The organism is Pseudomonas sp. TCU-HL1 (genome assembly GCF_001708505.1).
Classification (GTDB): Bacteria; Pseudomonadota; Gammaproteobacteria; order Pseudomonadales; family Pseudomonadaceae; genus Metapseudomonas.
In genome coordinates, this window is sequence record NZ_CP015992.1 from 2,144,533 (window position 1) to 2,199,482 (window position 54,950).

At 63.5% G+C, this 54,950-nt stretch carries 51 protein-coding genes, 10 tRNA genes and 1 pseudogene (2 of these 62 only partly in view); 46 read left to right on the forward strand and 16 right to left on the reverse strand.

What is annotated here, in order from left to right; all coding sequences use genetic code 11:
* From tnpC to THL1_RS09905, 4 genes and pseudogenes are all read right to left on the reverse strand, one after another.
* Positions 1 to 15: pseudogene (tnpC, locus tag THL1_RS09890) on the reverse strand (IS66 family transposase); its annotated part reaches 903 nt to the left of the window's first position; the annotation flags it as partial.
* A 19-nt stretch (positions 16 to 34) separates the two neighbouring features.
* Positions 35 to 391, reverse strand: coding sequence for an IS66 family insertion sequence element accessory protein TnpB (gene tnpB / locus THL1_RS09895; RefSeq protein WP_003449170.1), 357 nt, complete (start codon positions 389 to 391; stop codon positions 35 to 37).
* Between the two features lie 161 nt (positions 392 to 552).
* Positions 553 to 628 (reverse strand) — tRNA-Asn (locus tag THL1_RS09900).
* 69 nt (positions 629 to 697) lie between these two features.
* Positions 698 to 1,894, reverse strand: coding sequence for an amino acid aminotransferase (locus THL1_RS09905; protein ID WP_069083112.1), 1,197 nt, complete (start codon positions 1,892 to 1,894; stop codon positions 698 to 700).
* Between the two features lie 183 nt (positions 1,895 to 2,077).
* Here THL1_RS09905 and uvrB point away from each other — a divergent pair, with 183 nt between their 5' ends.
* Positions 2,078 to 4,093, forward strand: a complete 2,016-nt coding sequence (uvrB, locus tag THL1_RS09910; RefSeq protein WP_069083113.1) for an excinuclease ABC subunit UvrB — start codon at positions 2,078 to 2,080, stop codon at positions 4,091 to 4,093.
* A gap of 26 nt (positions 4,094 to 4,119) precedes the next feature.
* On the opposite strand, the gene THL1_RS09915 is transcribed toward uvrB, so the two are convergent.
* From THL1_RS09915 to THL1_RS09925, 3 genes are all read right to left on the reverse strand, one after another.
* Complete coding sequence (locus THL1_RS09915; protein WP_237234784.1) at positions 4,120 to 4,965, reverse strand: EamA family transporter; 846 nt, start codon at positions 4,963 to 4,965, stop codon at positions 4,120 to 4,122.
* 95 nt (positions 4,966 to 5,060) lie between these two features.
* Positions 5,061 to 6,620: an MDR family MFS transporter gene (locus THL1_RS09920; protein WP_069083115.1), complete on the reverse strand. Its 1,560-nt coding sequence runs from the start codon at positions 6,618 to 6,620 to the stop codon at positions 5,061 to 5,063.
* Complete coding sequence (locus tag THL1_RS09925) at positions 6,610 to 7,656, reverse strand: HlyD family secretion protein (protein WP_069083116.1); 1,047 nt, start codon at positions 7,654 to 7,656, stop codon at positions 6,610 to 6,612. Before THL1_RS09925 ends, THL1_RS09920 begins: the two co-directional genes overlap by 11 nt.
* A gap of 107 nt (positions 7,657 to 7,763) precedes the next feature.
* Here THL1_RS09925 and THL1_RS09930 point away from each other — a divergent pair, with 107 nt between their 5' ends.
* The 12 genes from THL1_RS09930 (at position 7,764) to THL1_RS09985 (ending at position 13,833) form a co-directional block, all read left to right on the forward strand.
* Positions 7,764 to 8,684: a LysR family transcriptional regulator gene (locus tag THL1_RS09930; RefSeq protein ID WP_069083117.1), complete on the forward strand. Its 921-nt coding sequence runs from the start codon at positions 7,764 to 7,766 to the stop codon at positions 8,682 to 8,684.
* A gap of 26 nt (positions 8,685 to 8,710) precedes the next feature.
* Positions 8,711 to 10,192 (forward strand): glutamate--tRNA ligase, encoded by a 1,482-nt coding sequence (gene gltX / locus THL1_RS09935; protein WP_069086465.1) that lies wholly within the window; start codon positions 8,711 to 8,713, stop codon positions 10,190 to 10,192.
* Positions 10,193 to 10,338: 146 nt separating this feature from the next.
* A tRNA-Ala gene (locus THL1_RS09940) sits at positions 10,339 to 10,414 on the forward strand.
* 39 nt (positions 10,415 to 10,453) lie between these two features.
* Positions 10,454 to 10,529: transfer RNA gene (locus THL1_RS09945), tRNA-Glu, on the forward strand.
* A gap of 43 nt (positions 10,530 to 10,572) precedes the next feature.
* A tRNA-Ala gene (locus THL1_RS09950) sits at positions 10,573 to 10,648 on the forward strand.
* Positions 10,649 to 10,710: 62 nt separating this feature from the next.
* Positions 10,711 to 10,786, forward strand: a tRNA-Glu gene (locus THL1_RS09955).
* A gap of 43 nt (positions 10,787 to 10,829) precedes the next feature.
* Positions 10,830 to 10,905: transfer RNA gene (locus THL1_RS09960), tRNA-Ala, on the forward strand.
* Between the two features lie 62 nt (positions 10,906 to 10,967).
* Positions 10,968 to 11,043 (forward strand) — tRNA-Glu (locus tag THL1_RS09965).
* 171 nt (positions 11,044 to 11,214) lie between these two features.
* Entirely contained in the window at positions 11,215 to 11,754 is a 540-nt protein-coding gene (locus THL1_RS09970; RefSeq protein ID WP_069083118.1) for a TetR/AcrR family transcriptional regulator, read from the forward strand.
* A gap of 11 nt (positions 11,755 to 11,765) precedes the next feature.
* Positions 11,766 to 12,608, forward strand: coding sequence for an alpha/beta hydrolase (locus THL1_RS09975; protein ID WP_069083119.1), 843 nt, complete (start codon positions 11,766 to 11,768; stop codon positions 12,606 to 12,608).
* Between the two features lie 128 nt (positions 12,609 to 12,736).
* Positions 12,737 to 13,387, forward strand: a complete 651-nt coding sequence (locus THL1_RS09980; protein ID WP_069083120.1) for a bifunctional 4-hydroxy-2-oxoglutarate aldolase/2-dehydro-3-deoxy-phosphogluconate aldolase — start codon at positions 12,737 to 12,739, stop codon at positions 13,385 to 13,387.
* Positions 13,384 to 13,833: an acyl-CoA thioesterase gene (locus tag THL1_RS09985; RefSeq protein ID WP_069083121.1), complete on the forward strand. Its 450-nt coding sequence runs from the start codon at positions 13,384 to 13,386 to the stop codon at positions 13,831 to 13,833. Before THL1_RS09980 ends, THL1_RS09985 begins: the two co-directional genes overlap by 4 nt.
* A 3-nt stretch (positions 13,834 to 13,836) precedes the next feature.
* On the opposite strand, the gene THL1_RS09990 is transcribed toward THL1_RS09985, so the two are convergent.
* Complete coding sequence (locus THL1_RS09990) at positions 13,837 to 14,229, reverse strand: hypothetical protein (protein WP_069083122.1); 393 nt, start codon at positions 14,227 to 14,229, stop codon at positions 13,837 to 13,839.
* Between the two features lie 126 nt (positions 14,230 to 14,355).
* On the opposite strand from THL1_RS09990, the gene THL1_RS09995 reads away from it, so the two are divergent.
* A complete protein-coding gene (locus THL1_RS09995) occupies positions 14,356 to 15,330 on the forward strand; it encodes a tRNA dihydrouridine synthase (protein ID WP_069083123.1) in 975 nt (324 codons plus the stop codon).
* 202 nt (positions 15,331 to 15,532) lie between these two features.
* Positions 15,533 to 15,979: an Hsp20 family protein gene (locus THL1_RS10000; RefSeq protein ID WP_069083124.1), complete on the forward strand. Its 447-nt coding sequence runs from the start codon at positions 15,533 to 15,535 to the stop codon at positions 15,977 to 15,979.
* A 66-nt stretch (positions 15,980 to 16,045) separates the two neighbouring features.
* On the opposite strand, the gene THL1_RS10005 is transcribed toward THL1_RS10000, so the two are convergent.
* Together THL1_RS10005 and THL1_RS10010 are read right to left on the reverse strand one after the other, a co-directional pair.
* Positions 16,046 to 19,726: a sensor domain-containing protein gene (locus THL1_RS10005; RefSeq protein WP_069083125.1), complete on the reverse strand. Its 3,681-nt coding sequence runs from the start codon at positions 19,724 to 19,726 to the stop codon at positions 16,046 to 16,048.
* Positions 19,727 to 19,840: 114 nt separating this feature from the next.
* Positions 19,841 to 20,728: a LysR family transcriptional regulator gene (locus THL1_RS10010; RefSeq protein ID WP_069083126.1), complete on the reverse strand. Its 888-nt coding sequence runs from the start codon at positions 20,726 to 20,728 to the stop codon at positions 19,841 to 19,843.
* A 168-nt stretch (positions 20,729 to 20,896) separates the two neighbouring features.
* Between THL1_RS10010 and leuC the strand changes: the two genes are divergently transcribed.
* From leuC to THL1_RS10045, 7 genes are all read left to right on the forward strand, one after another.
* Positions 20,897 to 22,321 carry a 3-isopropylmalate dehydratase large subunit gene (gene leuC, locus THL1_RS10015; RefSeq protein ID WP_069083127.1) on the forward strand — a complete coding sequence of 475 codons (1,425 nt, stop codon included), beginning with the start codon at positions 20,897 to 20,899 and terminating at the stop codon, positions 22,319 to 22,321.
* Between the two features lie 15 nt (positions 22,322 to 22,336).
* Positions 22,337 to 22,981: a 3-isopropylmalate dehydratase small subunit gene (gene leuD / locus THL1_RS10020; RefSeq protein ID WP_069083128.1), complete on the forward strand. Its 645-nt coding sequence runs from the start codon at positions 22,337 to 22,339 to the stop codon at positions 22,979 to 22,981.
* Between the two features lie 20 nt (positions 22,982 to 23,001).
* Complete coding sequence (locus THL1_RS10025; RefSeq protein ID WP_069083129.1) at positions 23,002 to 23,766, forward strand: class I SAM-dependent methyltransferase; 765 nt, start codon at positions 23,002 to 23,004, stop codon at positions 23,764 to 23,766.
* 42 nt (positions 23,767 to 23,808) lie between these two features.
* Positions 23,809 to 24,891 carry a 3-isopropylmalate dehydrogenase gene (gene leuB / locus THL1_RS10030; protein WP_069083130.1) on the forward strand — a complete coding sequence of 361 codons (1,083 nt, stop codon included), beginning with the start codon at positions 23,809 to 23,811 and terminating at the stop codon, positions 24,889 to 24,891.
* A gap of 57 nt (positions 24,892 to 24,948) precedes the next feature.
* Complete coding sequence (asd, locus tag THL1_RS10035; protein ID WP_069083131.1) at positions 24,949 to 26,061, forward strand: aspartate-semialdehyde dehydrogenase; 1,113 nt, start codon at positions 24,949 to 24,951, stop codon at positions 26,059 to 26,061.
* A gap of 108 nt (positions 26,062 to 26,169) precedes the next feature.
* Positions 26,170 to 27,198, forward strand: a complete 1,029-nt coding sequence (locus THL1_RS10040; RefSeq protein ID WP_069083132.1) for an aspartate-semialdehyde dehydrogenase — start codon at positions 26,170 to 26,172, stop codon at positions 27,196 to 27,198.
* Positions 27,199 to 27,340: 142 nt separating this feature from the next.
* Positions 27,341 to 30,241 carry a FimV/HubP family polar landmark protein gene (locus THL1_RS10045; protein WP_069083133.1) on the forward strand — a complete coding sequence of 967 codons (2,901 nt, stop codon included), beginning with the start codon at positions 27,341 to 27,343 and terminating at the stop codon, positions 30,239 to 30,241.
* A gap of 130 nt (positions 30,242 to 30,371) precedes the next feature.
* On the opposite strand, the gene THL1_RS30595 is transcribed toward THL1_RS10045, so the two are convergent.
* Positions 30,372 to 31,034 (reverse strand): hypothetical protein, encoded by a 663-nt coding sequence (locus tag THL1_RS30595; protein ID WP_237234785.1) that lies wholly within the window; start codon positions 31,032 to 31,034, stop codon positions 30,372 to 30,374.
* 583 nt (positions 31,035 to 31,617) lie between these two features.
* Entirely contained in the window at positions 31,618 to 31,740 is a 123-nt protein-coding gene (locus THL1_RS30985) for a hypothetical protein (RefSeq protein WP_257785020.1), read from the reverse strand.
* 261 nt (positions 31,741 to 32,001) lie between these two features.
* Between THL1_RS30985 and THL1_RS10070 the strand changes: the two genes are divergently transcribed.
* From THL1_RS10070 to THL1_RS10080, 4 genes are all read left to right on the forward strand, one after another.
* The gene (locus THL1_RS10070; protein WP_069083137.1) at positions 32,002 to 32,307 is read left to right on the forward strand and encodes a hypothetical protein; all 306 of its coding nucleotides are present in this window, start codon (positions 32,002 to 32,004) and stop codon (positions 32,305 to 32,307) included.
* Positions 32,308 to 32,559: 252 nt separating this feature from the next.
* Entirely contained in the window at positions 32,560 to 32,832 is a 273-nt protein-coding gene (locus tag THL1_RS30600; protein WP_069083138.1) for a DUF2793 domain-containing protein, read from the forward strand.
* Positions 32,813 to 33,103, forward strand: coding sequence for a cell wall hydrolase (locus tag THL1_RS28850; protein ID WP_237234828.1), 291 nt, complete (start codon positions 32,813 to 32,815; stop codon positions 33,101 to 33,103). Before THL1_RS30600 ends, THL1_RS28850 begins: the two co-directional genes overlap by 20 nt.
* Positions 33,103 to 33,519, forward strand: a complete 417-nt coding sequence (locus tag THL1_RS10080) for a hypothetical protein (RefSeq protein ID WP_069083139.1) — start codon at positions 33,103 to 33,105, stop codon at positions 33,517 to 33,519. The genes THL1_RS28850 and THL1_RS10080 overlap by 1 nt, the downstream gene beginning before the upstream one ends.
* A gap of 120 nt (positions 33,520 to 33,639) precedes the next feature.
* Here THL1_RS10080 and THL1_RS10085 read toward each other — a convergent pair whose 3' ends face one another.
* Positions 33,640 to 34,125, reverse strand: a complete 486-nt coding sequence (locus THL1_RS10085) for a cupin domain-containing protein (protein WP_069083140.1) — start codon at positions 34,123 to 34,125, stop codon at positions 33,640 to 33,642.
* A gap of 472 nt (positions 34,126 to 34,597) precedes the next feature.
* Between THL1_RS10085 and truA the strand changes: the two genes are divergently transcribed.
* The 8 genes from truA to THL1_RS10130 all read left to right on the forward strand — a co-directional run bounded on the left by truA (position 34,598) and on the right by THL1_RS10130 (position 42,759).
* Positions 34,598 to 35,455 carry a tRNA pseudouridine(38-40) synthase TruA gene (gene truA, locus THL1_RS10090; RefSeq protein WP_414703732.1) on the forward strand — a complete coding sequence of 286 codons (858 nt, stop codon included), beginning with the start codon at positions 34,598 to 34,600 and terminating at the stop codon, positions 35,453 to 35,455.
* 56 nt (positions 35,456 to 35,511) lie between these two features.
* The gene (locus tag THL1_RS10095) at positions 35,512 to 36,129 is read left to right on the forward strand and encodes a phosphoribosylanthranilate isomerase (protein ID WP_069083141.1); all 618 of its coding nucleotides are present in this window, start codon (positions 35,512 to 35,514) and stop codon (positions 36,127 to 36,129) included.
* A 302-nt stretch (positions 36,130 to 36,431) separates the two neighbouring features.
* Positions 36,432 to 37,304 (forward strand): acetyl-CoA carboxylase, carboxyltransferase subunit beta, encoded by an 873-nt coding sequence (gene accD, locus THL1_RS10105; protein ID WP_069083143.1) that lies wholly within the window; start codon positions 36,432 to 36,434, stop codon positions 37,302 to 37,304.
* A complete protein-coding gene (gene folC / locus THL1_RS10110) occupies positions 37,301 to 38,587 on the forward strand; it encodes a bifunctional tetrahydrofolate synthase/dihydrofolate synthase (RefSeq protein ID WP_069083144.1) in 1,287 nt (428 codons plus the stop codon). Before accD ends, folC begins: the two co-directional genes overlap by 4 nt.
* A gap of 5 nt (positions 38,588 to 38,592) precedes the next feature.
* Positions 38,593 to 39,267, forward strand: coding sequence for an SPOR domain-containing protein (locus tag THL1_RS10115; RefSeq protein ID WP_069083145.1), 675 nt, complete (start codon positions 38,593 to 38,595; stop codon positions 39,265 to 39,267).
* Positions 39,268 to 39,362: 95 nt separating this feature from the next.
* Positions 39,363 to 39,875 (forward strand): CvpA family protein, encoded by a 513-nt coding sequence (locus tag THL1_RS10120; RefSeq protein WP_069086468.1) that lies wholly within the window; start codon positions 39,363 to 39,365, stop codon positions 39,873 to 39,875.
* A gap of 89 nt (positions 39,876 to 39,964) precedes the next feature.
* Complete coding sequence (gene purF / locus THL1_RS10125; protein ID WP_069083146.1) at positions 39,965 to 41,470, forward strand: amidophosphoribosyltransferase; 1,506 nt, start codon at positions 39,965 to 39,967, stop codon at positions 41,468 to 41,470.
* A gap of 77 nt (positions 41,471 to 41,547) precedes the next feature.
* Positions 41,548 to 42,759, forward strand: a complete 1,212-nt coding sequence (locus THL1_RS10130) for an O-succinylhomoserine sulfhydrylase (RefSeq protein WP_069083147.1) — start codon at positions 41,548 to 41,550, stop codon at positions 42,757 to 42,759.
* A 173-nt stretch (positions 42,760 to 42,932) separates the two neighbouring features.
* Here the strand turns inward: THL1_RS10130 and gspD are convergent, their stop codons facing one another.
* Complete coding sequence (gspD, locus tag THL1_RS10135; protein ID WP_069083148.1) at positions 42,933 to 44,900, reverse strand: type II secretion system secretin GspD; 1,968 nt, start codon at positions 44,898 to 44,900, stop codon at positions 42,933 to 42,935.
* Positions 44,901 to 44,904: 4 nt separating this feature from the next.
* Positions 44,905 to 45,549 carry a type II secretion system protein N gene (locus tag THL1_RS10140; RefSeq protein ID WP_069083149.1) on the reverse strand — a complete coding sequence of 215 codons (645 nt, stop codon included), beginning with the start codon at positions 45,547 to 45,549 and terminating at the stop codon, positions 44,905 to 44,907.
* A gap of 264 nt (positions 45,550 to 45,813) precedes the next feature.
* Between THL1_RS10140 and gspE the strand changes: the two genes are divergently transcribed.
* The 12 genes from gspE (at position 45,814) to THL1_RS10200 (ending at position 53,771) form a co-directional block, all read left to right on the forward strand.
* Positions 45,814 to 47,301: a type II secretion system ATPase GspE gene (gene gspE / locus THL1_RS10145; protein ID WP_069083150.1), complete on the forward strand. Its 1,488-nt coding sequence runs from the start codon at positions 45,814 to 45,816 to the stop codon at positions 47,299 to 47,301.
* Positions 47,302 to 48,516 (forward strand): GspF family T2SS innner membrane protein variant XcpS, encoded by a 1,215-nt coding sequence (xcpS, locus tag THL1_RS10150; RefSeq protein ID WP_069083151.1) that lies wholly within the window; start codon positions 47,302 to 47,304, stop codon positions 48,514 to 48,516.
* Between the two features lie 49 nt (positions 48,517 to 48,565).
* On the forward strand, positions 48,566 to 48,952 hold the full coding sequence (gene gspG, locus THL1_RS10155) for a type II secretion system major pseudopilin GspG (protein ID WP_237234830.1): 387 nt from the start codon (positions 48,566 to 48,568) through the stop codon (positions 48,950 to 48,952).
* Positions 48,952 to 49,530, forward strand: coding sequence for a type II secretion system minor pseudopilin GspH (gene gspH, locus THL1_RS10160; protein WP_069083153.1), 579 nt, complete (start codon positions 48,952 to 48,954; stop codon positions 49,528 to 49,530). The genes gspG and gspH overlap by 1 nt, the downstream gene beginning before the upstream one ends.
* Positions 49,527 to 49,916: a type II secretion system minor pseudopilin GspI gene (gene gspI / locus THL1_RS10165; protein ID WP_069083154.1), complete on the forward strand. Its 390-nt coding sequence runs from the start codon at positions 49,527 to 49,529 to the stop codon at positions 49,914 to 49,916. The genes gspH and gspI overlap by 4 nt, the downstream gene beginning before the upstream one ends.
* Entirely contained in the window at positions 49,913 to 50,626 is a 714-nt protein-coding gene (gene gspJ, locus THL1_RS10170; protein ID WP_069083155.1) for a type II secretion system minor pseudopilin GspJ, read from the forward strand. Before gspI ends, gspJ begins: the two co-directional genes overlap by 4 nt.
* Entirely contained in the window at positions 50,623 to 51,594 is a 972-nt protein-coding gene (gene gspK / locus THL1_RS10175) for a type II secretion system minor pseudopilin GspK (RefSeq protein ID WP_069083156.1), read from the forward strand. Before gspJ ends, gspK begins: the two co-directional genes overlap by 4 nt.
* Positions 51,591 to 52,733, forward strand: a complete 1,143-nt coding sequence (gspL, locus tag THL1_RS10180) for a type II secretion system protein GspL (RefSeq protein ID WP_069083157.1) — start codon at positions 51,591 to 51,593, stop codon at positions 52,731 to 52,733. Before gspK ends, gspL begins: the two co-directional genes overlap by 4 nt.
* Before the next feature lie 2 nt (positions 52,734 to 52,735).
* Positions 52,736 to 53,254 (forward strand): type II secretion system protein GspM, encoded by a 519-nt coding sequence (gene gspM / locus THL1_RS10185; RefSeq protein WP_083245857.1) that lies wholly within the window; start codon positions 52,736 to 52,738, stop codon positions 53,252 to 53,254.
* Between the two features lie 149 nt (positions 53,255 to 53,403).
* A tRNA-Val gene (locus tag THL1_RS10190) sits at positions 53,404 to 53,479 on the forward strand.
* Positions 53,480 to 53,515: 36 nt separating this feature from the next.
* Positions 53,516 to 53,592 (forward strand) — tRNA-Asp (locus tag THL1_RS10195).
* A gap of 102 nt (positions 53,593 to 53,694) precedes the next feature.
* Positions 53,695 to 53,771, forward strand: a tRNA-Asp gene (locus THL1_RS10200).
* Between the two features lie 253 nt (positions 53,772 to 54,024).
* Here THL1_RS10200 and THL1_RS10205 read toward each other — a convergent pair.
* Positions 54,025 to 54,950: the 3' portion of an AraC family transcriptional regulator gene (locus THL1_RS10205; protein ID WP_069083159.1), read on the reverse strand. It continues 112 nt past the right edge of the window; 926 of the gene's 1,038 nt are visible here — the last part of the coding sequence; its start codon lies off the right edge, out of view; the stop codon is at positions 54,025 to 54,027.

Genomic DNA, 54,950 nt, shown 5'->3' on the forward strand with positions numbered 1-54,950 from the left:
TGCGCCAGATTTCATGGCGCCGGATTATACCGACTCAGCTCACAAAACGCGGGGTCAGCACCTTGTGTGGCTGGTTCCCCCAGAGGTCGAATCCTGCCAGCAACTGATTCAGTTCCCGCACCGTCAACACGATGGGCTCTTCAGCATCAGGCTTGGTCTTGAAACGCTCGGCCTGCAGGCGCTTGAGCCACAGGCAAAAGCCATTGCGTTCCCAATAGAGGATCTTCACCCGGTTGCGTGTTTTGTTGAGGAAGACGAACAACACCGGGTCGAACACGGCCACCTTGATATCCAGCTCCACCAAGGCCGCCAGACCATCAATGGATTTCCGGAAGTCGACGGGTTTCGGATAGAGGTAGACGGCTTTGACCTTGGCGTCCGGACGCATCATGACGGGGCTCCACTGGGAAAACGGGAGCCCAGCATCCGCAAGCGGATCGTTCAGTTGAAGGTGGGGTTCATGGAGCGCTTACTGTGCAGCCGAGTAGCCAGGCTGGTGAGAGTCCCGCGCATAAAGAAAAAGCCCCAGGCATATACCGAGGGCTTCTAATTTGGCTCCGCGACCTGGACTCGAACCAGGGACCCAATGATTAACAGTCATTTGCTCTACCGACTGAGCTATCGCGGATCGGATTCGCGTATCTTACTGATTAGAAAGGAGAAGTCAAGCGTCTGCTTGAACTTCTCCTTTTACTTTTCAGAGCACCTGGGTGATGGCGCGGGTAATGCTTTCCAGGTTGCTGTTGTTCAGCGCGGCGACGCAGATGCGGCCAGTGCTGACGGCGTAGATGCCGAATTCGTTCTTGAGGCGTTCAACCTGCTCGGCGGTGAGGCCGGAGTAGGAGAACATGCCGCGCTGGCGGGCCACGAAGCTGAAGTCGCGTTTGGCACCCTGCGCAGCCAGTTGTTCAACCATAGCCAGGCGCATGCCGCGGATGCGAGTGCGCATTTCGCCCAGCTCCGCTTCCCACATGGCGCGCAGTTCCGGGCTGTTCAACACGGATGCAACCACCGTGGCACCGTGGGTGGGTGGGTTGGAGTAGTTGGTACGAATCACGCGCTTGACCTGCGACAGCACGCGGCCGGCTTCTTCCTTGGAGCTGGTCACCACGGACAGGGCGCCAACGCGCTCGCCGTAGAGGGAGAACGACTTGGAGAAGGAACTGGATACGAAGAACTGCAGGCCGGATTCGGCGAACAGGCGCACTGCGAAGGCGTCTTCGTCGATACCGGCGCCGAAGCCCTGGTAGGCGATGTCGAGGAACGGAACATGTTCGCGCTCGCGCAGGACTTCCAGGACGGCTTTCCAGTCTTCCAGTTCAAGGTCCACGCCAGTCGGGTTGTGGCAGCAGGCGTGCAGTACCACGATGGAGCGAGCGGGCAGGGCCTTCAGGTCTTCCAGGAGGCCGGCACGATTCACGCCGTTGGTGGCTGCATCGTAGTAGCGGTAGTTCTGTACCGGGAAACCGGCGGCTTCGAACAGGGCGCGGTGGTTCTCCCAGCTGGGATCGCTGATCGCTACGACGGCGTTGGGCAGCAGGCGCTTCAGGAAGTCGGCGCCGGTCTTCAGCGCGCCGGTGCCGCCCACGGCTTGGGTGGTAACTACGCGGCCTTGGGCCAGGAGTTCGGAGTTTGCACCAAACAGCAGCTTCTGCACGGCCTGATCATAGGCGGCGATGCCTTCGATCGGGAGATAGCCGCGCGGAGCGTGCGCTTCGATGCGGGCCTTTTCCGCTTCAGCTACAGCACGCAGGAGCGGGATGCGGCCCTCCTCGTTGTAGTAGACGCCCACGCCAAGGTTGACCTTGTTGGCACGGGTATCGGCGTTGAACGCTTCGTTGAGGCCCAGGATTGGGTCGCGCGGAGCCATTTCGACGGCAGAAAACAGACTCATGATGCGGCAGCTCGGAGGAGGAAGGTGAGGGTGGGATGCAACCCCGAACGATGTGCGCTAGGGGTTGCGCAATCGGGCCGGTATTATAGCGGCCCAGGCCGCTTGCGGCGACATCGCGCGCAAGCTTTCCGCCAGGTATGACGCCTGTTCTGCGCAGATGTCACATCCAACGTCGAGGTCAGCATGTCGGAGTTCCAGCTTGTCACCCGTTTCAAGCCCGCCGGCGACCAGCCGGAGGCCATTCGCCAGATGGTGGAAGGGCTCGAAGCCGGCCTTTCGCACCAGACGCTGCTGGGTGTGACGGGGTCGGGGAAGACATTCAGTATCGCCAACGTCATTTCCCAGGTGCAGCGCCCGACGCTGGTCCTGGCGCCTAACAAGACATTGGCTGCGCAGCTCTATGGAGAGTTCCGGGCGTTCTTTCCGAACAATTCGGTCGAGTACTTCGTGTCGTACTACGACTATTACCAGCCGGAAGCCTACGTCCCTTCGTCCGACACCTACATCGAGAAGGATGCTTCGATCAACGACCACATCGAGCAGATGCGCCTCTCCGCGACCAAGGCCTTGCTCGAACGGCCGGATGCCATCATCGTCGCCACTGTTTCTTCTATCTATGGCCTGGGTGACCCGGCGTCGTACCTGCGAATGGTCCTTCACATCGATCGGGGTGACCGAATCGACCAACGAACCTTGCTGCGTCGCCTGGCGGAGTTGCAGTACACCCGTAATGACATGGATTTCGCCCGCGCCACCTTCCGGGTTCGCGGTGATGTGATCGATATCTTCCCAGCGGAATCCGACCTTGAGGCGATTCGTGTCGAGTTGTTCGATGATGAGGTCGAGAGCCTGGCTGCCTTCGACCCGCTTACCGGGGAGGTTATCCGTAAGCTGCCGCGATTCACCTTCTACCCCAAGAGCCACTATGTGACGCCGCGCGAGGTGCTGTTGGAGGCGGTCGACCATATAAAGGCAGAGTTGAAAGAACGCCTGGAGCAGTTACGGGGTGCCAACAAGCTGGTTGAGGCGCAGCGCCTGGAACAGCGCACGCGTTTCGATCTCGAGATGATCCTGGAACTGGGTTACTGCAACGGCATCGAGAACTACTCTCGCTACCTCTCGGGGCGTGCCCCTGGTGAGCCGCCACCCACCCTCTACGATTACCTGCCGGGCAATGCCTTGCTGGTCATCGATGAATCCCACGTCACGGTCCCGCAGGTTGGCGCCATGTTCAAGGGCGACCGCTCGCGGAAGGAAACCCTGGTGGAATACGGTTTTCGCCTGCCATCGGCGCTGGACAACCGACCGCTGCGGTTCGACGAGTGGGAGGCGATCAGCCCGCAGGCCATCTTCGTCTCGGCGACGCCAGGGCCCTACGAGGGCGAGCATGCCGGGCGCGTGGTCGAGCAGGTCGTGCGCCCGACCGGGCTGGTGGATCCGGAAGTTGAAGTGCGCCCGGCAACCACTCAGGTGGATGATCTGCTTTCCGAGATTCGCAAGCGTGTGGCCGTCGAGGAGCGGGTGCTGGTCACGACCCTGACCAAGCGCATGGCGGAGGATCTGACCGACTATCTCGCCGATCACGATGTGAAAGTGCGTTACCTGCACTCCGACATCGACACCGTGGAGCGCGTGGAAATTATCCGCGACCTGCGGATCGGCGCCTTCGATGTACTGGTGGGCATCAACCTGCTTCGCGAAGGCCTGGATATGCCGGAGGTAGCTCTGGTCGCGATCCTGGATGCGGACAAGGAAGGCTTCCTGCGTTCGGAGCGCTCGCTGATCCAGACCATTGGTCGTGCTGCGCGAAACCTCAATGGCAGGGCAATCCTCTACGCCGACAAGGTCACCGGCTCGATGCAGCGGGCCCTCGATGAGACCGAGCGGCGGCGAATCAAGCAGGTGGCTTTCAACGAGGTCCACGGCATCGTGCCGAAAGGTGTGAAGAAGGACATTCAGGACATTCTCGAAGGCGCCACGGTGCCGGGCTCGCGCAGCAACAAGCGCAAGGCCATGGCCAAGGCGGCGGAGGAGAGTGCCCGTTACGAGGCGGAGTTGCGTTCGCCGAGCGAAATCACCAAGCGCATTCGCCAGATGGAAGAGAGGATGTTCCAGCTGGCCCGCGATCTGGAGTTCGAAGCGGCGGCGCAGTTGCGCGATGAGATCCAGAAATTGCGTGAGCGCTTGCTCAAGGTCTGATGGAGGAGGGGTGTCCTTTTTCTGAGTCAGCGGCGGCCGAAAATGATCATTACCACACCTGCCAGGGTGGCCAGGCAGGCAAGCAGGGTGGCGAAGTCCAGGCGCTCACCAAGGGTCAGGAAGCCCAGCAGCAAGGCCACCACCGGGTTCACGAAGGCGAAGGTCGACACCAGGCTTGGCTTCACCTCCCGCAGGAGCCAGAAGTACGCGGGGTAGACCCCCAGGCTGACCGGGATTACCAGGTAAGCCATCCAGAGCCAGGCGTCCAGGCTGACGCTGCCCAGCGCCACGCCATGCCAGTCTCCGCGCCAGAGGCCGAAGATCGCGAGTATTGCTGTGCCTGTGAGCATCTGCAGGCTGAGACCCATCCAGCTCGAACGGAACGGCGGTCGCTTGCGCAGCAGCCAGGCGCCGACGGCCCAAAGCAGCGTGGCTGTGACCACCAGGCCGCCAGCGAACCACTGCTGGAAGCCGGCTTCCGGTCCGAGCCCGCTGCCCATCAGCATCACGATGCCGCCGCTGGCCAGGGCCAGGCCGCAGAGCACCCAGAGCGGCGGGCGGCGGTCCAGCAGCCACTCCAGGGCCACGCTCCAGAGGGGCAGGGTGGTATAGAGCATCGCCAGCATGCCGGTGGGCAGGAACTGGTTGGCGTAGATGAGTGCGCCCTGGCCAACGGCGATCAGCAATATGCCACCTACCAGGGCCCCTCCCAGGTCGCTGCGTTGAACCTGTGCCTTGCCGCTGGCCAGCACCCAGCCCAACGCCAGCAGGCCGGCAAAGAGAAAGCGCAAGGTGCCGATGACGAAGGGCGGTAGTTCGCGCAGGAGGAAATGGTTGGCGAGGTAAGTGGTGCCCCAGCCGATGTAAATCATGGCGAAGGCACCGATCAGGAGAAGGGTGCGGCGAGATGAAGCGTGGGAAGACATGTACAGCCTGAAGCGCAGCGCGCCGGTTGCCCGGCGCGGGATTAGTGGGCGGCGGCGCTCGTGTCGCCAGCGGTGCCAGAGGGCAGGGCGCGGGTCATCAGCACGGCTAGCATGCTGACGCCGAGGGCGATGCCGATAAAGTGGAAGGCATCATTGTAGGCCATGATGCTGGCCTGCTGGTGTGCGATTTCGCTGAGCTTGCCGAGTGCCGCTTGCTCGCTGCCGAGTTTCTCTGTCAGCAGTGCCAGGCGTTCGGCGACCTGCGGATTGCTCGGGACGAGGGCTTCGCGCAGGTAGTCGAAGTAGACCTTGGCGCGGGCATCCAGCAGGGTCGCGAGTAGCGCGATGCCGATGGCACCGCCCAGGTTGCGCAGGATGTTGAACAGGCTGGAGGCAGAGCCGGCGTCTTGGGGCAGGATGTAGGCGGTGGCGATCAGCGACACGGTCACCATCACCAGGGGTTGGCCCAGGGCGCGGATGATCTGGATCTGATTGAACTGCGGCCCGGCGAAGTCTGGGTTGAGCACGCCAGAAGCGAAGCTGGCGTAACCGAACAGGCCAAATCCCAGCGCGCAGAGGAATTTGGGTGGGATCACCTTCATCAGCTTGGGCACCAGCGGGATCAGGAAGAGCTGGGGAACCCCCATCCACATGATCACTTCGCCAATCTGCAGTGCGTTGTAACCCTGGATTTGCGCGAGGTAGAGCGGTAGCACGTAGATGGAGCCGTAGAGGCCCATGCCCAGGCCGACGCTGGAGATACTCGAAAGGCCGAAGTTGCGGTTCTTCAGGATGCCCAGGTTGATCAGCGGGTTGGGGCGCGACACCTGGAGGATCACGAAGAGGACCAGGCTGACCAGGGCCACGCTGCCCAGGCCGACGATCAGTTGCGACTCCAGCCAGTCCTTGCGGTGTCCTTCTTCGAGAAAGACCTGCAGGCAACCCAGGCCGACGCCAAGGGTCACGATGCCGGCGTAGTCGGTACGCTTGAGCAGTTCCCAGTGAGGGGCTTTCTTTTCCAGCCCGTAGAGCAGGCCGGCGATCATCAGGAGGCCGGGCGGCACGTTGATATAGAAGATGTATTCCCAGCCGAAGTTCTCCGTCAGCCAGCCGCCCAGGGTTGGGCCGATGGAGGGGGCGAAGGTGGCGGTGATGGCGAATAGCGCCATGCCCTTTGCGCGGTGATGCTCGGGCAATTTGATCAGGGTCAGGGTGAAGGCCAGGGGGATCAGCGCGCCGCCCGTGAATCCTTGCAAGGCGCGAAACACGATCATGCTTTCCAGGCTCCAGGCCAGGGAACAGAGCAGGGACGAGAGTAGGAAGCCGATGGATACCCAGACTGCCAGGCGTCGCGCCGAAAGTAGCTGCACCAGCCACGCGGTGAGGGGAATCATGATGATTTCCGCCACGAGGTAGGAGGTGGATATCCACGAACCTTCTTCCAGGGTCGCGGAGAGTGCGCCCTGGATGTCCTTGAGCGACGAGTTGGTGATCTGGATGTCCAGTACCGCCATGAAGGCGCCGAGCATGGCGCTCATGACCGCGATCCAGTCGCGGCGGGTCGGTTCGCCGATGGGGCGAACCAGGGCATCACCCGCCATGGTTTTCGGCCTTCAGGTGCACCTTGACCAAAACGGACATGCCGGGGCGGATACGGCCCTTGAGCGGATTGTCGGCGGCGAAGGTCAGCTTCACCGGAATGCGCTGGACCACCTTGGTGAAGTTGCCGGTCGCGTTGTCCGGCGGTAACAGGCTGAACTGCGCGCCTGAGGCGGCGAACAGGCTTTCCACGCGGGCTTCGACCGGGCTGTCCGGGAAGCTGTCGAATACCAGTTCGGCTGTTTGGCCGGGCTCCATGTGCTCGATCTGGGTTTCCTTGAAGTTGGCCTGGACCCAGATGTCCGCATCCGGCACCAGCGACAGCAGGTGGGCGCCCACCTGCACGTACTGGCCGTTGCGCGCGGCGCGCTGGCCGACACGGCCGTCCACGGGCGAGCGAATTTCGGTGCGGCTAAGGTTCAGCTCGGCTTGTGCCACGTCGGCGCGGGCGTTGGCGATCTGGGCCTCCAGGCGTTTGATTTCGGCGTTCAGCGCGTTGATCTGCTGGCGCTGAGCCTTGAGGTCCGCTTCAGCCTTGGCCACCTGGGAGCGGGCTACGCGAGAGTCTGCAGAGAGGGTGGTGACGCGTTCCTCGGAGATGTACCCCGGCTTGCGCAGGGTCTGGGCGCGGGACAGGTCGATCTGGGTGCGGCCCAAGGTGGCCTGACTGGCGGCCACATCCGCCTGGCTGGCGGCGATGAGGCTGGATTGCTGGGACAGCTTGCTCTGGGCCTGGGCCAGCTCTGCCTCGCGGGTGGCGAGTTGGGCGCGGGCGCGCTCCAGGGCCAGCTTGAAATCGTCGGCTTCCAAGCGAACCAGCAGGTCACCTTTCTTCACCTGCTGGTTGTCGCTGACCAGCACGTCCTCTATTCGTGCGCCCAACTGGCTCGAGACGCGTGTGATCTCGCCTTGTACGTATGCGTTGTCGGTGGTTTCGACGAAGCGGCCGATCAGTAGCCAGTGAACGAAGAAACCGGCGGCGACCAGTGCTACCAGGGCAATGAAAGTGAACAGGCGGCGTTGCAATTTGGCAGGCATGGCAAACGTGGCTCGAAGTCTTTGCAGAATGTTGCGAATCTAGCAGTGTTCCGTGCTCGCAAATAGCCGGTACAATTCAGAAACTTTGTTGCTTATAGGGAACAATAATGGGGCTGGATGATGCGCTGATCTTCACCCGCGTAGTCGAGTGCCACAGCTTCACCCAGGCGGCTCAAACCCTGGGTATGCAGAAGTCGACGGTCAGCCGGCGCATCGCTCTTCTGGAGGAGCGGCTCGGGGTGCGCCTGCTCAATCGCACCACGCGCAAGCTTCGCCTGACTGAGGTGGGGTTGGCCTATTACGAGCGCTGCCGGCAGATCATGCTGGACTTCGCCGAGGCCGAGCAGGCGGTGATGCAATTACAGCAGGAGCCCTCGGGCCTGCTGCGGGTCACGGCGCCCATCGAGTTCGGCCAGTTGTTCCTTGGTCGGGTACTGGGTAGTTTCATGCGTCAGTACCCGCTGATCACGGCCGAGGTGGAGATCACCTCTCGCAACGTCGACCCGCTGGAAGAGGGCGTGGACATCGCCATCGTGGTCGGCCAACCGCAGGACTCGACCCTGATCGCGCGCAAATTGTTCGAGAATGGCCGGCGTCTGTGCGCCAGTCCGGCGTACCTCGCCGCCCACGGAGCGCCACGCGAGGTGTCCGACCTGTCGCGCCACCGCGCGGTGTTGCTGCCCCAGGATTCGCCGCGCCACTGGCCGTTGCTCGGCGAGAGCGTGCCCTGCCAGTGGGTCGTACAGTGCAACAACATCACCTTTGCCCGTGAGGTGGTCATCGGCGGGGCAGGGATTGCCTCACTGCCACTGATGATCACCGAGGACGCTGTGCGCAGTGGCGAGCTGATCGAGTTGCTGCCAGAGGCCCGTTTGCCGAGTGGCGAGATCTATGCGGTCTACCCGTCACGGCGATTTCAGGCGATGAAGGTCAAGGCTTTCCTCGATTTCCTGATGCGCAGCCTGCCGGTCAGCGAAGGACAGTTGCTGGAGCCCTCGGCGGCCAGCCTGATAAGATCGCGCCTTTGATCCACCTTCAGTTCCGAGACCACTCCATGACCACCGTCCGTACCCGTATCGCGCCGTCGCCCACCGGCGACCCGCACGTGGGCACCGCCTACATCGCCCTGTTCAACCTGTGTTTCGCGCGCCAGCACGGCGGTCAGTTCATCCTGCGCATCGAAGACACCGACCAGTTGCGCTCCACGCGCGAGTCCGAGCAGCAGATCTATGACGCCCTGCGCTGGCTGGGTATCGAATGGGACGAAGGTCCGGATGTTGGCGGCCCGCATGGCCCGTATCGCCAGAGCGAGCGCGGCGAGATCTACAAGAAATACTCCCAGGAGCTGGTGGACAAGGGGCATGCCTTCCCTTGCTTCTGCACCGCAGAGCGCCTGGACAAGCTGCGCGCCGAGCAGACCGAGCGCAAGGAAACCCCGCGCTACGACGGCCACTGCATGCACCTGGCCAAGGATGAGGCCGATAAGCGCATCGCCGCGGGCGAGCCCCATGTCGTGCGCATGAAGGTGCCGAGCGAGGGCGTCTGCGTGGTGCCGGACATGCTTCGCGGTGATGTCGAAATCCCGTGGGATCGAATGGACATGCAGGTTCTGATGAAGACCGACGGCCTGCCCACCTACTTCCTTGCCAACGTCGTGGATGACCATCTGATGGGCATCACCCACGTACTGCGTGGTGAAGAGTGGCTGCCCTCGGCGCCCAAGCTGATCAAGCTCTACGAGTACTTCGGCTGGGAACAGCCCAAGCTCTGCTATATGCCGCTGCTGCGTAACCCGGACAAGAGCAAGCTGTCCAAGCGCAAGAACCCCACCTCCATCACCTTCTATGAGCGCATGGGCTTCCTGCCCGAGGCGATGCTCAACTATCTGGGGCGCATGGGTTGGTCGATGCCGGACGAGCGCGAGAAGTTCTCCCTGGCGGAGATGGTCGAGCACTTCGACCTGTCGCGTATCTCCCTTGGCGGTCCGATCTTCGATCTGGAGAAGCTTTCCTGGCTGAATGGCCAGTGGATACGCGAACTGCCGGTCGAGCGTTTCGCCACAGAGGTTCAGAAGTGGGCGCTCAACCCCGAGTACCTGATGCGCATCGCGCCGCACGTGCAGGGCAGGGTAGAGACCTTCAGCCAGATCGCCCCGCTGGCCGGTTTCTTCTTCTCCGGCGCTGTATCGCTGGACGCCAAGCTGTTCGAGCACAAGAAACTGAGCCCGGACCAGGTGCGTCAGGTCATGCAACTGGTGCTGTGGAAGCTGGAGTCCCTGCGCCAGTGGGAGAAAGACCGGATTACGGCCTGTATCCAGGCTGTTGCCGAAAGCCTGGAACTCAAGCTGCGTGATGTGATGCCGCTGATGTTTCCTGCCATTACCGGCCACGCCAGTTCGGTATCGGTGCTGGATGCCATGGAAATCCTCGGGGCTGACCTCAGCCGCTTCCGCCTACGGCAGGCCATCGAACTGCTCGGTGGCGTGTCGAAGAAGGAAACCAAAGAGTGGGAGAAGCTCCTCGCGGCCATCGCCTGATGGCCCTTCGGCTGGTGCGAGGCGGGCCGCGCACTGGCCGAGGTCGGGTAAGTGTTTGTTCTTCCAGATAAAAAAGTTCGTATAGTAGAAAAAATATTGTTGACAGCCGGATGGGGCGCCCCTAATATGCGCCCCGTCCTCGCGACGGGGCTATAGCTCAGCTGGGAGAGCGCTTGCATGGCATGCAAGAGGTCGACGGTTCGATCCCGTCTAGCTCCACCACTCTTTCCGGAGTGGGTCGCGAAAAGGCATGAAGGTTTCGTCCCCTTCGTCTAGTGGCCTAGGACACCGCCCTTTCACGGCGGTAACAGGGGTTCGAGTCCCCTAGGGGACGCCATATTCCAGCAGCATCGGCCAGGCCGGTGTAGCCGAAGTAATTCGGGGCTATAGCTCAGCTGGGAGAGCGCTTGCATGGCATGCAAGAGGTCGACGGTTCGATCCCGTCTAGCTCCACCAAATCGATGCAATGTGCATCACACGGGGCCAGCCTAGCGCTGGCCCTGCTGTTCGAAGGTTTTGTCCCCTTCGTCTAGTGGCCTAGGACACCGCCCTTTCACGGCGGTAACAGGGGTTCGAGTCCCCTAGGGGACGCCATATTCCAGCAGCATCGGCCAGGCCGGTGTAGCCGAAGTAATTCGGGGCTATAGCTCAGCTGGGAGAGCGCTTGCATGGCATGCAAGAGGTCGACGGTTCGATCCCGTCTAGCTCCACCAAATCGATGCAATGTGCATCACACGGGGCCAGCCTAGCGCTGGCCCTGCTGTTCGAAGGTTTTGTCCCCTTCGTCTAGTGGCCTAGGACACCGCCCTTTCACGGCGGTAACAGGGGTTCGAGTCCCCTAGGGGACGCCACTTCAAGATTTCCCGCACTGCGGGCTTTTCAAGGGTCATTCCAGCTTGGGATGGCCCTTTTGTTTTTCTCCTCCAGAAAACTTTTCAGCGCACGACGAACGGTTTGCCGAATGTCTTGCCAATTTGTATTACGCAAATAATATTATGTGTGTAATTTAATAGGAGGCTGCCATGAGCGACAAGAAAGCCCAGACGCGCGAACGCATCCTGCAGGCGGCTGCCTCGGCGATGCTCCGTCACGGTCCCCAGGAGCCTGGCGTGGCTGACGTGATGTCCGCTGCCGGGCTCACGGTGGGTGGCTTCTATGCCCATTTCACTAGCAAGGACGCCCTGATGCTGGAAGTCTTCGAGCAACTCCTGCGAAAGCGCCGCGACCTCATGGCACTGGTTGACCGGAGTCTCCCTGGGGCGGAGCGCCGCGTTCTGGCGGCGGGTTTCTACCTGTCACACAAGCATCGGGACGCCACGCGTTCCGGTTGCCCGCTGCCGAGCTCGCTTGGGGCGGTGCCGCAACTGCCGCCGGCATACCGGGAGGCGCTGGCCGAGCATCTGGAGGTGCTCAGTGCCGAAATGTGCGAACGCCCCGAGGAAGCCGAGAAGGCCCTCGCCGTCATTGCTCTGATGGTGGGCGGGCTGTCGCTGGCCCGTGCATTGGGAGTTGGCGACCTGTCTGACCGAGTACTGCGTGCCGCCAAGGCGGCGGTTATCTGAGGAACCTGACGATGAACAACATGAGCCTGATTCGTGGATTGCACGCCACCCTGGGTCGCCTGGCGCCGCAGACTGTCGCCCGTCGCATGCGTCGTCAGTTCATGACGCCGCGTAACCTGCCCCCGCGTGATTGGGAGATGCCGCTGCTCGGTAGCGCCGAGCGCATCACCTTGCGTTTCGGTTTGTCGGCCCTGCGCTGGGGGAGTGGGCCCACCGTTTTGCTGATGCACGGTTGGGAGGGGCGCCCCACCCAGTTCGCCAGCCTGATCGACGCGCTGGTGGCTGCGGGCTACGGTGTGGTGGCCCTCGATGCTCCTGCGCATGGCCACTCGCCTGGTCATGAGGCCAATGTGGTGCTGTTTGCGCGCGCCCTGCTGGAGGCCGCTGGGGAGCTGCCACCGCTGCACGCGGTCATCGGTCATTCCATGGGCGGCGCCAGTGTGTTGCTGGCCAGCCAGATGGGCTTGCGTGCGCGGGCCCTGGTGAGCATTTCGGCGCCCAGCAGGATTCTCGGACCGCTGCGCAGCTTCGCTCGCTACATGGGGCTTCCGCCCAAGGCGCGGGCCCATTTCGTCAGCCTTGTGGAGCACCATGCGGGGATTCCTGCGGCGCATCTGGATGTGCAGCGCTACCAGCTGGATGTACCTGGCCTGGTGGTGCATGCCGAGGATGACCCGGTTGTGCCGGTCGACGAGGCGCACGTGATTCACGATGCCTGGTTCGACAGTCAGGTGCTGCGCCTGGAGACGGGCGGCCATCAGCGATTGCTGGCTGATCCCCGTCTGACCGGGGCGGTGCTTGGCTTGCTCGCGGAGGTTCGCGAGCCCCAGGTACTCGCGGAGGTATCGCGCTGAGTCGTCGTGGCACGTTCTGTCGCAGCACTGGCAGGTGACCTGCTGTCGGTGCTCTACTTCCAAGGTTCACGGCCCTGGCATGGTCGCCTGCGACCCAGGCCCGGAACTTTGCAACGTGGAGAGCTGACATGAGCCTAACGATGGATGTGGTGCTGCAGCGGGCGCGACCGGTTCTGCCCGTGCTGGTGATCGAGGATACCGGGCTGGCCCTGGACCTTGCCGGCGCGCTCAGCGCGGGTGGCGTCGAGGTGCTGGAAGTCACCCTGCGAACCCCTCGCGCGCTGGATGCGCTGGCGGCGATTCGCAAGGCGTTTCCGGACCTGCTCGTAGGGGCGGGTACCCTGATTCACACCGAACAATTTATCGAGGCGCGCGATGCCGGGGCGCATTTCGCCGTCAGCCCCGGTTGTACCGAGCGCCTCGCCGCGGCTGCCGAAGACTCTGGCCTACCGTACCTTCCCGGGGTGATGACACCGTCCGAAGTCTTGCTGGCGCTGGAGTACGGCTACCGCTCGCTGAAGCTGTTCCCGGCCAATGGCAATGGCAGCGTGAAAATGCTGAAGAGCCTGAAGGGGCCGTTCACCGGCATTCGCTTTTGCCCCACCGGTGGCGTGACGCCGGACAACTTGCTGAACTTCCTGCGCCTGCCCAATGTGGCCTGTGTCGGTGGCACCTGGATTGCGCCGTCGAGCCTGATTCGTGCCCGCGCCTGGGACCAGATCACCCAACTTGCCGCAGAGGCCCGCGAACTGGCCGGAAGCCTGGAGCTTCACTCATGAACTGGGACCTGCCCGATCCGTTCGTCATCGATATCAAGGTCAATGCCGAAGACATCGATGGTCTAGGCCATGCAAACAACGCCGTGTATGTCAGTTGGCTAGAGCGCTGCGCCTGGCGCCATTCCCAGAGCCTGGGGCTGGACCTGGCCGAATACCGGCGGCTGGACCGTGCAATGGCGGTGCTGCGCCATGAAATCGACTACCTGGCTGCGGCCTACGAAGGTCAGGAGTTGCAGATCGCGACCTGGATCGTTGAGTCGGACCAGCGACTGAAGATGGATCGACGCTTCCAGCTGGTCCGGCCGGAGGACCAAGTCACCTTGTTGCGGGCCAGGACCACCTTCGTCTGCATCGAGCTTTCCACCGGCCGCCCCAAACGCATGCCGACCGAATTCGTCGAGGGATATGGGCGTGCCCTGCAGCCGCCGTTCCCGCTGGAGCTTTGAGGCTCAGTCCGCTGCGGGGGCGAGGAATACTTCGTGCGGATTCTGCACGATGCGCAAGTGGCGGACCTCCCCAGGCTGGATGACGGCGGATTGAGGGATGCCCGGGGGCTGTGCGGCACAGTATCCCGATGCATTCGGCGCTACCCGCAGCGCCACCTCCCCGGCGGGTACCGGGATGCTGACCGACTGGCCGGGCGCGATCTGCGCCACCAGTTCGTTCTGAACATAAAGGTCGATGTCGCAGGCATCCGGTACGTTTTCGTCATGGCTGATCAGCAGCTCGCCAAGGGCGTCCGGCACGGCTTGCAGCGGCGACGACATGATGGCTTCGCTGGCGGCGAAGACGACCGTGGTTGCCAGCGTAAGTGCGGCAAGGACGGGTACAAGGGAATTCATCCTGGCAGTTCTCCTGCGCCGAAGAGGTGAAATTTCGACCACCAGTCCTGCCGGATGCTCCCCGGGATATTCGCCGTCCGTCTTGCTGCGTAAACTACGTGCCTTTTTCCTTCGAGCCTGTCATTCATGCAAATCGCCCTGGCCCCCATGGAGGGGCTGGTCGACGAGATCCTCCGCGATGTGCTGACCCGCGTCGGCGGCATCGACTGGTGCGTCACCGAATTCATCCGGGTCTGCGACCGACTCCTGGCAGCCAGCACGTTCGAAAAGCTGGCTCCCGAACTCGCCGACGGCGCTCGCACTCGCGCCGGCACCCCCATGCGGGTCCAGCTGTTGGGGTCCGACCCGGTGTGCCTGGGCGATAACGCTGCCTTCGCGTGCGAGCTGGGTGCGCCGGTCATCGATCTCAATTTCGGCTGCCCGGCCAAGACGGTGAACAAGTCCCGAGGCGGCGCCGTGTTGCTCAAGGAGCCCGAGTTGCTCCACGCGATCGTTCGCGAGGTTCGTCGTGCCGTGCCGGCGCAGATTCCGGTGACGGCGAAAATGCGTCTCGGCTTCGAAAACCCGGACGGCGCCCTGGATTGTGCGAGGGCGTTGGCCGAGGGCGGTGCCCAGCAGATCGTGGTGCACGCACGGACCAAGGTCGAGGGCTACAAGCCGCCGGCACATTGGGAGTGGGTGGCGCGCGTGCAGGAGGCGGTCAAGGTGCCGGTGTTCGCCAATGGCGAGGTCTGGACCCTAGATGACTGGCGCCGCTGCCGCGAAGTGAGCGGCGTGGAAGACATCATGCTTGGTCGTGGGCTGGTGTCGCGTCCGGACCTGGCTCGCCAGATTGCCGCTGCACGCGCGGGTGAGCCGGTGCGGGAAATGACCTGGGCGGAGCTGCTGCCCTTGCTCCAGGATTTCTGGCGACAGGCCCGCCGCAAACTGGCGCCACGCTATGCGCCGGGGCGCCTGAAACAGTGGCTGGGCATGCTCACCCGCAGCTATCCCGAGGCGGTGGCGCTGTTCACCGACGTGCGGCGGGAAAACGACTGTACCCGGATCGATGCGCTGCTCGGGGTGCCGGACCTGGCGCAGGAGTGGGCCGAGGCCGTTTGAGCACGAAGCGTCGTCGAGCGAAGGTCAGGCAAGGCGGGCGGGGGGCGCCGATGCTGCGGCTGGCACCGGTGATGACCATGACCTTCCGCATGGTTTTTCCTCGAGGGCTTGAAATGCAGCAGGGCGCCCCTATCTAGGTGACTGCGGGATGCCGAAGTCGGGTCCCGCACTTGAACACTTGCTGATTATTCAGGAGATCACCATGAGCACTGCTTTTTCCCTCGCCCCTCTGTTCCGCCATTCCGTGGGCTTCGACCGCTTCAACGACCTGTTCGAGTCTGCCCTGCGCAATGAGGGCGGCAGCACCTATCCGCCCTACAACGTCGAGAAGCACGGTGATGACCAATACCGCATCGTCGTTGCCGCAGCCGGCTTCCAGGAAGAAGACCTGGACCTGCAGGTCGAGCGCGGCGTGCTGACGGTCTGCGGCGGCAAGCGCGAGAAGAGCGACGAGTCCGTCACCTACCTGCATCACGGCATCGCCCAGCGTGCCTTCAAGCTGTCGTTCCGCCTGGCCGATCATATCGAGGTCAGGGCTGCCGCTCTGCAGAACGGCCTGCTGAACATCGATCTGGTGCGCATCGTGCCGGAAGAGGCCAAGGCCAAGCGCATCCCGATCAACGGACAACGTGCAGTGTTGGAAAGCTGATCTCCACGCGACCACGCGAGCCGAGAAGAAGAGGGCGCCCAAGGGCGCCCTCTTTCTTACCTGCTTTCAGGTTCGAGCTGGCCGTTGCAGGCTATGGGCCAGCAGGGCGCGGAACTCGATCAGGGGCAGCGGCTTGCTGTACAGGTAGCCCTGGTAGAGATAGCACCCTTGCTGTTCGAGGAAGTTCAACTGCTCGATATGCTCCACGCCCTCGGCGATCATTTCCAGGCCGAGGCTGCGAGCCATGGCGACGATGGCGCGAATGATCTCCGCGTCATTGGGGTCCTGGGTGGAATCGCGGATGAAGGACTGGTCGATCTTCAGCGCATCCACCGGCAGGCGCTTCAGGTAAGTCAGGGATGAATAGCCGGTGCCGAAGTCGTCCATGGCGAAGCTTACGCCCAGTTTTTTCAGGCGACGCATCTTGCCGATGGTGTCGTCCAGATTCTGGATGACGATGCCTTCGGTAATCTCCAGTTTCAGCATGCGTGCCGGCAGGCGGCTGCGCTGCAGGCAGCGTTCGACCCGCTCGACGAAGTCGCTCTGGCGGAACTGCCGGGGGCTGATGTTGACGCACAGGCTGAAGTCCCGGGCATCGGCCAGTCCCTCCGCCACCAGCTGTTCGCAAGCGTGGCAGGCTTCATCCAGCACCCAGGCGCCTACGTCCAGGATCAGGCCGCTTTCCTCCAGCACCTGAATGAACTGGCCAGGCGACTGCGGGCCCAGGGTTGGGTGATGCCAGCGAAGCAGCACTTCGCAGCCCACCATTTTGTTGGTGCGGGCATCCACCTGGGGCTGGAAGTGCAATTCGAACTCGCTTCGGGCAAGCGCCAGGCGCAGGTCGTTCTCCAGCCGCAGGCGCTCGCTGGCCGCTTCCTGCATGGTGCTGCGGAATATCTGGATCGCATTGCGGCCGGAGTCCTTGGCCCGATACAGGGCGATGTCGGCGCGCTTGAGCAGGTCGGCCGGGCTGGCGCCGTGATCTGGAATGAGGGCGATGCCGATGCTCGGGGTGACCTGCAGACGGTGCCCTTCCAGCAGCATGGGCTCGGCGAGCAGCTTGCGCAGCTTGTCGGCGATTCCACGCACCTGACGGGTGACCTCGGAGCGCTTGCCTTCGAGGCCCGTGAGCAGCACCACGAACTCATCGCCGCCGAGTCGTGCGACCGTGTCTTCCAGGCGCACGCTGGCTTCAAGGCGTGCGGTGACCATCTTCAGTACTGCGTCGCCCAGCGGGTGGCCGAGCGAATCGTTGATGTGCTTGAAGTGGTCGAGGTCGAGGAAGAGCAGGGCGCCGCGCATGCTGTGGCGTTGCAGCAGGGAAATCTGCTGCGTCAGGCGATCGGTCAGCAGGGCGCGGTTGGGAAGGTTGGTCAGCGGGTCGTGGTAGGCCAGGTGCTGGATTTGTGCCTGGGCGTCTTTCAGGGCGCTGATGTCCCGTGCGGTGAGCAGCAGGCAGGGCGTGCCATCCAGGTCAATTTGTTCCACCGAGACTTCCACCACTTTCTGGCTACCGTCACGGTGCTGGCCGAGCATTTCCAGATGATGCGCGCGGCCGTTGCGCTTGATCAGGTCGATCAGGTGCTCGCGTTCCGTCGGGTCGGCCCAGATGTTCATTTCGCTGGCGGTGCGGCCCAGCACCTCGTCGGTGCGGTAGCCGGTCAGGCGGCTGAAGCCTTCGTTGATCTCGATGTATCGGCCGGTGTCGCGCTCGGTGATGGTGATGGCGTCGGGGCTGGAGTGGAACGCCTTGGCGAACTTTTCCTGGCTGGCCTTGAGCGCCGCTTCGGCCTGTTGGCGTGCCGTGATGTCACGGAAGGTCGTGGTGATGCAAAGCTGGCGCTCGACACGGATGAAGCGGCTGGAGACCACGCAGGTCAGGAGCCGGCGATCGCGGGTCAGGAAACGTGCCTCCACGTTGTCCAGGCCCTGGTTCCGCAGCAGCTCGGCGAACAGGCGTGAGCGCTGGTCGGGGTCGGCCCAGAACTGGATGTCCGGGGCGCTGCGGCCGACGATCTGCTCCGGCTGCCAGCCGAACACTTCGCTGAAGCTCGGGTTGATCTCGATGAACAGCCCGTCGCGGATGCGCGAAACGCAAATGGGGTCGGGGCTGGCCTGGAACAGGGTGACGAACTTTTCCTCCGAGGCCGCCAGGCGTTGCTCGCGGCGGACCCGTTCGCTGATGTCCATGAGGATGCCCGTCATCCGCTGCGGTCGGCCCCGTTCATCGCGGTAGAGCTTGGCGGTGCTTTCCAGGTAGTGGACTTCGCCATCGCTGAAGCGCGAGCGATAGGTCACCTGGTAGTCGTTCTCTTGCCCGTCCAGCAGCGCTTGGTAAGCGCGGCGCATGCTCTGGCGGTCTTCTTCCGGTACGCAGATGAAAAAGTCGCGAAACTCGCCTTCGAACGGTTCCTTGGATAGGCCGTGAAGGGCTGAGGCCCGAGCCGAGCCGTACAGCGTGCCATTGGCGATGTGCCAGTCCCAGGTGCCCAGGTCGGCGGATTCCAGCGCCAGGTTGAGGCGTTCCTGGCTGTCTTTCAGGGCCTGCTCCTGGGCGCGCTGGCGGGTGACGTCGCGGGCCGTCAGCACCAGGCAGATACGACCATCCAGCTCGATTTCTTCGCCGTAGAGCAGGTAGGTAGCACGGTCGCCATTACGGTGCCGCAAGTTCACCTCCAGTTCGCTGAGATGACCGTGGCGCTGCAAGGAATCGAGCATCTCTTGGCGTTGCTGCGGGTCTTCCCAGATGCCCAGTTCCAGCGAACTCTGGCCGATGGCTTCTTCCTGGCTCCAGCCGAACTGGCGTTCGAAGCCGAGATTGATCTCCAGGAAGCGGCCGCTCGCCCGGTCGGTGATCACGACTGCGTCGGGTGTGCTGCGAAAGGCCTTGGCGTATTTCTCTTCGCTGATACGCAGGGCGTTCTCTGCCCGCTTGCGTTCGGTTGTGTCGAGGAAGGTGCTGATCAGGTAGGGCTGACCTTCCAGTTCGATGTATTGGCTGGACAGCTGGCCGTCCAGGGTGTTGCCGTTGCGCGTGCGCAGTTTCACTTCCTGGTAGACCGGCGCGCGATTGCTTCGGACATTGCTGTGCAACCATTCGCGTTGGCCAAGGTCGTCCCAGATGCCCAGTTCCAGTGTCGTGCGGCCGATGGTTTCGGTCACGGGCCAGCCCAATACGTCTTCGAAATGCTGGTTGGCTTCGACAATCAGGCTGTCGGTCAGGCGGACCAGCAGCACGACGTCCGGGCTCAGGTGGAAGAGGCTGGAATAGCGCTGCTGTGAATTGAGCAGGTCCTGGGCGCGCTGCTGTTGCTGGGTGACGTCGCGCATCACGCCGATCATCCGCCGCTTGCCGTCGGTCGGGGGTTGCAGGCTGCCGCTGACTTCCAGCCAGTGGAGACTGCCGTCGGGCCAGCGGATGCGATGGCGCAAGGCGCGCTCGGACTGGCGGCCATCGAGCACTTCCTGGAACAGGCGCAGCACTTCGCCTCGATCGTCCTCGGGAATCAGCTGGATGTAGTCCACCGGCTCGCTCAGGGGGTGGTGTGGGTCGATGCCGAACAGCGCCTGCGCACCGCGGGACCAACTGACCCGGCCGGAATCGATATCCCAGGACCAGGCGCCCAGTCGGGCACCGTTCAGCGCTGCCAGCAGGCTGGGGGCGTCCTGCCAGGATTGCTCGAAGGCGACGGGGTCGAGGGCAGCAATATGGGGAAGCGGGGGATTCGGGTCACTGGCTTTGCGCATGCGCGCCCCTTTTCCGGCGATAGGGCAGTTGTTCGGGTCGGTGAATCGCAGGGATACGCCTGACGGCTTCCCGACCCTGTTCTTATGTGGTGCGGCTCAACTTAGCCTTAGCCCTTACAGGTATGCAAGGTCGTCGCGCTGCGCATCCAGCAGCGCCATGAAGGCTTTGGCTGCGTTGGACAGGGTGCGTTCGGTGTGGAGGATGTAGCCCAGTTGGCGCGACAGTTGGATGTCCTGCAGCGGCAGGCGTACCACCGAGTCGTCGAGCATGGTGCGCGGCAGCACGCTCCAGGCGATGCCGATGGACACCATCATCTTGATGGTTTCCATGTAATTGGTGCTCATGGCGATGTTCGGTGTCAGGCCCTCGGCCTCGAACATGCGGCGGACGATGTGGTGGGTGAAAGTGTTGCCGCCGGGGAATACCGCCGGGTGCCGCGCCACATCGGGGAGGAAGATGGTCTTGTCGCGGGCCAGCGGGTGTTCCGGCGCGGCGACGAAGTCCAGCGGGTCGTTCCACACCGGCACCGCCTGGACCGGCAGCGCGGTTTCCGGTGCCAGGGTGATCACAGCCAGCTCCACGCGGCCGTGAAGGATTTCCTCATAGGCCACTTCCGAGTCGAGGAACTGGATATCCAGCGCCACTTGTGGGTAGGCGCGGGTGAAGGCGCGCAGCAATGGGGGCAGGCGATGCAGTCCGATGTGATGGCTGGTGGCCAGGGTCAGGCGGCCGCTGATGTCGCCGGACAGATTGCTCAGTGCCCGGCGGGTGTCGTCCAGCACGTTGAGGATCTGATAGGCGCGGGGGAGCAGGGCGCGGCCGGCTTCCGTGAGGCTCACCTCACGGCCCAGGCGATCGAACAGGCGCACGCTGAGCTGCTGCTCCAGGGACGCGATGCGCTTGCTCACCGCCGGTTGAGTCAGGTGCAGGCGCTCTCCCGCTTCCGAGAAGCTGCCGGTCTCGGCGATAGCGATGAAAGCATTGAGGCTGGCCAAATCCATACATGGACTCCGTGGTTGCTGGACCCGTAGGCTTCGCATTCCTGGATGGAATGCTTTAAATAAAAAATATGAATTTGAGTTATTTGATGCAAGCCCCTACGATCGACCTCACAAGCAAAAGGGGCTTTCGATCCCTGCGTACAGAAACAAGCTGATGAGGACCTGACGATGGCCGGCAAGACGCTCTACGACAAGCTCTGGGATGCTCATGAGGTGAAGCGCCGCGACGATGGTTCGTCGCTGATCTACATCGATCGTCACATCCTTCACGAAGTGACCTCGCCGCAGGCCTTCGAAGGGCTGCGCCTCGCCGGTCGCAAGCCTTGGCGCATCGATGCCAACATCGCCACCCCGGACCACAACGTGCCGACCACCCGTGCCGAGCGCCAGGGCGGCCTCGAAGCCATCGCCGATGAAGTGTCGCGCATCCAGGTCAAGACCCTGGACGAGAACTGCGATGACTTCGGCATCCTCGAGTTCAAGATGAACGACGTCCGCCAGGGCATCGTCCACGTGGTGGGCCCGGAGCAAGGCGCCACCCTGCCTGGCATGACCGTGGTCTGCGGCGACTCCCACACCTCCACCCATGGTGCGTTCGGCGCACTGGCCCACGGCATCGGTACCTCCGAAGTCGAGCACGTGCTGGCGACCCAGTGCCTGGTGGCGAAGAAGATGAAGAACATGCAGGTGCGCGTTGAAGGCAAGCTGCCCGCTGGCGTCACCGCCAAGGACATCGTGCTCGCCGTGATCGGCAAGATCGGCACCGCGGGTGGCAATGGCCACGCCCTGGAGTTTGCCGGCAGCGCCATTCGCGACCTGTCCGTCGAAGGCCGCATGACCATCTGCAACATGTCCATCGAAGCCGGTGCCCGCGTCGGCCTGGTGGCGGTGGACGAAAAAACCATCGCTTACGTCGAAGGCCGACCGTTCGCGCCGAAGGGCGCCAATTGGGACAAGGCCATAGCCGCCTGGCGTGAGCTGGTGTCCGATGCCGATGCCCACTTCGATACCGTGGTCGAGCTGCGTGCCGAAGAGATCATCCCGCAGGTCAGCTGGGGCACTTCGCCCGAGATGGTGCTGCCGGTCGATCAGCGCGTGCCGGACCCGGCCGTCGAAGTCGACCCGGTCAAGCGCGGTTCCATCGAGCGCGCACTCAAATACATGGGCCTCGTCGCCAACCAGGCGATCACCGATATCCAGCTGGACCGCGTATTCATCGGTTCCTGCACCAACTCGCGTATCGAAGACCTGCGTGCCGCCGCCGAAGTTGCCAAGGGGCGCAAGGTCGCTGCCACCATCAAGCAAGCGCTGGTGGTGCCGGGTTCCGGCCTGGTCAAGCAGCAGGCTGAACAGGAAGGCCTGGACAAGATCTTCATCGAGGCGGGTTTCGAATGGCGCGAGCCGGGTTGCTCCATGTGCCTGGCCATGAACCCTGACCGCCTGGAGAGCGGCGAGCATTGCGCGTCCACCTCCAACCGCAACTTCGAGGGGCGTCAGGGTGCGGGTGGTCGTACTCACCTGGTCAGCCCGGCCATGGCTGCCGCTGCTGCGGTGACCGGCCGTTTCGTCGATGTTCGCGAGTTGATCAAGTAAGGAAGGAGAGTCGAGATGAAAGCCTTTACCCAACACACCGGTCTCGTCGCTCCGCTGGATCGCGCCAACGTCGATACCGACCAGATCATTCCGAAGCAGTTCCTCAAGTCGATCAAACGTACCGGCTTCGGCCCCAACCTGTTCGACGAGTGGCGCTACCTGGACGTCGGCCAGCCGAACCAGGACAACTCCCAGCGTCCGGTGAACAAGGACTTCGTGCTGAACTTCCCGCGCTACGAGGGCGCCAGCGTGCTCCTGGCCCGTGAGAACTTCGGCTGTGGCTCCTCTCGTGAGCACGCGCCGTGGGCCCTGGACGAATATGGCTTCCGCGCCATCATCGCGCCGAGCTACGCCGACATCTTCTTCAACAACAGCTTCAAGAACGGCCTGTTGCCGATCATCCTGAAGGACGAGGAAGTCGACGAACTCTTCCAGCAGTGCGAAGCCAGCGAGGGCTACCAACTGACCGTCGATCTGGCGGCGCAGACCGTGACCCGTCCCGACGGCAAGCAATACAGCTTCGAAGTCGACGCTTTCCGCAAACACTGCCTGCTCAACGGTCTCGACGATATCGGCCTGACCCTGCAGGACGCGGAGGCGATCAGGTCCTTTGAAGACAAGTACCGTCAGGGCAGTCCCTGGCTGTTCCGCGACGCCTGAACCGCACGCCGGAGGATGACGTGAGCGAAAAAAACCATGAGCAGGTGGTCCAGCGCCAGTTCGGCGAGCAGGCCAGTGCCTACCTGAACAGCGCTGTGCATGCCCAGGGAAGCGAGTTCGCGCTGCTGCAGGCCGAAGTGGCGGGGCGCGACGATGCCCGCGTCCTCGATCTCGGTTGTGGTGCCGGCCACGTAGCTTTCCAGGTCGCCCCGCTGGTGGGCGAGGTGGTGGCTTACGACCTTTCCGGGCATATGCTCGATGTCGTGGCGAGCGCGGCTGCCGAACGTGGCCTCGGCAATGTGTTCACTCAGCAAGGCGCAGCGGAGTCGCTGCCTTTTGCTGACGCCAGCTTCGACTTCGTCTTCAGCCGCTATTCGGCACACCACTGGAGCGATCTGGGTGTCGCCCTGCGCGAAGTGCGCCGGGTCCTCAAGCCGGGCGGTGTAGCGGCCTTCATTGACGTCGCTTCGCCGGGGCGTCCTTTGCTGGATACCCATCTGCAGGCGGTGGAAGTGCTGCGCGACACCAGCCATGTGCGCAACTATTCGCCTGCCGAGTGGCTGCGCCAGATGGCCGAGGCGGGGTTGCAAACCCGCAGCCATACGCGCCAGCGGCTGCGCCTGGAGTTCTCCTCGTGGATCGAGCGCATGCGCACCCCCTCGGTGTTTCGCGACGCGATCCTGGCCCTGCAGAACGCTGTGGGCGAAGAGGTTAGAGCGTATTTCGAGATTGACGCGGACGGCTCCTTCAGCACTGATGTCCTGGTGCTCTGGGCCGAACGCTAGAACGAATAGCATGGCGCGGAGTGCGCCTAACGAGAGGAAAGCATGAGCAAGCAGATTCTGATTCTTCCCGGCGACGGCATCGGCCCGGAAATCATGGCCGAGGCGGTCAAGGTGCTGGAAGTGGCCAACGACAAGTTCCAGCTTGGTTTCGAGCTGACCGAAGATGTCATCGGCGGCGCTGCCATCGACAAGCACGGCGTACCGCTGGCTGATGAGACCCTGGAGCGCGCGCGCAAGGCGGATGCCGTGCTGCTGGGCGCCGTGGGTGGTCCGAAGTGGGACAAGATCGAGCGCGACATCCGTCCGGAGCGCGGCTTGCTGAAAATCCGCTCGCAACTGGGTCTCTTCGCCAACCTGCGCCCGGCCATCCTCTATCCGCAACTGGCCGAGGCCTCCAGCCTCAAGCCGGAAGTGGTTGCCGGCCTGGACATCCTCATCGTCCGCGAACTGACCGGCGGCATCTATTTCGGTCAGCCCCGCGAGCAGCGCGTGCTGGAGAATGGCGAGCGTCAGGCCTATGACACCCTGCCGTACAGCGAGAGCGAAATTCGTCGCATCGCCCGCGTCGGCTTCGACATGGCCCGCGTGCGCAACAAGAAGCTGTGCTCGGTGGACAAGGCCAACGTCCTGGCCTCCAGCCAGCTGTGGCGCGAAGTGGTGGAAGAGGTGGCCCAGGATTATCCGGACGTCGAGCTCAGCCACATGTACGTCGACAACGCTGCCATGCAACTGGTGCGCGCGCCCAAGCAGTTCGATGTGATGGTCACCGACAACATGTTCGGCGACATCCTGTCGGATGAGGCTTCCATGCTCACCGGCTCCATCGGCATGCTGCCCTCCGCCTCGCTGGATTCGAACAATAAGGGCATGTATGAGCCTTGCCACGGCTCGGCACCGGACATCGCCGGCCAGGGCATCGCCAACCCATTGGCGACCATACTCTCTGTATCGATGATGCTCCGCTACAGCTTCAACCAGACCGCTGCCGCCGACGCCATCGAGAAGGCCGTCAGCCTGGTGCTGGACCAGGGGCTGCGGACGGGTGATATCTACTCTGCCGGTGCGACCAAGGTCGGTACCCGCGAAATGGGCGATGCAGTGGTTGCGGCACTGCGGAATCTGTAATCTGTCGGGCTCGCTGGATAACCAGCGGCCCACTTTTTCAAGAAAGGTGTAGTTGTCATGAAGCGTGTAGGTCTGATCGGTTGGCGCGGCATGGTGGGTTCCGTGCTCATCCAGCGAATGCTGGAAGAGCGGGATTTCGACCTGATCGAGCCGGTGTTCTTCACCACTTCCAATGTCGGTGGCCAGGGCCCCGCGGTCGGCAAGGAAATTGCCCCGCTGAAGGACGCCTACAGCATTGACGAGCTGAAGAGCCTCGATGTGATCCTGACCTGCCAGGGTGGCGACTACACCAACGAGGTGTTCCCCAAGCTGCGTGAAGCCGGCTGGCAAGGCTACTGGATCGACGCGGCTTCCAGCCTGCGCATGCAGGATGACGCGGTGATCGTCCTCGATCCGGTCAACCGCCGTGTCATCGATCAATCCCTGGATGCGGGCACCAAGAACTACATCGGCGGCAACTGCACCGTCAGCCTGATGCTGATGGCCCTGGGCGGCCTGTTCGAGGCCGGTCTGGTGGAATGGATGAGCGCCATGACCTATCAGGCCGCTTCCGGCGCCGGCGCGCAGAACATGCGTGAGCTGATCAAGCAGATGGGCGCGACCCATGCGGCGGTGGCCGACGAACTGGCCAACCCGGCCAGCGCCATCCTCGATATCGACCGCAAAGTGGCTGAAGCCATGCGTGGTGAGGACTTCCCCGCCGAGAACTTCGGCGTGCCCCTGGCCGGTAGCCTGATCCCCTGGATCGACAAGGAACTGCCCAACGGCCAGAGCCGCGAAGAGTGGAAGGGCCAGGCCGAAACCAACAAGATTCTCGGTCGCTTCAAGAGCCCGATCCCGGTTGACGGTATTTGCGTGCGCATCGGCGCCATGCGTTGCCACAGCCAGGCGCTGACCATCAAGCTGAACAAGGACGTGCCGATCGCCGACATCGAAGGCATGATCAGCCAGCACAACCCTTGGGTGAAACTGGTTCCGAACCAGCGTGAAATCAGCATGCGCGAGCTGACCCCGACCGCCGTGACCGGCACCCTGAGCGTTCCGGTCGGCCGTCTGCGCAAGCTGAACATGGGCTCCCAGTACCTGGGCGCCTTCACCGTGGGCGACCAGCTCCTCTGGGGTGCAGCCGAACCGCTGCGCCGCATGCTGCGCATCCTGCTGGAGCGTTGAGGGGCGGTCGGGTACCGATGAGGCTCGCCGGTACCCACGACCCCTTGATTGCCTGCATGCGGGGTGGCGGTTAAAGTGCCGCTCCCCGCATCGCCAGAAGTAACCCCCATGAGCCAGTCCCTCGACATCGCCGTAATCGGCGCCACCGGCACCGTTGGCGAAACTCTCGTCCAGCTCCTCGATGAGCGGGATTTTCCGGTCGGTAACCTTTACCTGCTCGCCAGCGGCGAGTCCGCAGGTGCCTCGGTGCCCTTCAAGGGCCGCAACCTGCGAGTGCGAGATGTAGCCGACTTCGACTTCTCCCAGGTGCGCCTGGCGTTCTTCGCGGCAGGTGAGGCCGTTACCCGCAGCTTTGCGGACCGTGCCACGGCGGTGGGCTGTTCGCTGATCGACTTGTCCGGTGCCCTGGATCAAGGGGATGCGCCGAGCCTGGTGCCTGAAGCCAATCCGCAATTGCTTGCAGGCCTTGCCGCGCCCTACCGCTTGGCCAGTCCGAGTGCTTCAGCTGTTGCCCTGGCCTGCGTACTGGCTCCGCTGAAGGGCCTGCTCAAGCCTCAACGCCTCACTGTGGCGGCCAGTCTTGCGGTTTCCAGTCGCGGGCGTGAAGGCGTTACCGAACTGGCCCGGCAGACGGCGGAACTGCTCAACGCGCGCCCGCTGGAGCCTCGTTTCTTCGATCGTCAGATCGCCTTCAATATCCTGGCCCAGGCCGGCACACCGGATGCCGAAGGGCACATCAGTCTGGAGCGGCGCCTGGTCGCCGAGATCAAGCAGCTCCTCGGCGAGCCCGGCATGCGCATCTCTGCGACCTGTGCGCTGGCGCCGGTCTTCTTCGGCGACAGCCTGGCGGTTTCCCTCGTGGCCGAGAGTGCTGTGGATGTCGCTGCGGTCCGTGAACGCCTGGCGCAAGCACCGAGCGTCGAGTTCGTGGAGGAGGAGGGCGACTATCCGACCGCTGTCGGCGACGCCGTGGGGCAGGATTCGGTATATGTAGGTCGGGTTCGCGGAGGGCTGGATGATCCTTGCGAACTCAATTTGTGGATTGCTTCAGATAATGCAAGAAAAGGCGCTGCGCTCAATGCTGTGCAGTCCGCCGAGTTGTTGATAAAACACTATCTGTCAAAGATACTTACCTGAAAATTTGTAGAAATATTCTAGCTTGACAATACTGGCTTGGCCTTATCGTTGATGGGGAGCCGCCGTTCAGGCGTGCGCAGGCAGCGACTTAAGACCCTCCTCTCGCAATGCGAGAAAAAAGATAAAACAAGGGAATCACTCTATGGTTCGGGTTCGCAAACTTGTGCTGGCAATCGCGGCCGCATCCGCACTGACTTCGGGCATGGCCAATGCCTTGGGGCTTGGGGAAGTCACCCTGCGCTCTTCCTTGAATCAGCCCCTGGATGCGGAGATCGAACTGCTCGAGGTGCGCGACCTGGCATCTGCTGAGGTCAAGTCGAACCTGGCGACTGCGGAGGAGTTCTCCAAGGCCGGCGTCGATCGCCAGTATTTTCTCCAGGACCTCAAGTTCACCCCGGTGCTGAAGGCCAATGGCCGTAGCGTCATTCGGGTGACCTCGACCAAGCCGGTCCGCGAGCCCTACCTGAACTTCCTTGTCGAAGTACTCTGGCCCAATGGTCGGTTGCTGCGTGAGTACACGCTGCTCCTCGATCCGCCGCTCTATTCTCCGCAAACTGCCGTAGCCGCTGCACCGCAGATTCCCGTTGCCGCACCTGCCCCCGCGCCTCGCCCTGCCGTTGCCCCTGCGCCTGTTCGTACCGCTCCGGCGGCTGCGCCTGTCGCCGCCGCACCGCGCCCGAGCGCCCCAGCACCTGCTCCGGCCGCCAAGGCCCCGGCGGATCACTACCGCACCACGTCCAGCGACACCCTCTGGGAAATTGCCGAGCGCACCCGTGCTGGCGGCTCGGTTCACCAGGCCATGCTGGCGATTCAGGACCTGAATCCGAATGCATTCGTCGATGGCAACATCAACCGCCTGAAGAGCGGGCAGGTGTTGCGCTTGCCGGATGAGAAACAGATTGCCAGTCGATCCCGGGCCGACGCCATCGCCCAGGTCCAGGCGCAGAACACTGCCTGGCGCCAAGGTCGTAGCCTGGCCGGGGAGGGCAAGCGCCAGCTGGATGCCACCAAGCGCGTCAGCGCGGGTGCTGCCCCCGAGAAAGTCGAGACTCAGGACAACCTGCGTCTGGTTTCTGCCGCCAGCGGTAAATCCTCCAGTGGCAGCGACAAGGGCGGTAATGGCGAAAGCAAGGCGCTCAGCGACAAACTGGCGGTAACCCAGGAAAGCCTGGACTCGACCCGTCGCGAGAATGAAGAGCTGAAAGGTCGCATGACCGACCTGCAGAGCCAGATGGACAAGCTGCAGCGTCTGATTCAGCTCAAGGATGACCAGCTCGCCAAGCTCCAGGCCGATATGAGTGTGCAAGGCAAGCAGGTGCCTGCTGCTCCGGCGGCGGCCGCGCCCACAGAGCCGGCCAAGCCTGCTGTTGCCCCGGCACAACCCGCGCCTGTAGCTGCCGTGCCCACCCAGCCCGCAGCTCCCGTGGCGGCTGCCCCGGAGCAACCCACCGCCCCCGCGCAGCCTGCCGAGCCCGCCGCTCCGGTTGCTGAGCAACCGGCCCAGCCGGCTACTCCAGCGGCCCCTGTCGAGCCCGCGAAACCGGTGACCCCGGTGCAGACCACTCCGGCCGCTCCCGCCGCGCCGGTGACCGAGCCGCCGTCTTCCAGCATCATTGACGATGTGCTGGCTAACCCGATGCTCCTGTTGCTGGCCGGCGGCAGTGCGCTGGTTGCCCTGCTGGTCCTGCTGATGGTGCTGTCGCGTCGCAATGCGCTGAAAGAGGCCGAACTGCAGAACAGCCTCTCCGCGCAGGATGACGACAACAGCTTCGATACCGGCCTAGACCTGAAGGATGACAGCTTTGCCGCCTTCGACAGTCCTGAGCTGGAAGCGGCTGTGGCCGATGCTCCTGAGGCGGCCCCTAGCAAGGCGGAAGACCGCGTCACAGCCCAGACCGGTGATGTGATCAGCGAGGCTGACATCTATATCGCCTACGGCCGTTTCAATCAGGCTGCCGAGCTGCTCCAGAACGCCATCAACGATGAGCCTCATCGCAGCGACCTGCGCTTGAAGCTGATGGAGGTTCATGCTGAGCTGGGTGACCGTGACGGCTTCGCCCGCCAGGAAGGCGAGCTGCGTGAGATCGGTGGTGCTGGCAGCGACATTGAGCAGCTGAAAGGCAAGTACCCCGCAATGGCCGCAGCCGCCGTTGGCGCTACCCTGGCTGCCGGGCTGGCCGTAGCGGATGATGATCTGGATAGCTTCAGCCTCGACGACCTGACTCTGGACGACGAGCCGGCGACTGCGCCCGCTGTGGCTGGTACGGATCTGGATGATGCATTCGACCTGAGCCTGGACGACCTCGATCCCGATCTGGAGCTCGAACTGGGCGGCGACAAGCCCACTGCCATTCAGCCTGCTGCTGCGCCTGTCGATGAGCTGAGCCTGGATGATCTGGCCTTTGACACTCCGGTGGAGCCGACCAAAGCAGAAAACGACTTGGCATTCGATCTCGACATCGGCGCCGACGATGAGCTGCTGAGCGGTAACGAATCCCTCGAACTGAGCGATGATCTCGCCGATTTCAGCCTCGATCTGGAGCCTGCCGCTCAGTCGGTTTCCGACGATGAGGACGATTTCCTGCTCAGCCTGGACGGCGACCTCGACGCGCCGCTGGCCACCGAGCAGCCTGCTGTGCCGGGAGTGGAGGCTGCCAGTGGCGGTCTGCTCGACCTGCCGGCGGACTTCGATCTGTCCCTGCCCGAGGAGTCGCTGGCCGAGCCGGTCGCCGACAACGACAGCTTCTCCGTCCAGCTGGACGAGGTCAGTGCCGAACTGGACCAGCTTTCGGATAGCCTTCAGCACGCACCGGAGCCGGTTGCCGTGCTGGAAGACGAGGCTCCCGAGATTGGCCTGGATGAAGAAGACGACTTCGACTTCCTTTCCGGCACTGATGAAACCGCGACTAAATTGGACCTGGCTCGCGCCTATATCGACATGGGTGACACCGAAGGTGCTCGCGACATCCTCGACGAAGTGATGTCCGAGGGGAGTGACGCCCAGCAACAGGAAGCGCGCGAACTGATCGCACGACTCGGCTGATAGATGACCGAAGTAGTACCCGCAGCGGCAGCCACCTCGGCTGCCGCTGGCGTTTCAGAAGGGCGTCAACTCCGCCACTCCTAGCTCGTCCATTTCCGCAACTACTCCTGCCATTTCCGCAACCCCTTCGCTATTTCACGGGGTTCACGACCTTGCCGACACGCCGATAAACCCGCTTGGTGATCTCCTGCTGGGTGTGTCCGAGCAGGTCGGAAGCGTCCTCCAGGCTGTCGATTTCTGAGGCGGCTTTCGGCCGGATGTCGTGGAACCGGAACTGCAGGATGGCCTCGGCCAGGTCCGGGTCGCCGTTCTCCGTCGCCCGCTCGACCGCGCGCTTGCGAGCCGGTTCGAAGCGCTGGCGCAGCATTGGCTCCGTGAGTTGCTTGCCTTCCGAAGTCGTGACCAGGTGAGCGGAGCCTTCCGGCCCGAGCAGGTAGGTTTCGAAGATCAGATGCTCTACAGCCACGGCCAGGCTGGTGGAGCCGCGCCATTGCGCGAGTTCGTCGAGCATGGCACTAGGGCCAGGCCGTAGCCGGTGGCGAAGGTCTTCGGCAGGCGTCCGGGGACAGGGCTTGGTCGCCGCTGCTACTGCTGAGAACTCAGGGCCCAGGGCGTGGGTGTTGATGATCAGGATCTGCATGGCCTCGGCCTTCTGTTCGAAGCCGTGCCACTCCATGATGGCGGCCAGCGCGGCCTCCGTACCCTCGACAACTTGGTGCCGTAGCTCCATCTCGCCGGCCTGCTGTCTCCGCTCGGCGGTGCCTTGGTCGCGTTCCTGCTGGGTCTTGGCCATGTTCAGGCCTCCACCGAATCAGGGAAGTGCGGGTTGACGGCCTTGCGCACCCGTTTGAGGGCGCGATAGCCGATGCCGGAGGCTTGGTAAGGTCTATCTGCAGGAAGGCCTGTAGGCGATCAGCGAACACCCGATCGCGGGCTTCGACGGCGATCTGGGCAGCATTCTTCCAGGGCTGGAACGAGATGCTGTGCTCGTGCCCGATCGTGGCGAGGATCGTGTGGACCACGCTGAGCCTCGCGGCAATCTGCGTGATGTTGTAGGTCTGGGTCATCTCGCGCACCGTCGGCGCCCACTCGGCGCGGCGAGCAGCCTGGCGCTCGGCGAGGGTGGCGGGCCTTTCCTTCGCCAGCATCGGTGCCTTGGCGGCCTTGGGTGCGCGCCTCGAGGTGCTCGCGGCGGCTCGGCAGCGGCTTGGGTTCCATGGGCGCGGCCTGCTCGATGCGGCCGCGTACGGTGCTCCGGCGGGTTGTTCAGCGGTGATTTTTCCGAACCAAGCGCTGACGCCCCTCCAGCCGGTGAAGGTGATGAGGGTCAGCAGGTAGCCTGCGACATGCCCTTGCGGAGTCGCTTCTGCCGACGGCTAGCCATGCTTCACCTCTCGCAGCTGCTTACCTGTGGCGACCAGGTCGCCCTGGGTTTGGATGCCTTTCAGGGCCAGCGCCTCAATGGCAGCGCGCAGGGGGAGGAAACGGACGTTGCTCATGACGAGGTCTTCGCGATTGCGTGGGATGGGGAACAGCTGCCGGCGTACCAGCAAAAAGGCACGGTGTGAGCGCGCAAAAGGTGAAGCGGGGAAGGGGCAGGCGGGAGCGCTACCTCCCTTGCTTCTGGTCCGTTTGCGCGAGACCCGCGAATCGCCTGCAGGAACTAGGTAGACGCTGCATGCAAGTCAAAACAATGGCGCTGTAAAATCGACGACTCATTGATATCATTCGGCCTTCACTCATTCTCGAGGCTGCGCGCTATGCATCAATTCCTTGTCGACAGGGGAAACTTGAGGGTATCTGCCCAGTATCTGATCGACAAGAAGCGCGTCCTCGACGACATGGATCTGGAGGTCGTTGAAGAGCTGATCAGGGCTCGCCTGCGAGAGATTTACGGCCCTCATGAAACGAGTGGAGTTTTCGTCTATGACGCCGTAAGCGTTTGGGGACCACTCTTCTGCTTGCCCTATCAGTCGCCTGATTTAGATGAGGCCGATATCGTGCTCAATCTCTTCTTCAAGGCTCCTTCTGCAGTATTCGCTGACTACGATTTTGAGGTTTTGTAAAGGAGGTGAGACACAGATTCGGAAAGGTATCTGAACCCCCAAGGGCTTTGCTCAACTTCCTAGTGCGCTGCCTTTGATTCGTTGCCCTTGATCGCCCAGGCGGCTATTACCCTCCGTATCTACCAGCTCTCGGCCACGATTGGCCGAGGCCTGCCATTGGAGGTCACCCTGTGGCGACCGCGAAACGCGGACTCACCGAGGCGGCCAACGGCCAAGTCAATTACCTGAACGTCAACGAAGCATTGGTGCGCCTTGACCAGTGCCGTGCTGGACAAGGATCTGGCCACGCCGCCGGGCAGCCCGGAGGACGGCGCAGCCTGCATCGCCGCCGCTTCGCCCGCTGGGGCGTGGGCGGGGCAGGCGGGAAAGATTGCCTTCTGGCTGGCTGGCTGGCTGGCGAGCGTCGGCGTGTGGACCTTCGTCACGCCGCAGGAAGGTTTCTTCTTCCACGTCAGCGACGAAGATATTTTCTACAAGTACACCGGCAGCGCCTGGTCGGCTCCGTCTGGGAGGGGAGGGGTGTGAAGGTGTCTGCCGTGCGCCCGGGCAGTTCAGCTGCTGGAGCAGGAACGACCCGAACTACGCCGACCTCTCCGGCGCGCGTCCGATTCCAAGCGCCCAGTACACGCTGGCGCGGGAGGCGGTGGTCACCGTGATCGAAGGGCGCCAGCCTGACCCGACTGGCCGCGCCACGCACTACTACGCCATCTCCATGCCGAAGGCGCCGAAGTGGACAGCCAAGGTCACGCGGATCTGCAAGATCGGCCGGCACATCTTCTTCAAGGACGTGCCGTGATGGGCGCCCTGAAACTGGCGCCGACCTGGTTCTGGTGGCTGCTGGCGTTGGCTGTGGTGGAGGGTGGGCAACAGGCGGGGGTGTGGTGGTCTCAGGCCAACGCTGCTGGCGCCAAGTCCGAACTGTCCGATTACCGGCTCGAGGTGTCGGAGCGTGACCGGTGCGCCGAAACCCAGGTCAGAACCGAAGAGCAACGCCACCAGAAGGCGGCCGACGAGGTGGAGAGGGATGTGAAAGGGAAGCTGGAAGAGGCGCGGGCTGATGCCGCTGCCTTCGATCTGCTCGTCGAGCTGTTCGAAAGCGCTGACCGCCGAGCAGGAGAGCTGGCGGCAGCGCTTGATCGAAGTCGAGCAGCTGGGAAGGCCTGCGACGCGCTACTGGAAGAGGGTGAAATCCTCCCCATAACCCATCCCTAAGAGCCTGTTATTTGTAGGAGCCAGTTCTGCTGGCGATTAAAAGCATCGCCAGCAGAACTGGCTGCTATCCGTCCCGGCCTAGCCCTCACTTCGCGGCTGCCCCTCTCGAGTGCGCCGAAGCTATTTTTTCCGCGGATCGTCCGCAGGGTGGAGGTAAGCGATCCCCCAGGGGCCGGTGCCATGGATTTGGAGGACCACTTCCTCGTCGCCGGTGAAGGCGAACATGGGCATGCCCGGAGGCATCATGGTGACGCCGCCAGCGGGATAGGCACGGGCCTTGGCCGCGTCGAACTTTTCGCCAATGCCCAGGTGGAACGTGCCGGCCAACACGGTGACTCGCTCAAATACGGGATGGGTATGGGGGGCGATCTTAAATTTGGGTGGCAGCTTGATCCGGAAAGTAAAGGGTGTTGCTTGCTTCAGATCGCCTTCCAGCACCGTGAGTTGGGCGCCGGGGCCGATGGCGGGGGCATCGACCCATTTGAGTTCGGACGGAACAATCGAGATCTGGCCTGTCGCCTTGGGCTCTGCGGCCCAGGCGCCAGCGGCGCCGAGGGCGGCAAGGGCGACAACCGTTGTGGCCGCCATAGCTTTTAACTTGTGCATGTCGTTCTCCTTCGCCAGTAGCCTGTTCGGTGTGCCCGAACACAGTAAAGGCTAGCACTGCCCCCCAAATGCGGGGCTGACAGCCCTTCCCGCATACGGCCTTTCCCACGCTATCTGCAACTGTCCCGCCCGTCTGCAGGCTCTAAGTGTTTGATTTGATTGAGGCGGTGAACCTTGCAAAGCGCCCCGTTGCGGGGCGCTTTTTCATGGGCAAGGCCTTGATCTGAAAGGATTTTCAGCGATTTTTCTACGGTATCCCTGGCCTGGACACCGGAAAGGATACCCTCCGGGCCGCTTTCAGGCTGGCCGCGATTGGTTCTGTGACTCCCTTCTCATATAAAGGAAGGGTTGTCGCGAATGGCAGAAATGCCCCCCAAAATCGTTTCCACAACTAAAACGGCGCCCAGCGTGGCAGTAGGGCTGCAGCCCGGTATAATCTGCGCCGTTGCGGAAACAAAAAGGCTGTAAGCCATTGATTAATAAAGACTCTCCTGCAGCCACCTCGGCTGCCGCTGCCATTTACAGAATCGCCCTCGGCGTCGAATACAAAGGTTCCCGTTATCGTGGCTTCCAGCGCCAGATCGATGGGGTCCCCTCCGTCCAGGGTGCGTTGGAAAAGGCCCTCATCCGCGTGGCGGGTGGTGCCCCGGTGGTGCTTTCCTGCGCGGGGCGTACCGATGCCATGGTTCACGCCAGTGGGCAGGTCGTGCATTTCGATACGCCCGTCACGAGGTCCGAGCTCGCCTGGGTCATGGGGGCGAACGCGAACCTGCCGCCGGACATCAGCGTCACCTGGGCCAAGGAGATGCCGCGCAATTTCGATGCCCGCTTCAGCGCCATGGCGCGGCGTTACCGCTACGTGATCTACAACGACCAGATCCGTCCAGCGCACCTGGCCGAGGAAGTGACCTGGAACCATCGTCCATTGGACGTGCAGCGCATGCGCGAGGCGGCTCGCTGCTTGGCGGGCACCCATGATTTCAGTGCATTCCGCGCGAGGCAGTGCCAGGCGAAGTCACCGATCAAGACGGTGCATCACCTTGAGCTGATCGAGCACGGTCGCCTGATCGTGCTCGATATCCGTGCCAATGCGTTCCTTCACCACATGGTGCGCAATATCGCCGGGGTGCTGATGACCATTGGTGCCGGTGAACAGCCGGTGGAGTGGGCCAGGCAGGTGCTGGAGGGACGGATCCGGCGGGAGGGCGGCGTGACGGCCCATCCTTATGGGCTCTATCTGGTGCGTGTCGAATACCCGGAAGAGTTCGAGCTTCCCCAGCGCTACCTGGGGCCGCACTTTCTTTCCGGCTTGCCGGATTCGGCGGGCTGACGCTGCGTCGGGCCTTTGCTAACATCCCTGGTCTTTAACCTACAGGTGCCTGCATCTTGCCAGCCGTTCGCATCAAAATCTGCGGCATTACCCGAGTCGAGGACGCCCTGGCCGCCGTGGCGGCAGGGGCCGATGCCATAGGTCTGGTGTTCTATGCCAAGAGTCCGCGCGCCGTGACGGCGCCTCAGGCCAAGGCTATCGTCGCTGCGTTGCCGCCTTTCGTGACCAGTGTGGGCCTGTTCGTCGATATGCCCCGTGCCGAATTGCAACAGGTGCTGGCGGAGGTGCCGCTGGACCTGTTGCAGTTCCATGGCGATGAGACTCCGGGGGATTGCAGCGGCTATGGCCGGCCCTACATCAAGGCGCTGAGGGTCAAGCCAGGCGATGATGTTGCCGCCGCCATTGCCCGATATCCCGACGCTTCCGGCGTACTGCTGGATACCTACGTGCCGGGTACGCCCGGAGGCACCGGCGAAGCCTTCGACTGGACCCTGGTGCCCCAGGATGCAGCAAAGCCTGTGGTCCTGGCTGGTGGCCTGACGCCCGAAAACGTTGCCGATGCGGTGCGCCAGGTGCGTCCATACGCTGTAGACGTGAGCGGCGGCGTCGAAGCCAGCAAGGGCATCAAGGACGCCGCAAAAATTCAGGCGTTCATCCAGCGGGCACGTTCCTGACATGTGCATCGTCGATGCTTTTGCCGGCTCGATCGCTGGCGCGTCTCCTGCATATGTGACGGACGGCGTTTCGCTGCCGTCCATAACCCAGTTGCCCGGGCAGGCGAAGCCTGTCGGGTCGTGTGGCAAAGCCGCGACGATCGGGCCTGTTGTTTACACGTGCGGTGGCAGGGCCATCGCCAGGGTGATTCCCGGGCACACCATGACTGCCGGGGTCGCAACCATGAATTCGCTCAAGGGCATGCGCGGGGCTGTGAACCGCTAGCGCGTGTTCGGGCCTGAAAGCTGTGGAGAACTAGAGCATGAGCAACTGGCTGGTAGACAAGCTGATCCCTTCGATCATGCGTTCCGAGGTGAAGAAAAGCTCGGTGCCGGAAGGCCTCTGGCACAAGTGCCCGTCCTGCGAGGCGGTGCTGTACAAGCCTGAGCTGGAAAAGACGCTGGACGTCTGCCCGAAGTGCAACCACCACATGCGCATCAACGCGCGGACCCGTCTGGGCATTTTCCTGGACCCCGAAGGCCGCGAGGAAATCGGTGCCGACCTGGAGCCGGTTGATCGCCTGAAGTTCCGCGACAGCAAGAAGTACAAGGACCGTCTGACCGCCGCGCAGAAAGATACCGGCGAGAAAGATGCCCTGATCGCCATGCGTGGCACCCTGCACAAGATGCCGGTTGTGGCCTGCGCCTTCGAGTTCTCCTTCATGGGCGGCTCCATGGGTGCCATCGTGGGCGAGCGCTTTGTGCGTGCTGCCAATGTCGCACTTGAGCAGCGTTGCCCGTTGGTGTGTTTCTCCGCTTCCGGCGGTGCGCGGATGCAGGAGGCCCTGATCTCCCTGATGCAGATGGCCAAGACCTCCGCAGCCCTGGCTCGTTTGCGCGAAGAAGGTATTCCGTTCATTTCTGTGTTGACCGACCCGGTCTACGGCGGTGTTTCCGCCAGTCTGGCGATGCTCGGTGACGTGATCGTCGGCGAACCGCGTGCCTTGATCGGTTTTGCCGGCCCGCGCGTAATTGAGCAGACCGTGCGCGAGAAACTGCCGGAAGGCTTCCAGCGCAGCGAGTTCCTGCTGGAGCACGGCGCCATCGACATGATCATTCCCCGCGCGGAACTGCGTGAGCGCCTTGGCCGGCTGCTGGCGCAGATGATGCGTCTTCCTACCCCGGCTATCGCATGACCCAGAGAACCCTTGCCGACTGGCTTTCCTACCTGGAGCAGCTTCACCCCAGCGCGATCGACATGGGGCTGGAGCGCAGTCGCGAAGTGGCCGTCCGGCTCGGCCTGGGCCGACCGGCGGCCAAGGTGATCACGGTCACCGGCACCAACGGCAAGGGTTCCACCTGTGCCTTCCTGGCGGCATTGCTGCGCGCTCAGGGGCTCAAGGTCGGCGTATACAGCTCTCCGCACCTGCTGCGTTACAACGAGCGTGTCCAGGTGAATGGCCAGGAGGCCAGCGACCGGGCGCTTTGCGATGCGTTCGCTGCCGTCGAGGCTGCGCGTGGCGAGATTTCCCTGACCTACTTCGAGATGGGCACCCTGGCGGCGTTCTGGTTGTTCCAGCAGGCAAACCTCGACGCCGTGGTGCTGGAAGTCGGACTGGGCGGTCGGCTGGATGCCGTCAATCTGGTGGATGCGGATGTCGCGCTGGTCACCAGCATCGGCCTGGATCATGCCGACTGGCTGGGTGATACGCGGGAAAGCGTGGCATTCGAGAAGGCCGGTATATTCCGCGCAGGCAAGCCGGCACTCTGCGGTGATCTGGACCCTCCGCAACCTTTGCTGGATCAGGCGGATGCGCTGTCCGCCCCCTTGTTCCTGCGTGGACGGGATTTCGACCTGGCGGTAGGTGAGGATCACTGGCACTGGCGCGGTATCTGCGCGTCCGGCCAGGTACTGGAATTGCACGACCTGCCGTTGCTTGATCTGCCCATGGAGAATGCTGCGCTGGCCCTGCAGGCCTACGCTTTGATGGGCATGCCCTGGCAGCCCGACACCCTGCAAGCCGCCCTGCTGGGCACCCGGGTCACCGGGCGTCTTGATCGCCGCACGCTCACCTGGCGCGGCAAGCCCGTTTCCCTGTTGCTGGATGTTGGCCACAATCCCCACGCGGCCGAGTACCTCGCCGCGCGCTTGGCTTCACGTCCCGTTGCTGGCCGTCGCTTGGCGGTTTTCGGTCTGCTTTCCGACAAGGATCTTCCCGGTGTCCTCGGTCCGCTGCAGGGGCAGCTCGCTCACTGGGCAGTGGCACCTTTACCCACTCCGCGCAGTCGTCCCGCCGCCGAGTTGCAGGCGGCATTGACGAACCTTCACGCAACCGTCAGTGTCCACGAAAATATCGCCGCCGCGCTTGATGCGCAGTGTGAGCTGGCGACACCGGGCGACGAGATCCTGGTGTTCGGATCGTTCTATAGCGTGGCCGAGGCGCTGAGCTGGTTGGAAAGTCGCGCAACTGGGGAGTAGGGGAAATGGCTGTATTGGACAAGGGACTCAAGCAACGCATTGTCGGCGCGCTGGTGCTGGTGGCGCTGGCGGTGATTTTCCTGCCCATGCTGTTCAGTCGCGAGGATGAGCTGCGCCAGGTGGTGGTTGAAGCGCCGCCGATGCCGAAGGCGCCGGACATGCCGCCGGTCGAACTGGAACAGGTTCAGGTGCCTGAACCCCAGGCGCTGCCCCAGGAGCCGGTTCCGCCGCTGGAACCTTCCACTGAGGCGCTGGCGTCCAATGCTCCGCCGTCCCAGGAAACTGCCCCCGAGGCGCCCGCTCAGCCCGCTGCTCCAGCTGTACCGCTGCCTGCCCCGGTGCAACCGCAGCCCCCGGCTCAGGCCAAGGCGCCCGCGCCGGCTCCGGCCGCCTCTGTGGCGGAGGTGAAAGCCGAGGAGAAGCGCCTGGACCTTAACGGCCTGCCGGTCAGTTGGTCGATCCAGCTCGCGAGCCTGTCCAGCCGTTCCAGTGCCGAGAACCTGCAGAAAAACCTGCGCACCCAGGGCTATAACGCCTATATCCGCAGTGTCGAAGGCATGAACAGGGTCTTCGTCGGGCCGGTGATCGAGCGGGCCGAAGCCAATCGCCTGCGCGACCAGTTGGCCCGCCAGCAGAAGCTGAATGGCTTCATCGTCCGTTTCCAGCCTGAAAAGAGCTGATAGGACAGGATAATTAAGCCCATTCTGATCCGCGGGTTACCGGAGCTGAAGGGCTCTGCTAAAATGCAGCGCCTTTTCAGTTTGTGGGCTGCACTGTGGCATTCACCTGGGTCGATTGGACGATCATCGCCATCATCGCCATTTCCAGTCTGGTCAGTTTGAGTCGGGGCTTCGTCAAGGAAGCTCTCTCGCTGCTCACGTGGATAGTTGCAGGCGTCGTAGCCTGGACGTTTGGCGGCGCCCTGTCGCTGCACCTCACGGAATTCATCGAAATGCCTTCGGCGCGCATCATTGCTGCGTGCGCCATTCTCTTCGTCGCCACCTTGCTGGTGGGCGCCTTGATCAATTTCCTGATCGGCGAGCTGGTCAGGGTCACCGGTATGGACGGCACCGACCGCGTGCTGGGCATGGCCTTCGGCGCCGCCCGTGGCGCGCTGCTGGTCGTGTTGCTGGTCGGCCTGCTCAGCCTGGCGCCGGTGCAACAGGATCCCTGGTGGCAGCAATCCACGCTGTTACCGCATTTTCTCATGGTCGCCGACTGGTCGAAGAACCTCATTCTGGGCTTCACCAGTCAGTGGCTTGCGAGTGGCATCAGCCCACCCGGCTGATGCCTCGCACCTGGAAGCATGCCCATCCATGCCCAAACGGCGTGGGGGGGTACTTGATTAGCCTGAACTACTAGCAGGGGTTGCGTCACATGTGTGGCATCGTCGGTATCGTCGGTAAGTCGAACGTCAATCAGGCGCTGTATGACGCGCTTACCGTCCTTCAGCATCGCGGCCAGGACGCTGCCGGTATTGTGACCAGCCACGATGGCCGGCTCTTCCTGCGCAAGGACAACGGCCTTGTCCGTGATGTCTTCCAGCAGCGCCACATGCAGCGCCTGGTCGGCAGCATGGGCATTGGCCACGTACGCTATCCCACCGCTGGTTCTTCCAGTTCCGCCGAGGCGCAGCCGTTCTACGTCAACTCGCCCTACGGCATTACCCTGGCGCACAACGGCAACCTGACCAACGTCGAGCAACTGGCCAAGGAAATCTACGAGTCCGACCTGCGCCACGTGAACACCAATTCCGACTCGGAAGTGCTGCTCAACGTGTTCGCCCATGAGCTGGCTCATCGCGGCAAGCTGCAGCCGACCGAGGAAGACGTGTTCGCTGCTGTTTCCGGCGTGCATGCGCGCTGCAAGGGTGGCTACGCCGTGGTGGCGATGATCACCGGTTATGGCATCGTCGGTTTCCGTGATCCCCATGCAATCCGTCCGATCGTCTTCGGCCAGCGTCATACCGACGAAGGTGTCGAATACATGATCGCTTCCGAGAGCGTCGCCCTGGACGTGCTGGGCTTTACCCTGATCCGTGACCTGGCTCCGGGCGAAGCGGTGTACATCACCGAAGAAGGCAAGCTGTTCACCCGCCAGTGCGCGGCTGATCCGCAGTACTCTCCCTGCATCTTCGAGCACGTCTACCTGGCGCGCCCGGACTCCATCATGGACGGCATCTCCGTCTACAAGGCGCGTCTGCGCATGGGCGAGAAGCTGGCCGAGAAGATCCAGCGCGAGCGTCCCGACCACGACATCGACGTCGTGATCCCGATTCCGGATACCAGCCGTACCGCTGCCCTGGAACTGGCCAACCACCTCGGTGTGAAGTTCCGCGAAGGCTTCGTGAAGAACCGCTACATCGGCCGGACCTTCATCATGCCGGGCCAGGCCGCGCGCAAGAAGTCGGTGCGCCAGAAGCTCAATGCCATCGAACTGGAATTCCGCGGCAAGAACGTGATGCTGGTGGACGACTCCATCGTTCGCGGCACCACCTGCAAGCAGATCATCCAGATGGCCCGTGAGGCTGGTGCCAAGAATGTCTACTTCTGCTCGGCCGCTCCGGCGGTGCGTTACCCGAACGTATACGGCATCGACATGCCCAGCGCCCACGAGCTGATCGCCCACAACCGTTCCACCGAAGAAGTCGCCGAGCTGATCGGCGCCGACTGGCTGGTTTACCAGGACCTGCCAGACCTGATCGATGCCGTCGGTGGTGGAAAGGTGAAGATCGATCACTTCGACTGCGCGGTGTTCGACGGCCAGTACATCACCGGGGATGTCGACGAGCAGTACCTGAACAAGATCGAGCAAGCGCGTAACGATGCCTCCAAGGCCAAGGCCCACGCGGTGAGCGCGATCATCGATCTGTACAACAACTGAGTCGCGAGCATCTGGCGGCACATTGAAAGTCCGTAGCCCGGACTCCATCCGGGCTTCGTTTCTGAAGAGGTAGGGATATGACGCAGGAATGGGAAGCCGGAAGGCTGGACAGTGACCTGGAAGGCGCGTCCTTCGACACCCTGGCCGTGCGTGCCGGCCAGCGCCGTTCGCCGGAAGGTGAGCATGGCGAGGCCATGTTCCTGACCTCCAGCTACGTGTTCCGCACGGCTGCCGACGCCGCCGCGCGCTTTGCCGGCGAAGTCCCGGGCAATGTCTATTCGCGTTACACCAATCCGACCGTGCGCACTTTCGAAGAGCGCATCGCCGCCCTCGAAGGCGCCGAGCAGGCCGTGGCCACCGCTTCCGGGATGTCGGCGATCCTGGCCATCGCCATGAGCCTGTGCAGCAGCGGCGACCACGTACTGGTGTCGCGTAGCGTCTTCGGCTCCACCATCAGCCTGTTCGAGAAGTACCTCAAACGATTCGGAATCGAAGTCGACTACCCTGCGCTGTCCGATCTGAACGGCTGGAAAGCGGCAATCAAGCCGAACACCAAACTGCTGTTCGTCGAGTCGCCGTCCAACCCCCTGGCCGAGCTGGTGGACATTCCCGCCCTCGCCGAGATCGCCCACGCCACGGGCGCTCTGCTGGTGGTAGACAACTGCTTCTGCACTCCGGCACTGCAACAGCCGTTGAAGCTGGGTGCCGATATCGTCATGCACTCCGCCACCAAGTACATCGATGGCCAGGGCCGCACCATGGGCGGCGTAGTCGCCGGCCGTGCCGAGCACATGAAGGAAGTCGTCGGCTTCCTGCGTACCGCGGGCCCGACCCTCAGCCCCTTCAACGCCTGGGTCATGATGAAGGGCCTGGAAACCCTGCGCGTGCGTATGCAGGCCCATTGCGCCAGTGCCCTGGAGATTGCCCAGTGGCTGGAGCAGCAACCCGGTGTCGAGCGTGTTTACTACGCCGGTCTGGAAAGCCATCCGCAGCACGAACTGGCCAAGCGTCAGCAGAAGGGGTTCGGCGCGGTGGTCAGCTTCGAGGTCAAGGGCGGCAAGGAGGCGGCGTGGCGCTTCATCGATGCTACGCGGATGATCTCCATCACCACCAACCTGGGTGATACCAAGACCACCATTGCGCATCCTGCCACCACCTCCCACGGTCGCTTGTCGCCCCAGGAACGTGCCAATGCCGGCATCCGCGATAGCCTGGTCCGCCTGGCTATTGGCCTGGAAGACGTCGCTGATCTCAAGGCCGATTTGGAGCGCGGGCTCGCGGTGCTGTGATCGAAGGCCGAACAACGTCGATGGCGGCATGACGCGCAAGATGAGCCATCCCGACTGAGCATCGGTCGAAAAGGGAAGGGCGGCTGCACCCAAGGGTGAGCCGCCCTTTTTGCGTCTGATGTCCTCTCCCCAGCCCCCTTCGAGCGGAAGGGGCTGTCAGCGCACCAGGTGAATCAGGGTTTGCGCAGGTCGACCGCAGGTGCCTGCTGACCATCGAACAATTCCACCGGCTGGCGGGGCAGGATGGCCGGGCGACCCTCCTTGTCGTGTTCGCCGACGATGCGGATATCGTTGTATTTCTTCCCGGACAGTGCCGCGATTCCTGCGCGGTCGCGCACCACGGTCGGACGTAGGAACACCATCAGGTTGCGCTTTACATGGGTGTCCTTGGTGGAGCGGAACAACCGGCCGAGGATGGGGATGTCGCCCAGCAGCGGCACCTTGGAGTCGGTCTGGGTGATGTCGTCCTGGATCAGGCCGCCCAGGACTATCACCTGTCCGTCTTCGGCGAGAATGGTGCTCTTGATCGAGCGCTTGTTGGTGATCAGGTCCACTGCCTGTGCCGTAAGGGTCGCGGACGGCGCGATGGAGGAGATTTCCTGCTCGATCTCCAGGCGCAGGGTGGCGCCCTCGTTGATGTGCGGTGTCACCTTCAGCGTCACGCCGATGTCCTGGCGTTCGATGGTGGTGAAGGGGTTGTTGGCGCCTGAGGCATCCGTGGTGAAAGTGCCGGTCTGGAAGGGCACGTTCTGGCCCACGAGGATTTCCGCTTTCTGGTTGTCCAGGGTCAACAGACTGGGCGTGGACAGCAGGTTGCTCTTGCTGTTGGCCGAGAGTGCGGTGATCAGCGCGGCGAAGTGGTCGGTACCGATACCGATGATGGCGCCGTCCGGAAGGGTGTCGGGGATCTCGTCGTCACGGATGGCGTTGAGCACGGTGCCGACGGAGAGTCCGGTATTGCCGAAGTTCACGCCACCCAGGCCACCGGTGCCGCCACGAGCATCCACTGCCCACTGCACGCCGAGGGCGTCGGTGATGTCGCCGGAGATTTCCACAATGGCGGCTTCCACCATCACCTGCGCGCGTGGCACATCGAGTTGGCGAACGATATCTTCCATGGCCGTTACGACATCCGGCTCGGCCAGCATCACCAGTGCGTTCAGGCTTTCGTCGGCGCGAATCAGAATATTCTGCGGCTTGCCGGCGCCCGCGCTGCCGCCCGCTTCGCCGCCACCTTCCTCGTTTTTCAGGCCTTCGGATATTTCGCCGAGGGTTTCGGCGAGCGCCTTGGCGTCGTTATGGCGCAGGCGAATCACGCGGGTATTTGCCGAGCGCGAGGTCGGTGTGTCGAGGGATTGTGCCAGGGCCGCCAGCTTGGCCCGCGCGGACGGTGGGCCGAGGATGATCAGGCGGTTGGTGCGTGCGTCGGCGATGACCTGGGTGCCCGAAGTTCCCTTGGACTGGCCACGGTTGAGCGAGGCATTGAGTACCTCGGCAGCGTCCAGGACCCAGGCATGGCGCAGGTTGAGCACGGTGTAGTCGCGGTCACCCTTCTGGTCGAGCTGGCGCATCAGGTCTTCGATTCGCGCGATGTTGGCGGCACGGTCGCTGATGATCAGGGCGTTGGCCGAGGTCACCGCGGCCAGATGGCCGTATTGGGGGACCAGCGGTCGAATCAGTGGGATGAGCTCCGTCACCGGCGTGTGTTGCACCTGGATCACTCGAGTTTCCAGGCGTTCCGCCCCGGCACGGCTGCTGCCTGCTTCGGCCTTGGCTTCGGCATTGGGAATGATGCGCGCCTGGTCGCCCTGGGTGACCACGGTGAAGCCGTGGGTGGCCATCACCGAGAGGAACAGCTGGTAGACCTCGTTGAGCCCGAGCGGCGCTTTCGATACGACGCTGACCTGGCCCTTCACGCGCGGATCGACGATGAAGGTCTCTCCGGTGATATCGGCGATCTGGTCGATGAACTCGCGGATGTCGGCGTCCTTCAGATTGATGGTCCAGCCATCCTGCTGCTTCTGTTGCTGCGCCCCGGCGGGTGCAGTGGCAGCCGCCTGGGCGGCAATCAGCGGCAGGGGCGCGGCCAGCATACCGGCGGCGATCAGGGCGAGCGTGAGGCGCGAGAAGGTCTGGGGCATCGTGTCATTCGCTTTCCTGGGGCTGTTCGGCGGAAGCATCGGCAGGTGCGCTGTCCGGGTCTTCCATTTGTTGGCGCAGTTTTTCCATGCGCTCGCGCAGCTCCGCGGCGTTGTCTTCCTGCAGGCCGTTGAGCTCGTCGATGACTGCCGCGGACGAATCTTCCGAGGCGCCGCCGACGGGGGTGAAGCGTGAGCGGGGTTCCGGGAAGCTGAGACTTTCCAGGCGTCCATTACGTTCGATCTCGACCCGGTTGCGGTACACCGCGTGCACCTTCACCCCGTTGGTGATCTCATCGCCCGCGGTGAAGCGGCGAGGTTTGCCGCCTTCGTACTGGATGATGGCAATGGACTTGTCCGGGCCGGCGTGAACGAAGCTGCCGAGCAGGGTCAGGCGCAGGTTGGTGCTGGGAGGCGGCCCGCTGGGTTGGGCCACCGGGGCGGGGCCAAACAGCGGTTCGAGGTTTTGCAGGGGCTGCGTGTTGGCCTGCGGCGTTCCGCCTTGTTCCGGCACATCGGCAGGGGCGTCGATGAGATGCAGCCAGTCGCGGGTCTGCCAGACGAAGCTGGCGGCCATGGCCAGCACCAGCAAGGCGCTGACAAGTGCCGGCGCCTGGCGCTGCAGCCAATGCGCGGAATCCGGGGCTCGCACGTGGGTCCCACTCCTAATGCTGTGTCGTTCTTCTGATCTTATGTTTGGCAGAACTGCTTTGATCATAGCAGCGCCTTTGAATGCCATGTTCGGCTGTCTGGATGATGTTGTGATGCAGACCCTGTGCTAAAGATATCTGTGAATTTTTACGGCTTTAGGTGGTTTTGTTAACACGGCCCATAAGAACCTTGCAGCGACTCTGCACAATTGTCGGATTGCGCTGCAATACTTCCTTTTGATCCCACCTGGAACAGGCGCGCACGGATGAACCCTCCACTCGTTGAAGCACCCCTGCGACGGCTCCCGTTCGGATTCGCCAAGCGGCATGGCGTTCTGCTGCTCGATGGCGCGGAGCCTTGCCTGGCCCATCGGCCCGGCGTCGAGCTGGTGGCCCTGGCCGAGGCGCGGCGTTTTGCCGGGCGCAGCCTGCCGCTGAGGCCACTCAGTGGCGAGGCGTTCGAGCAGGCTCTGGCCCAGGCCTACCAGCATGACTCCTCCGCCGCCATGCAACTGGCCGAGGACCTGGGGGGCAGCCTGGACCTCGCCTCGCTGGCCGAACAGATTCCGGAAACCGAAGACCTGCTGGAGCAGGAAGACGACGCGCCGATCATCCGCCTGATCAACGCCATCCTTGGTGAGGCCATCAAGGAAAACGCCTCGGACATCCACCTGGAAACCTTCGAGAAGCGCCTGGTCGTGCGCTTCCGCGTCGACGGCATCCTGCGCGAAGTGCTGGAGCCCAAGCGTGAGCTGGCAGCTTTGCTGGTGTCGCGGATCAAGGTCATGGCCAGGCTGGATATCGCGGAGAAGCGCATTCCCCAGGACGGCCGCATTTCCCTGCGAGTCGCCGGGCGTGAGGTGGACATCCGTGTTTCCACGCTGCCCTCGGCCAATGGCGAGCGAGTGGTACTGCGCCTGCTGGACAAGCAGGCGGGGCGCCTGACGCTGCAGCACCTGGGCATGAGTGAGCGTGACCGGCACCTGCTGGAAGCTACCGTGCGTCGCCCCCACGGCATCCTGCTGGTCACCGGCCCCACCGGCTCGGGCAAGACCACCACCCTGTACGCCAGCCTGGTTACCCTCAATGACCGCACCCGCAACATCCTCACCGTAGAAGACCCGATCGAATATCACATCGAGGGCATCGGCCAGACCCAGGTCAACGCCAAGGTGGACATGACCTTCGCCCGCGGCCTGCGGGCGATCCTCCGGCAGGACCCGGACGTGGTGATGGTGGGGGAGATTCGCGACCAGGAAACCGCCGAGATTGCCGTGCAGGCCTCTCTGACGGGCCACCTGGTGCTATCGACCCTGCACACCAACAGCGCCATCGGCGCCATCACCCGTCTGGTGGACATGGGCGTCGAGCCTTTCCTGCTGTCCTCGTCGTTGCTGGGCGTACTGGCCCAGCGCCTGGTGCGTGTGCTCTGCTCGCACTGCAAGGAGGCCTACCAGGCCGACGCCGCCGAATGTCAGTTGCTCGGCGTGGAACCGGACAATGCACCCACCCTGCATCGCGCGCGCGGCTGCACGGAGTGCCACCAGCAGGGATACCGCGGACGTACCGGGATCTACGAACTGGTGGTGTTCGATGACCACATGCGCAGCCTGATCCACAGCGTTGCGTCGGAGCAGGAAATGATCCGTCACGCCCGACTGTCCAGTCCGAGCATTCGTGAGGACGGCCGGAGCAAGGTGCTGCAGGGCGTCACCACGGTGGAAGAAGTGCTGCGGGTCACCCAGGAAGAATAAATGGCCGCATTCGAATACCTCGCCCTCGACGCCAAGGGCCGCCAGCAGAAGGGCGTGCTCGAGGCGGACAGTGCCCGTCAGGTGCGTCAGTTGCTCCGCGAGCGTCAGCTGGCACCGCTGGAAGTGCGCGCCACCCGTGTTCGCGAGCAGGCCGAGCGCGGCCGCTTCAGCCTGTCGCGAGGCCTGTCTGCGCGCGATCTGGCCCTGGTGACGCGGCAGCTCGCGACGCTGGTCCAGGCGGCCCTGCCCATCGAGGAAGCGCTGCGGGCGGCGGCTGCGCAGTCCAGCAGCTCACGCATCCAGTCGATGCTGCTGGCGGTGCGCGCGCGGGTGTTGGAAGGGCACAGCCTGGCCAGCAGCCTACGCGAATTCCCTTCGGCCTTCCCCGAGCTTTACCGTGCCACTGTGGCCGCAGGCGAACATGCGGGCCATTTGGGGCCGGTGCTGGAACAGTTGGCCGACTACACCGAGCAACGCCAGCAGTCCCGGCAGAAGATCCAGCTGGCGTTGCTGTATCCGGTGATCCTGATGTGTGCGTCGCTGTCGATCGTTGCCTTTCTTCTGGGCTTCGTGGTGCCCGACGTGGTCAAGGTGTTCATCGATTCCGGGCAGACCTTGCCGTTGTTGACCCGTGGCCTGATTGCACTGAGCGATCTGGTCAAGCATTGGGGCTGGCTGATGCTGCTGGCGGTGATTGCGGCTTTCGCCGGTGGGCGCTGGGCGCTGCGCGATCCTAACGTCCGCCAGCGTTGGCACGGCTTGGTCCTGCGCATTCCGCTGGTGGGCGGGCTGGTGCGCGCGACCGATACCGCGCGCTTCGCCTCCACCCTGGCGATCCTCACCCGGAGCGGCGTACCCCTGGTGGAAGCCCTTGGCATTGGCGCGGAAGTGATTGCCAACCGGGTGATCCGCGCGCATGTGGTGGTGGCGGCGCAGAAGGTCCGCGAAGGCGGCAGCCTGACCCGTGCCCTGGAGGGCAGCGGGCAGTTCCCGCCGATGATGCTGCACATGATCGCCAGTGGCGAACGTTCCGGTGAACTGGATCAGATGCTCGCGCGCACCGCACGCAACCAGGAGAACGACCTGGCTGCGCAGATCGCCTTGCTGGTCGGACTTTTCGAACCGTTCATGCTGGTGCTCATGGGGGCGGTGGTGTTGATGATCGTCCTCGCCATCCTGCTGCCTATCCTTTCTCTCAACCAACTCGTGGGGTAATCGCGTGAATCTGCGCCGCAGTCAGTCGGGCTTTACGCTCATCGAAATCATGGTCGTCGTGGTCATCCTCGGCATCCTTGCCGCGCTGGTGGTGCCGCAGGTGATGAACCGTCCCGACCAGGCCAAGGTCACGGTGGCCAAGGGCGATATCAAGGCCATTGGCGCCGCCCTGGACATGTACAAGCTGGACAACTTCTCTTATCCCAGCACCCAGCAGGGCCTGGAGGCGCTGGTGAGCCGGCCGTCCGGCAATCCGCCGGCGAAGAACTGGAACAAGGACGGCTACCTGAAGAGGTTGCCGGTCGATCCCTGGGGCAATCCGTACCAGTTCCTGTCTCCGGGCAGCAAGGGCACCTACGACCTCTATTCCCTGGGGGCCGATGGTAAGGAAGGCGGCAGCGACAACGACGCCGACATCGCCAACTGGGACAACTGATGAGCGGTGGGCGGCAGGGCGGCATTGACCGGGCTCCCGGTGCCCTGGCGTCCGCGGGTTTCACCCTGATCGAGGTGCTGGTGGTGATGGTGGTCATCGGCTGCCTCGCCGGTCTGGCGGTGATCAGCTCCGGCGTCGCAGGCCCGGCCCGCGAACTCAGGAACGAAGCCGAACGCCTCGCCGGTCTGATCGGCGTGCTCGCCGATGAGGCGGTGCTGGATAACCGTGAATATGGCCTGCGCATCGAACGCGATGGCTACCAGGTGTTTTTCTATGACGAAACCACCAGCCGTTGGCGGGCGCTGTCCGATGACGCTCGCCAATTGCCCGAGTGGGCTGAACTGAGCATTGAACTGGAAGGTGAGCCCCTGGCACTTCCCGCGCCGGACAAGGAGGGGAAAAAGACCAAGGATGCGCGGCCCGTGCCGCAGCTGATCATTCTTTCCAGTGGCGAACTCAGCCCGTTTCGCCTGGAACTGGGCGAGCGGCGTAAGGATGGGCTGCGCCTGCAGCTATCCAGTGACGGTTTCCGCCTGCCGCGCGTGGAAAACCTGAGCGGCAAGGGGCGCGCTGGATGAGAGCCAGTCGAGCCTTCACCCTGATCGAAGTGCTGGTGGCCCTGGCGGTCTTCGCCGTGGTTGCCGCCAGCGTACTCACCGCCAGCGCGCGCAGCCTGCAGATTGCCTCACGCCTGGAAGACAAGACCCTGGCGATGTGGATCGCAGACAACCGGTTGACCGAGCTCCAGTTGCGGGAGACTCCGCCAGGCAGCGGGCGCGACCAGGGTGAACTGGATTTTGCCGGGCGACGCTGGGAGTGGCTGAGCCAGATCGAGGGCACCAGTGACCCGGCCCTGCGGCGCGTCACCCTCTGGGTGGCGCCGCGTCCGACCCGAGGTACTGGCGGCAAGCTGGAAGAGCGGGCCACGGTGCGCCTGGTGGGCTTCGTCGGGAGCACGCCATGAAGCGTGTTGCGGGTTTCACCCTGCTGGAGCTGCTGATCGCCATCGCCATCTTTGCACTGCTGGCCCTCGGCACCTGGCGCATGCTCGGCGCCGTGCTCGACAGCGACGAAGCCACACGCATCCAGGAGCAACAGTTGCGTGAGCTGGTGCGAGCCGTTTCAGCCTTCGAGCGGGACGTGCGCCAGGTGGAATCCCGGCCGATTCGCGATGCCTATGGCGAGTCCCGTGCTGCGCTGCTGGGGGAGCACCAGGGCGACGACGACACGCTGGAGCTGACGCGCGGCGGCTGGCGCAACCCCACAGGTACTCAGCGCTCACGTTTGCAGCGGGTGCGCTGGCAACTGTCCGGCGAGCGCCTGGAACGGCGCTACTGGACCGCGCTGGACCAGGCACAGGACAGCCTGCCGCAGGTGCAGGCTGCGCTGGATGGCGTTACCGCCCTGAAGCTGCGCTACATGGATGACAGCGGTGACTGGCAGGACAGCTGGCCGCCGGCCGGGCTGTCGGACGACGAACGCCTGGACCGCTTGCCGCGTGCCCTGGAGCTGGCCCTGGAGCATCGCCGCTATGGCGAACTGCGCCGGATCGTGCGGCTGGTGGAGAACCCGCCAAGGCAGGCTCCACAGGCCGGTGAGGATTCGCAGGATGGCGAGCAGGAGACGCCGCAGAATGGCCAGCAGGATGGCAGCGAACAGGAGGCCACGCAATGAAGCGGCAAGCCGGTGTCGCGTTGCTCACCGTGCTGCTGGTGGTGGCGGTGGTTACGGTGGTGTGCGCGGGCCTGATCGCACGCACCCAGCTGTCCATCCGTTCCAGCGGCAATGAGCTGCACCTGCGCCAGGTCGCCCAGTACGCCTTGGGTGGCGAGGCCTTGGCCGAGGCCATCCTCGTGCGCGACCTGCGCCAGGGTGACCCGCGCACGCCGGTGGATCATTTCGGTGAAGCCTGGGCGCGGCCGCTGAGCACCTTCCAGCTCGATGACGGCGGCTCCTTGAGCGTGCGCATCGAAGATGCCAGCGGGCGCTTCAATCTCAATAGTCTGGTGCGTAACGGCCAACTGAACGAGCAGGGCATTCGCCAGTTCCGCCGCCTCTTGCTGCGCCTGGGGATCGAGGCGCCTTACACCGAGCGTCTGGTCGACTGGCTGGACCCCGATGAGGAGCCCTATGGCCCCAACGGCGCCGAAGACAACCAGTACCTGCTGCTGCAGCCGCCGTACCGCGCGGCCAATCACGCGATGAGCGACGTATCGGAGTTGCGCCTAGTGTTAGGCATGACGGAAGTGGACTACCGCAAGTTGCTGCCCTTCGTCACGGTATTGCCGTCGGACTCCGCCCTCAACGTCAACACCGCCAGCGCCATGGTGCTCTCCACCCTGGCCGATAACCTGAGTGGGGACAGTGGCGGGTTGCTGATTGCGGCGCGGGGCGCCACGGGATTTCGCAGTCTCGATGCCTTCCTCGGCCAGCCGGCGTTGGCTGGGATGGGGCTCGAGGCCCAGGGGTTGGCAGTGGGCAGTCACTATTTCCAGGTGATCAGCGAAGTACGCCTCGCGGGTCGCCGTCAGGTTCTGGTCAGTACCCTGCAGCGCGGCAGCGACGGCAAGGTACGTGTTCTCTCTCGTGATCTCGGGCAAGGCGGCCTGCCGTCATCGCCCGTCAAGGAGCCGCAGTCATGACACAGGCTTGCATCTTTCTCCCGGTGGCCGCCTGCAATCAGTTGGACGCCGAACTGGAGGTGCTGCTCTGGCAGGGAGGCGGTGGCCGTCGCCTGCCGCTGGCCAGGGCATTGGAAGAGGTCACGCCGCCCTGGCGGCTGATCCTGCCGGTGGAGGCGGTGACCTGTTGCGCCGCCCGCCTGCCGACGCAGAAGGGGCGTTGGTTGCGCCAGGCATTGCCCTTTGCGGTGGAGGAACTGCTGGCCGAAGACGTGGAGAGTTTTCACCTGGGTCTCGGTGGCGCCCTCGCCGATGGCCGTCACCGGGTCTTTGCCGTGCGCCGCAACTGGCTGGCGGGTTGGCTGGAACTGGCTGGCAAGCTGGGTCCGGCACCCGGGGCCATACAGATCGATGCCGACCTGTTGCCGGAGCAAGGTACCCAACTGCTCTGGCTGGACCAGCGCTGGCTGTTGGGGGGGGAGGGCAGTACACGGCTCAGCTTCGAGGAGCAGGATTGGCCCCATCTGCTGGCGGCCTGCCCAGCGCCGCGCAATGGCCATGCCCCGGTCGAGCGGCAGACGCTGGAGGGGGTGGAGGACTGGCGCGAAGACAGCGACGCCCATGGCTGGCTGGCGGCGCAGAAGGGCAGTGACCTGGCTCAGGGCGAATTCACCCTGAGAGAAGAGCTCCAGCCCTGGTCCCGCTGGAAGCCGCTGCTGGGGCTCGTGGGCGTCTGGCTACTGTTGCAGTGGGGCTTCAATCTGGCTCAGGCCTGGCAACTGCAACGCCAGGGAGATACCTACGCCGAGGCCAATGAAGCGCTCTACCGCGAGTTGTTCCCACAGGACAACAAGCTGGTGAACCTGCGGGCGCAGTTCGACCAGCATTTGGCCGAAGGCTCGACCTCGGGCCAGAGCCGGCTGCTGGCGCTGCTGGGGCAGGCGGCTCAGGCGTTGATTGCCGAAGGCGCGCAGGTGCGGGTACAGCAACTGGATTTCAGCGAAACACGGGGTGATCTCGCGCTGCAGGTGCAGGCACCGGGCTTCGATGCCCTGGAGCGACTGCGTGAGCGGCTGATTGGCAGCGGGCTTTCCGTGCAAATGGGGTCGGCCAGCCGCGACCAGAGCGGCGTCAGTGCCCGGATGGTGATAGGAGGATGAAGATGCTCGACGCAATCAAGACGCCGCTCCAGACGCAATGGCAGGCTTCGGCCCTGGGACGGCGCTGGCGGGCAATACCGTCGCGGGACCGCATGGCATTGCTGGGGTTGGGCCTGTTCCTCGGCCTGGTGCTGCTCTACTTGCTGCTCTGGCTGCCGGCCGAACGCCGCCTGGCCAGTGCGCGGGACTACTTCGAGACCCAGCGTGGCTTGCACGCCTACCTGCAACTTCATGCACCCCAGGCGCGGACGGTACAAAGCCAGCCGCAGAGTCAGGTCGACCCTGAGCGCCTGCAGGGCCTGGTCACGGCCACGGCGGCCGAACAGGGCCTTGCCGTCGAGCGCATCGACAGCGATGCACCGGGAGCGGTGCAGGTGAACCTGCAGCCGGCGGCTTTCCCCGTGCTGTTGCGTTGGTTCGGCGTGCTGGAAGGGCAGGGGGTGCGTATCGACGAAGCGGGGCTGGACCGCAGCGAGGATGGCCGCGTTACGGCAAGGGTCTCGCTGAAGGTTGGCGGCTGAAACTGCTCCGTGCGAGTGCGGATGCACCGCTGCGGTGCGATGCTGCATGGCATGACGGCGTCGCCCGCGAACCTGTTTGAAGAAAAATTCCATACAGGGTGTTGACTTAGCAGAGCCCTCTGCGTAAATTGCGCGCCTCGCAAGGCGATGGGTGATTAGCTCAGCCGGGAGAGCATCTGCCTTACAAGCAGAGGGTCGGCGGTTCGATCCCGTCATCACCCACCATATCTTGTGATATTCGGACGAAAGTCCGGCCGACGCGCAGCGGTAGTTCAGTCGGTTAGAATACCGGCCTGTCACGCCGGGGGTCGCGGGTTCGAGTCCCGTCCGCTGCGCCATATTTTCCATGTTCGAGTCACTCGGGCATGAGGCGGCAAGGTCCACTGGGCCAGGTTGCCAGACGAAGCAAAGGTTCCACTGGACGCAAGTCCAACCGACACGCAGCGGTAGTTCAGTCGGTTAGAATACCGGCCTGTCACGCCGGGGGTCGCGGGTTCGAGTCCCGTCCGCTGCGCCATATAGAGAAGCCCTCAGGTAGCAATACCTGGGGGCTTTTTCTTTTCCGCTTCGCCAATCGGTCGATACCAACCGAGCTGGGGTAATTTTCCGGTCACCTAGGATCGTTACATTCTTGGCATGGTCTTTGTTTCCATGAATTCCAACGAAAACAGGAGGAACCACCAATGGACGATTACCAGGAAGAGATTCTCGATGTCCACGCCACTGAGCAGGACCCGGTAGATCCGGCCGACGACGCTACTGAAATGTGATTAGCCCGCCTGGCGCTGGGCACGGCGGAACTCGCCGGGCGTGCTGCCGCTCCAGCGCTTGAAGGCGCGCTGGAAGGCTTCGGCCGAGGCGAATCCGAGCAGATAGGCGATTTCGCCGAAGGCCAGTTCGGTGTCGCGGATATAGGCCATGGCCAGGTCGCGGCGGGTTTCGTTGAGGATGGCGCGGAACTGCGTGCCTTCCTCGGCCAGTTTGCGGCGCAAGGTCCAGCTGGGCATTTGCAGGCGTGCCGCCACTTCTTCCAGGTCCGGTTCCCGCCCGTGCAGCAATGGACCCAGCAATTGGGTGATGCGTTCGCGCAGGCTGCGGGTGCGGGTCAGCTGCTGCAATTCCCGTTCGCAGATATCCAGCAACTGCCTCCAGGTGCTCGGGCAGTGATCGCTGCCGCGTTGTGCAAGGGTTTCCAGGGACAGACGCATCTGGTTGGCGCCCGCTTCGAACTCCACCGGGCAGCCGAAATGCTCGGCATAACGTTCCGCATAGTCCGGTGCGGGGAACTCGATCTCCACTTTCTCGATGCGGATGCCGCTACCGGCCAGTTGGCTCAGCTGGCTTTGCCAGCCTGCCAGCACCGAGTCCACCACGAAGCGGTTGTAGGCGTTGTAGGGGCTGATGGAGTAGAAGCGCAGCCAGGCGCCCTTGCTGTCCTCGTGGAAGCTCGACTGCCCGCGATAGTTACTGGCATAGAGTCGCTCGAAGCGGGTCAGTGCGCGGCCCGCTTCGCGCAGGTTCGGTGCCTGGGCAGCGCAGACGCCCGCGAGCCCGAGCTGGCTGAGGCGGCTGAGACGACCCATGGCCAGGCCCAGTGCGGGGTTGCCGCTGAGCTGGATGGCGGCGTGGCCGAGGCGCATGTAGCGCGGGATCGAAAGGCGCCCCTGGGGATCGGCGAAACGCCTGGCGTCGAGGC

Excerpts from the sequence above, each read along its gene's own strand:
- tnpB (WP_003449170.1), bottom strand. The coding sequence starts at position 391 with ATGATGCGTCCGGACGCCAAGGTCAAAGCCGTCTACCTCTATCCGAAA.
- THL1_RS09905 (WP_069083112.1), bottom strand. The coding sequence starts at position 1,894 with ATGAGTCTGTTTTCTGCCGTCGAAATGGCTCCGCGCGACCCAATCCTG.
- uvrB (WP_069083113.1), top strand. The coding sequence starts at position 2,078 with ATGTCGGAGTTCCAGCTTGTCACCCGTTTCAAGCCCGCCGGCGACCAG.
- THL1_RS09915 (WP_237234784.1), bottom strand. The coding sequence starts at position 4,965 with ATGATTTACATCGGCTGGGGCACCACTTACCTCGCCAACCATTTCCTC.
- THL1_RS09920 (WP_069083115.1), bottom strand. The coding sequence starts at position 6,620 with ATGGCGGGTGATGCCCTGGTTCGCCCCATCGGCGAACCGACCCGCCGC.
- THL1_RS09925 (WP_069083116.1), bottom strand. The coding sequence starts at position 7,656 with ATGCCTGCCAAATTGCAACGCCGCCTGTTCACTTTCATTGCCCTGGTA.
- THL1_RS09930 (WP_069083117.1), top strand. The coding sequence starts at position 7,764 with ATGGGGCTGGATGATGCGCTGATCTTCACCCGCGTAGTCGAGTGCCAC.
- gltX (WP_069086465.1), top strand. The coding sequence starts at position 8,711 with ATGACCACCGTCCGTACCCGTATCGCGCCGTCGCCCACCGGCGACCCG.
- THL1_RS09970 (WP_069083118.1), top strand. The coding sequence starts at position 11,215 with ATGAGCGACAAGAAAGCCCAGACGCGCGAACGCATCCTGCAGGCGGCT.
- THL1_RS09975 (WP_069083119.1), top strand. The coding sequence starts at position 11,766 with ATGAACAACATGAGCCTGATTCGTGGATTGCACGCCACCCTGGGTCGC.
- THL1_RS09980 (WP_069083120.1), top strand. The coding sequence starts at position 12,737 with ATGAGCCTAACGATGGATGTGGTGCTGCAGCGGGCGCGACCGGTTCTG.
- THL1_RS09985 (WP_069083121.1), top strand. The coding sequence starts at position 13,384 with ATGAACTGGGACCTGCCCGATCCGTTCGTCATCGATATCAAGGTCAAT.
- THL1_RS09990 (WP_069083122.1), bottom strand. The coding sequence starts at position 14,229 with ATGAATTCCCTTGTACCCGTCCTTGCCGCACTTACGCTGGCAACCACG.
- THL1_RS09995 (WP_069083123.1), top strand. The coding sequence starts at position 14,356 with ATGCAAATCGCCCTGGCCCCCATGGAGGGGCTGGTCGACGAGATCCTC.
- THL1_RS10000 (WP_069083124.1), top strand. The coding sequence starts at position 15,533 with ATGAGCACTGCTTTTTCCCTCGCCCCTCTGTTCCGCCATTCCGTGGGC.
- THL1_RS10005 (WP_069083125.1), bottom strand. The coding sequence starts at position 19,726 with ATGCGCAAAGCCAGTGACCCGAATCCCCCGCTTCCCCATATTGCTGCC.
- THL1_RS10010 (WP_069083126.1), bottom strand. The coding sequence starts at position 20,728 with ATGGATTTGGCCAGCCTCAATGCTTTCATCGCTATCGCCGAGACCGGC.
- leuC (WP_069083127.1), top strand. The coding sequence starts at position 20,897 with ATGGCCGGCAAGACGCTCTACGACAAGCTCTGGGATGCTCATGAGGTG.
- leuD (WP_069083128.1), top strand. The coding sequence starts at position 22,337 with ATGAAAGCCTTTACCCAACACACCGGTCTCGTCGCTCCGCTGGATCGC.
- leuB (WP_069083130.1), top strand. The coding sequence starts at position 23,809 with ATGAGCAAGCAGATTCTGATTCTTCCCGGCGACGGCATCGGCCCGGAA.
- asd (WP_069083131.1), top strand. The coding sequence starts at position 24,949 with ATGAAGCGTGTAGGTCTGATCGGTTGGCGCGGCATGGTGGGTTCCGTG.
- THL1_RS10040 (WP_069083132.1), top strand. The coding sequence starts at position 26,170 with ATGAGCCAGTCCCTCGACATCGCCGTAATCGGCGCCACCGGCACCGTT.
- THL1_RS10045 (WP_069083133.1), top strand. The coding sequence starts at position 27,341 with ATGGTTCGGGTTCGCAAACTTGTGCTGGCAATCGCGGCCGCATCCGCA.
- THL1_RS30595 (WP_237234785.1), bottom strand. The coding sequence starts at position 31,034 with ATGGCCAAGACCCAGCAGGAACGCGACCAAGGCACCGCCGAGCGGAGA.
- THL1_RS30985 (WP_257785020.1), bottom strand. The coding sequence starts at position 31,740 with ATGAGCAACGTCCGTTTCCTCCCCCTGCGCGCTGCCATTGAGGCGCTG.
- THL1_RS10070 (WP_069083137.1), top strand. The coding sequence starts at position 32,002 with ATGCATCAATTCCTTGTCGACAGGGGAAACTTGAGGGTATCTGCCCAG.
- THL1_RS10080 (WP_069083139.1), top strand. The coding sequence starts at position 33,103 with ATGGGCGCCCTGAAACTGGCGCCGACCTGGTTCTGGTGGCTGCTGGCG.
- THL1_RS10085 (WP_069083140.1), bottom strand. The coding sequence starts at position 34,125 with ATGCACAAGTTAAAAGCTATGGCGGCCACAACGGTTGTCGCCCTTGCC.
- accD (WP_069083143.1), top strand. The coding sequence starts at position 36,432 with ATGAGCAACTGGCTGGTAGACAAGCTGATCCCTTCGATCATGCGTTCC.
- folC (WP_069083144.1), top strand. The coding sequence starts at position 37,301 with ATGACCCAGAGAACCCTTGCCGACTGGCTTTCCTACCTGGAGCAGCTT.
- THL1_RS10115 (WP_069083145.1), top strand. The coding sequence starts at position 38,593 with ATGGCTGTATTGGACAAGGGACTCAAGCAACGCATTGTCGGCGCGCTG.
- purF (WP_069083146.1), top strand. The coding sequence starts at position 39,965 with ATGTGTGGCATCGTCGGTATCGTCGGTAAGTCGAACGTCAATCAGGCG.
- THL1_RS10130 (WP_069083147.1), top strand. The coding sequence starts at position 41,548 with ATGACGCAGGAATGGGAAGCCGGAAGGCTGGACAGTGACCTGGAAGGC.
- gspD (WP_069083148.1), bottom strand. The coding sequence starts at position 44,900 with ATGCCCCAGACCTTCTCGCGCCTCACGCTCGCCCTGATCGCCGCCGGT.
- gspE (WP_069083150.1), top strand. The coding sequence starts at position 45,814 with ATGAACCCTCCACTCGTTGAAGCACCCCTGCGACGGCTCCCGTTCGGA.
- xcpS (WP_069083151.1), top strand. The coding sequence starts at position 47,302 with ATGGCCGCATTCGAATACCTCGCCCTCGACGCCAAGGGCCGCCAGCAG.
- gspG (WP_237234830.1), top strand. The coding sequence starts at position 48,566 with ATGGTCGTCGTGGTCATCCTCGGCATCCTTGCCGCGCTGGTGGTGCCG.
- gspH (WP_069083153.1), top strand. The coding sequence starts at position 48,952 with ATGAGCGGTGGGCGGCAGGGCGGCATTGACCGGGCTCCCGGTGCCCTG.
- gspI (WP_069083154.1), top strand. The coding sequence starts at position 49,527 with ATGAGAGCCAGTCGAGCCTTCACCCTGATCGAAGTGCTGGTGGCCCTG.
- gspJ (WP_069083155.1), top strand. The coding sequence starts at position 49,913 with ATGAAGCGTGTTGCGGGTTTCACCCTGCTGGAGCTGCTGATCGCCATC.
- gspK (WP_069083156.1), top strand. The coding sequence starts at position 50,623 with ATGAAGCGGCAAGCCGGTGTCGCGTTGCTCACCGTGCTGCTGGTGGTG.
- gspL (WP_069083157.1), top strand. The coding sequence starts at position 51,591 with ATGACACAGGCTTGCATCTTTCTCCCGGTGGCCGCCTGCAATCAGTTG.
- gspM (WP_083245857.1), top strand. The coding sequence starts at position 52,736 with ATGCTCGACGCAATCAAGACGCCGCTCCAGACGCAATGGCAGGCTTCG.